The 48348-nt window shown below is 70.4% G+C and carries 43 protein-coding genes and 1 riboswitch (1 of these 44 only partly in view); of the genes, 9 read left to right on the top strand and 34 right to left on the bottom strand.

Features of this window, described 5'->3' with window-relative positions:
* The 3 genes from TSO221_RS00660 to TSO221_RS00650 all read right to left on the bottom strand — a co-directional run.
* Window positions 1–556: pilus assembly protein N-terminal domain-containing protein (locus TSO221_RS00660; protein ID WP_146208660.1), on the bottom strand; the 556-nt coding region annotated here is incomplete at its 3' end.
* A gap of 17 nt (window positions 557–573) precedes the next feature.
* Window positions 574–1521, bottom strand: coding sequence for a Flp pilus assembly protein CpaB (cpaB, locus tag TSO221_RS00655; protein ID WP_109116549.1), 948 nt, complete (start codon window positions 1519–1521; stop codon window positions 574–576).
* Window positions 1522–1709: 188 nt separating this feature from the next.
* Entirely contained in the window at window positions 1710–1886 is a 177-nt protein-coding gene (locus tag TSO221_RS00650; RefSeq protein WP_109116548.1) for a Flp family type IVb pilin, read from the bottom strand.
* Between the two features lie 507 nt (window positions 1887–2393).
* Between TSO221_RS00650 and TSO221_RS00645 the strand changes: the two genes are divergently transcribed.
* Complete coding sequence (locus TSO221_RS00645; protein WP_109116547.1) at window positions 2394–2861, top strand: pilus assembly protein TadG-related protein; 468 nt, start codon at window positions 2394–2396, stop codon at window positions 2859–2861.
* Window positions 2862–3015: 154 nt separating this feature from the next.
* Here the strand turns inward: TSO221_RS00645 and TSO221_RS00640 are convergent, their stop codons facing one another.
* On the bottom strand, window positions 3016–3384 hold the full coding sequence (locus TSO221_RS00640; protein ID WP_199229346.1) for a response regulator: 369 nt from the start codon (window positions 3382–3384) through the stop codon (window positions 3016–3018).
* Between the two features lie 194 nt (window positions 3385–3578).
* Window positions 3579–5252: an EAL domain-containing protein gene (locus TSO221_RS00635; protein ID WP_109116545.1), complete on the bottom strand. Its 1674-nt coding sequence runs from the start codon at window positions 5250–5252 to the stop codon at window positions 3579–3581.
* Window positions 5253–5470: 218 nt separating this feature from the next.
* Here TSO221_RS00635 and TSO221_RS00630 point away from each other — a divergent pair, with 218 nt between their 5' ends.
* The 3 genes from TSO221_RS00630 to TSO221_RS34770 all read left to right on the top strand — a co-directional run bounded on the left by TSO221_RS00630 (window position 5471) and on the right by TSO221_RS34770 (window position 6636).
* Window positions 5471–5956 (top strand): hypothetical protein, encoded by a 486-nt coding sequence (locus tag TSO221_RS00630; RefSeq protein WP_109116544.1) that lies wholly within the window; start codon window positions 5471–5473, stop codon window positions 5954–5956.
* A 61-nt stretch (window positions 5957–6017) separates the two neighbouring features.
* Window positions 6018–6314: a hypothetical protein gene (locus TSO221_RS00625; RefSeq protein WP_109116543.1), complete on the top strand. Its 297-nt coding sequence runs from the start codon at window positions 6018–6020 to the stop codon at window positions 6312–6314.
* Between the two features lie 118 nt (window positions 6315–6432).
* The gene (locus TSO221_RS34770; RefSeq protein WP_146208659.1) at window positions 6433–6636 is read left to right on the top strand and encodes a hypothetical protein; all 204 of its coding nucleotides are present in this window, start codon (window positions 6433–6435) and stop codon (window positions 6634–6636) included.
* Between the two features lie 9 nt (window positions 6637–6645).
* Here the strand turns inward: TSO221_RS34770 and bfr are convergent, their stop codons facing one another.
* The 5 genes from bfr to glgX form a co-directional block, all read right to left on the bottom strand.
* Entirely contained in the window at window positions 6646–7122 is a 477-nt protein-coding gene (gene bfr, locus TSO221_RS00620; RefSeq protein ID WP_109116542.1) for a bacterioferritin, read from the bottom strand.
* Between the two features lie 92 nt (window positions 7123–7214).
* Window positions 7215–10109 carry a malto-oligosyltrehalose synthase gene (gene treY, locus TSO221_RS00615; RefSeq protein WP_109116541.1) on the bottom strand — a complete coding sequence of 965 codons (2895 nt, stop codon included), beginning with the start codon at window positions 10107–10109 and terminating at the stop codon, window positions 7215–7217.
* Window positions 10106–12307, bottom strand: coding sequence for a 4-alpha-glucanotransferase (gene malQ / locus TSO221_RS00610; RefSeq protein WP_109116540.1), 2202 nt, complete (start codon window positions 12305–12307; stop codon window positions 10106–10108). The genes treY and malQ overlap by 4 nt, the downstream gene beginning before the upstream one ends.
* A 158-nt stretch (window positions 12308–12465) precedes the next feature.
* On the bottom strand, window positions 12466–13491 hold the full coding sequence (locus tag TSO221_RS00605) for a response regulator (RefSeq protein WP_109116539.1): 1026 nt from the start codon (window positions 13489–13491) through the stop codon (window positions 12466–12468).
* A 32-nt stretch (window positions 13492–13523) separates the two neighbouring features.
* Window positions 13524–15689 carry a glycogen debranching protein GlgX gene (glgX, locus tag TSO221_RS00600; RefSeq protein ID WP_109116538.1) on the bottom strand — a complete coding sequence of 722 codons (2166 nt, stop codon included), beginning with the start codon at window positions 15687–15689 and terminating at the stop codon, window positions 13524–13526.
* 241 nt (window positions 15690–15930) lie between these two features.
* Between glgX and TSO221_RS00595 the strand changes: the two genes are divergently transcribed.
* Entirely contained in the window at window positions 15931–17310 is a 1380-nt protein-coding gene (locus TSO221_RS00595; RefSeq protein WP_109116537.1) for a pentapeptide repeat-containing protein, read from the top strand.
* Between the two features lie 27 nt (window positions 17311–17337).
* Here TSO221_RS00595 and TSO221_RS00590 read toward each other — a convergent pair whose 3' ends face one another.
* Window positions 17338–18345, bottom strand: coding sequence for a cytochrome-c peroxidase (locus TSO221_RS00590; protein ID WP_199229345.1), 1008 nt, complete (start codon window positions 18343–18345; stop codon window positions 17338–17340).
* Window positions 18346–18586: 241 nt separating this feature from the next.
* Between TSO221_RS00590 and TSO221_RS00585 the strand changes: the two genes are divergently transcribed.
* Window positions 18587–18793: a hypothetical protein gene (locus TSO221_RS00585; RefSeq protein WP_109116535.1), complete on the top strand. Its 207-nt coding sequence runs from the start codon at window positions 18587–18589 to the stop codon at window positions 18791–18793.
* Between the two features lie 34 nt (window positions 18794–18827).
* On the opposite strand, the gene TSO221_RS00580 is transcribed toward TSO221_RS00585, so the two are convergent.
* The 9 genes from TSO221_RS00580 to TSO221_RS00545 form a co-directional block, all read right to left on the bottom strand.
* Window positions 18828–19553, bottom strand: coding sequence for a proteasome-type protease (locus TSO221_RS00580; RefSeq protein WP_109116534.1), 726 nt, complete (start codon window positions 19551–19553; stop codon window positions 18828–18830).
* Window positions 19554–19606: 53 nt separating this feature from the next.
* Entirely contained in the window at window positions 19607–20464 is an 858-nt protein-coding gene (locus TSO221_RS00575; protein ID WP_247877854.1) for an alpha/beta hydrolase, read from the bottom strand.
* Between the two features lie 102 nt (window positions 20465–20566).
* Entirely contained in the window at window positions 20567–21241 is a 675-nt protein-coding gene (locus tag TSO221_RS00570) for a hypothetical protein (protein ID WP_109116532.1), read from the bottom strand.
* Window positions 21242–21384: 143 nt separating this feature from the next.
* Window positions 21385–21702, bottom strand: coding sequence for a transcriptional regulator (locus tag TSO221_RS00565; RefSeq protein ID WP_109116531.1), 318 nt, complete (start codon window positions 21700–21702; stop codon window positions 21385–21387).
* Between the two features lie 2 nt (window positions 21703–21704).
* The gene (locus TSO221_RS00560; RefSeq protein ID WP_109116530.1) at window positions 21705–22100 is read right to left on the bottom strand and encodes a type II toxin-antitoxin system RelE/ParE family toxin; all 396 of its coding nucleotides are present in this window, start codon (window positions 22098–22100) and stop codon (window positions 21705–21707) included.
* A gap of 88 nt (window positions 22101–22188) precedes the next feature.
* Window positions 22189–22857 carry a hypothetical protein gene (locus tag TSO221_RS34765; RefSeq protein ID WP_146208657.1) on the bottom strand — a complete coding sequence of 223 codons (669 nt, stop codon included), beginning with the start codon at window positions 22855–22857 and terminating at the stop codon, window positions 22189–22191.
* A 158-nt stretch (window positions 22858–23015) separates the two neighbouring features.
* On the bottom strand, window positions 23016–25235 hold the full coding sequence (glgB, locus tag TSO221_RS00555) for a 1,4-alpha-glucan branching protein GlgB (RefSeq protein ID WP_247877855.1): 2220 nt from the start codon (window positions 25233–25235) through the stop codon (window positions 23016–23018).
* A 104-nt stretch (window positions 25236–25339) separates the two neighbouring features.
* On the bottom strand, window positions 25340–28675 hold the full coding sequence (treS, locus tag TSO221_RS00550; protein WP_109116528.1) for a maltose alpha-D-glucosyltransferase: 3336 nt from the start codon (window positions 28673–28675) through the stop codon (window positions 25340–25342).
* A gap of 255 nt (window positions 28676–28930) precedes the next feature.
* Window positions 28931–29947, bottom strand: coding sequence for a glycosyltransferase family 9 protein (locus TSO221_RS00545; RefSeq protein ID WP_109116527.1), 1017 nt, complete (start codon window positions 29945–29947; stop codon window positions 28931–28933).
* A gap of 129 nt (window positions 29948–30076) precedes the next feature.
* Between TSO221_RS00545 and TSO221_RS00540 the strand changes: the two genes are divergently transcribed.
* Complete coding sequence (locus tag TSO221_RS00540; RefSeq protein ID WP_109116526.1) at window positions 30077–31195, top strand: CocE/NonD family hydrolase; 1119 nt, start codon at window positions 30077–30079, stop codon at window positions 31193–31195.
* 295 nt (window positions 31196–31490) lie between these two features.
* On the opposite strand, the gene TSO221_RS00535 is transcribed toward TSO221_RS00540, so the two are convergent.
* The 3 genes from TSO221_RS00535 to TSO221_RS00525 form a co-directional block, all read right to left on the bottom strand.
* Entirely contained in the window at window positions 31491–32054 is a 564-nt protein-coding gene (locus TSO221_RS00535) for a YetF domain-containing protein (RefSeq protein ID WP_109116525.1), read from the bottom strand.
* Window positions 32055–32116: 62 nt separating this feature from the next.
* Window positions 32117–32716 (bottom strand): Uma2 family endonuclease, encoded by a 600-nt coding sequence (locus tag TSO221_RS00530; protein WP_158283958.1) that lies wholly within the window; start codon window positions 32714–32716, stop codon window positions 32117–32119.
* A 58-nt stretch (window positions 32717–32774) separates the two neighbouring features.
* Window positions 32775–36095: a maltotransferase domain-containing protein gene (locus TSO221_RS00525; RefSeq protein ID WP_109116523.1), complete on the bottom strand. Its 3321-nt coding sequence runs from the start codon at window positions 36093–36095 to the stop codon at window positions 32775–32777.
* Between the two features lie 79 nt (window positions 36096–36174).
* On the opposite strand from TSO221_RS00525, the gene TSO221_RS00520 reads away from it, so the two are divergent.
* Window positions 36175–37002, top strand: a complete 828-nt coding sequence (locus tag TSO221_RS00520) for a polyphosphate kinase (RefSeq protein ID WP_109116522.1) — start codon at window positions 36175–36177, stop codon at window positions 37000–37002.
* A 26-nt stretch (window positions 37003–37028) separates the two neighbouring features.
* Here TSO221_RS00520 and TSO221_RS00515 read toward each other — a convergent pair whose 3' ends face one another.
* Both TSO221_RS00515 and TSO221_RS00510 read right to left on the bottom strand, forming a co-directional pair.
* On the bottom strand, window positions 37029–37403 hold the full coding sequence (locus tag TSO221_RS00515; protein WP_109116521.1) for a transcriptional regulator: 375 nt from the start codon (window positions 37401–37403) through the stop codon (window positions 37029–37031).
* On the bottom strand, window positions 37403–37639 hold the full coding sequence (locus TSO221_RS00510; RefSeq protein WP_109116520.1) for a type II toxin-antitoxin system HigB family toxin: 237 nt from the start codon (window positions 37637–37639) through the stop codon (window positions 37403–37405). The genes TSO221_RS00515 and TSO221_RS00510 overlap by 1 nt, the downstream gene beginning before the upstream one ends.
* Window positions 37640–37832: 193 nt before the next feature.
* Here TSO221_RS00510 and TSO221_RS00505 point away from each other — a divergent pair, with 193 nt between their 5' ends.
* Window positions 37833–38237, top strand: coding sequence for a four-helix bundle copper-binding protein (locus TSO221_RS00505; protein WP_109116519.1), 405 nt, complete (start codon window positions 37833–37835; stop codon window positions 38235–38237).
* An 18-nt stretch (window positions 38238–38255) separates the two neighbouring features.
* Here TSO221_RS00505 and TSO221_RS00500 read toward each other — a convergent pair whose 3' ends face one another.
* The 9 genes from TSO221_RS00500 to deoA form a co-directional block, all read right to left on the bottom strand.
* Window positions 38256–40082 carry a chloride channel protein gene (locus TSO221_RS00500; protein WP_109116518.1) on the bottom strand — a complete coding sequence of 609 codons (1827 nt, stop codon included), beginning with the start codon at window positions 40080–40082 and terminating at the stop codon, window positions 38256–38258.
* 66 nt (window positions 40083–40148) lie between these two features.
* Window positions 40149–41240, bottom strand: a complete 1092-nt coding sequence (locus TSO221_RS00495) for a hypothetical protein (protein ID WP_109116517.1) — start codon at window positions 41238–41240, stop codon at window positions 40149–40151.
* Window positions 41241–41250: 10 nt separating this feature from the next.
* Window positions 41251–42003, bottom strand: a complete 753-nt coding sequence (locus tag TSO221_RS00490) for an ABC transporter ATP-binding protein (protein ID WP_109116516.1) — start codon at window positions 42001–42003, stop codon at window positions 41251–41253.
* Window positions 42000–43685, bottom strand: a complete 1686-nt coding sequence (locus TSO221_RS00485) for a branched-chain amino acid ABC transporter ATP-binding protein/permease (RefSeq protein WP_109116515.1) — start codon at window positions 43683–43685, stop codon at window positions 42000–42002. Before TSO221_RS00485 ends, TSO221_RS00490 begins: the two co-directional genes overlap by 4 nt.
* Window positions 43678–44562 carry a branched-chain amino acid ABC transporter permease gene (locus TSO221_RS00480; RefSeq protein WP_109116514.1) on the bottom strand — a complete coding sequence of 295 codons (885 nt, stop codon included), beginning with the start codon at window positions 44560–44562 and terminating at the stop codon, window positions 43678–43680. Before TSO221_RS00480 ends, TSO221_RS00485 begins: the two co-directional genes overlap by 8 nt.
* Before the next feature lie 4 nt (window positions 44563–44566).
* Window positions 44567–45685 carry an ABC transporter substrate-binding protein gene (locus tag TSO221_RS00475; protein WP_109116513.1) on the bottom strand — a complete coding sequence of 373 codons (1119 nt, stop codon included), beginning with the start codon at window positions 45683–45685 and terminating at the stop codon, window positions 44567–44569.
* A gap of 55 nt (window positions 45686–45740) precedes the next feature.
* Window positions 45741–45841: riboswitch (TPP riboswitch) on the bottom strand.
* Between the two features lie 28 nt (window positions 45842–45869).
* On the bottom strand, window positions 45870–46445 hold the full coding sequence (locus TSO221_RS00470) for a hypothetical protein (RefSeq protein WP_109116512.1): 576 nt from the start codon (window positions 46443–46445) through the stop codon (window positions 45870–45872).
* 29 nt (window positions 46446–46474) lie between these two features.
* Window positions 46475–47329 carry a DMT family transporter gene (locus TSO221_RS00465; RefSeq protein ID WP_109116511.1) on the bottom strand — a complete coding sequence of 285 codons (855 nt, stop codon included), beginning with the start codon at window positions 47327–47329 and terminating at the stop codon, window positions 46475–46477.
* Between the two features lie 158 nt (window positions 47330–47487).
* On the bottom strand, window positions 47488–48348 hold the 3' portion of the coding sequence (deoA, locus tag TSO221_RS00460) for a thymidine phosphorylase (RefSeq protein ID WP_109116510.1). It continues 453 nt past the right edge of the window; only the last 861 of its 1314 coding nucleotides appear in the window; the start codon falls outside the window, past its right edge; the stop codon is at window positions 47488–47490.

Below are 48348 nucleotides of genomic sequence, written 5' to 3'. Positions count from 1 at the left end.
AGTTGAAGCCGAGGTCCTCGCGGATGGTGCGGGCGACCTCCGACACGCGCACCCGCAGCATCACCTGGGTGCCGCCGGTGACCGTCAGGCGGTTCAGCACCTCGCTGTTCTCGCCGCCGGCGTAGCGCTGGGCGAGGCGTCGGGCGTCCTCCGCCTCGGCCGCGCTGGCGACGCTGCCGGACAGCACCAGAGCCCCTTCCGACGCCGTGACCTTGAGCTGCCGGTTGGGGAAGCGCTCGCGCAGCGCGCGCTCCAGCCCGCTGAGGTTCTGGGTGACGGTGACGCGGCGGTTGAGCAGCACCTGCTCGCCGCTGTTGACGGCGATCAGCGAGGTCTCGCCCGGCTTCTTGCCAAACAGATAGACCATGGTCGGCGACATGACCTGGAGGTCGGCGATGTCCGGGTTGGCGATGAAGACGCTGGACGCCGGCTGCGGCAGCCTCACCATCTGCCCCTTGTCCTGCTCGATACGCAACGGCGCTCCGTCCTGCGCCCGGGCGAACCCGGCCCAGACGAACAGCAGCATCAACACACAGCACAGGACACGACGCGTCATGGGATCGACCACCGGGATCAACGGGAGAAGGTGACTTCCGCGGAAGAGGAACCGCGGATCACCTGAACTTTTACCACTCCGGCGGGGCTTTCGCTCGGCGAACTTTCTGGGACCGACGGCGCGGCGGGAGCGGTGACCGCGCCGGACACCGCGAGGCTGAGGTCGCGGTCCCAGGTGATGGTGTGCGCCGGGCGCATCATCGCGTCCGGGGCGGCGTCGGTGGCGGTGACCGCCAGCCCCTCGGCCGCGGCCATCTGCAGGCGCTCGGCATCGGGCACGCCAAGGCTGCGCAGGGAGAGCGACAGGCGCCCCATCTCGGCCGCCAGCGCCACCGCCTCGGCCTGGCGCGGCGTGACCTCCAGGGTGGCGAGCTGCGCCGGCTTGGCCTCGCCCTTCTGGTCGTTGACGCGTTGGTCGAGCGCCAGCACGCGCACGTCCGCGAGCACCGTCTCGCTCGCGCGGCGCTCGCGCTCCTGCCCCTCCTCCTTGACCGCCTGGGTGAGGATCAGGTCGACACGGTCGCCCGGGAAGATGAAGCCGGCGATGCCGGTGACGCCGTTGATGGCGACGCTGACCGCGCGGTTGCCGGGGCTCAGCACCGCCGCCAGGAAGCCGCGGTCACCCGGCTTCACCAGCCGCCCCTCGACCACCGGCTCGCCGGCGCGCAGGCCGTTGCGCACGACGGCGCCGGTGAACTCCTCGGCGTGACGCTGGCCCTCGACCATGTAGGTGCCGGCCACCCCGTCATCCTCCGGCCACGCCCGCCAGCGCAGCTGCGACGGCTGCACCAGCGTGCCGGCCGGCAGGTCCGACGCCGCCACCAGCACGCGCAACGTCTTCGGGGCCGGCGGCGCCTGCACCGCGGCGACCGGCGCCGGCTGCTGCACCAGCGCGCGGGTCAGCTGCACCGTCACGCCGGCGATGCCGAGGGCGAGCACCAGGAGGATGATCTTGCGGACGGACATGGCACGACCTCTTTACGCGGAAAACGCCGCGGAGCCCGGGGCTCGCGGCGTTGCACACGCTGGAGCGGCGAAAGCCGCGGGATCGCCGGCGGGCAGCGGCGGCGCCCTGCGCCCGCCGCTCCCGTGCGTCGCCCCGGCGGTCAGCCCCTTCAATTCGCCCCTGCGGGGCTACCGGACCGACCGGCTGATCAAGGAGTCTTGGGCTTCAGGCCGGTGTCGACGCTGGTCAGGATGGTGTTGATCTTGTCGCCGATACCGCCGCTGAAGCCGGCGACCACGACGGCGACCATGGCGAGCAGCAGCGCGTATTCGATCGCGGTAGCGCCGGACTCGTCCTTCATCAGCGAACGGATCTGGGAGAGCATGGAAACCTCCATTGGGGCGAATGTTGTTGATTTTGCCGTTGTTCGCGAGTGTTCATAGCGATCGGCCACACCGTGATTAGATAACAAAGTTATTAACGAAAGATTAAGCCGGAGCATTTGCGTTAGAAAATCTGTGGCAATCCAAGTAAAACCATTTCCGCCTTCTTTTTATCTTCTTTTTATCACGGAATGCGGAAAGGATTTTTTCAGGCTTTCACCGCAACATGCCGCCGCTTTAAAGCTGGATCCGCCTGATTTTTCCGCGGAGGTCACCGACAATATAGTTCTAATTTCGAAGCATTTTTGCGGCAATGCAGCGACAAACCGGTCGCAGCTTCCCAGCACTGTGTTAGTAATGAAACGTATGTTATTTGGCTTGAACAGACCTGGAGAATCGCCGTACGGTAATACGCAAGTCGGCCAGGTGAGGTTGACGAGCAATACGGCGCTGAAAGCGATTACCCCGCGACTCGGGGATTGACCGCAACGGTGACTGAGAGTCCAACGATGAGCATGTACTATCCATGCCCGCTAGGGCAGCCGGCCCGCCCCTCGCCGGCCCGCCGCTTGGCGTTCGCGGCCCTGCTGCTGCTGCTGCTTCCGCTGGCCGGGGCCGTCGGCTACGGCGCGGACGCGGTGCGCGGCTACATGGTGCAGGCCCGGCTGACGCGCGCGGTGGACGAGGCGGCGCTGGCCGGCGGCCGCGTGCTGTTCGACAACCAACGCGACGGCCATATCCGCAAGTTCTTCGCCACCGCCTTCCCCACCGGCTTCCTGGGCGCCGAGCCGGCGCCGCTGGCCATCGCCGACAACCCCACGGACGGGACGCTGACGGTGCGCGGCACGGCGGTGGTGCGCTCCGGCCTGCTGCGGCTGCTGGGCTTCCAGGACTTCACGCTGGAGGCGCGCTCGGTGGTGCGCCGCGCCAGCCGCAACGGCGACGTCACAGCGGTGGTCCGCCGCACCGCCATCTGATCCCAGGCACGAGTCGGACAGAAAAACGGCGGTGTCCGTGGGGATGCCGCCTTCTCACTTGCGTCGTGTGCGGTCACACGAACGGCCGTACGGTCGCCCGGGACAACACGCGCGCGTGCCGATTGTTTGCCGTGGGAAGACGAGCGCGGGCAGATCAGGGCGTATCGACGACCGCGGCGATGACTTCGGCCCGCCACGGCTTGGGCACGAAGGGGTAGCCGGCGACCTGCTCCTCCCCGACATAGCCGGAGGTGAGCACCACGCGGATGTCGGGGCGCAGCCTGGCGATCTCCTGCGCCAGCTGGGTGCCGTCCATGCCGGGCATCCGCACGTCGGCCAACACGAGGCGGATCTGCGGCTTCTCCTCGAGCAGGCGCAGGGCGTCGGCACCGTTGTAGGCACCGTAGGTGCGCAGCCCCAGATCCACGAACAGGTCGACCCCGGTGGCGCGCACCAGCGGGTCGTCCTCGACCACCAGCACCGCCCAGTTCCGGCCCCCGCCCGCGTTCATCGACTGACCCATGATATTCGATCCGAAACCAACCTTGGATTGGAAGCACCGTCTCCGGTGCATCACTGGTTGGAAGTATTAGCACAATGGCGTCTGGCGCTCGACATGACATAGGTTAAGGTCGCCGGCTCCCGCCACCCGGCGCGACGCCCTCAAGCCTACGCTTCCGGAGAGGGTATGGGATACCACCTTCGGCCGGGAGGCGGCTAATCGGCGGCCAGCGGCTCGACCGCGCCGAGCCACGGGCGCTCCAGGCTGGGGCGGCCGAAGTGCCAGCCCTGCAGCAGCCGCACCCCCTCGCGCCGCAACGCCGTAGCCTGCGTCTCGTCCTCGACGCACTCGGCCACGGTGGTCAGGCCGAAGCCGCGGGCCAACCCGACCAGAGTGCGTATGAACAGCAGCGCCTCGGCGCTGTCATGCATGTCGCGCACGAAGGCGCCGTCGATCTTGACGATGTCCACCGGCAGAGCGCGCAGGTGCTGGTAGGAGATGTAGCCCGCCCCGAAGTCGTCGAGCGCCACCCGGCAGCCCATCGTGCGCACCGCGGCGACGAAGCGCGCGGCCTCGTCCAGGTCCTCGATCACCGCGGTCTCGGTGATCTCGACGATCAGGCGGCTGGCGATCTCCGGCCGGTCGGCGAGCATGCCCTGCAACGCGGCGAGCCACGTCCGGTCGCCGGTCGTCTCGGCCGAGACGTTGAGCGACAGCTGCACCTCGTCGTGGGCGCGCAGTTCGCGCAGCGCCATGCCCAGCGTGTGGTGATCGACCCGCCGCGCCATCCCCAAGCGCTCGACCGCCGGCACGAACTGCCCGGCCGGCAGCACCGACCCGCCGTCGCCGTCCATGCGCAGCAGGCACTCGAAGAAGTCCACCCCGCCGGACGAATCGACCACGGGCTGGAAGGCGAAGCGCAGGCTATCGCTCATCAGCGCGGCCTTGACCCGCTGGCCGATGGCGAGGCTGGCGCGCAGCGCGCTCTGCTGCAGGCTGGTGGCGTGGTGCGGCCAGAAACAGTCGCGGCCCTGGCGCTTGGCCTCGTGCAGCGCGGTGTCGGCGCGGGTCATCGCCTCCTCGACGCTGCCGGCGTCGCGCCCGGCGACGATGCCGCCGACCGACACCGTGGCGTGGATCGGCCCGGCCGGGGAGGCGATCGGCCCGGCCCGCACCGCCGCCAGCAGCTTCTCGGCGACGGCGGGCATGTGCTCCTCCGGGCAGTGCGGCAGCACCACGCCGAAGATGTCGCCGCCGCCCCGCCCGACGGTGTCGCCCGGTCGCACCACCGCGGCGAGGCGGCGCGCCACCTCCACCACCACCGCGTCGGCGGCGGCGTGGCCCAGCGCCTCGTTGACCAGCCCCAGCTTGTCGATGCCCACCGCCAGATACACGGCCGAGCGCTCGAACCGACCGGCGGCGACCAGCGCCTGGTGCAGCGAATCGCGCAGGCGGTTGAGGTTGACCAGCCCGGTCATCGGGTCGAAGTGCGCCTGCTGCTCCAGTTCGACCTCGTAGGCCTTGCGGCCGTCGATGGTGCGCAGCATGCCGTACAGCCGCACCGGCGTGCCGTCGGCCGCGCGCTCCACCCGCCCGCGGTCGTGCACCCAACGCTGGGCGCCGTCGGCCAGCCGCAGCCGGTAGTCCACGTCGAAGGGCGTGTCATGGTCGATGTGGCGCGACAGCACGCGGCGGCGGCGGGCACGGTCGTCGTCACGGATGCACCGGCGCAGCTCCTCGCCGTTGCCCACCGGATCGCCGCCGAACAGACACCGCGCGTCGCCGGCCCAGGTGATGGTGTCCGCCGCGAAGTCCCAGCAGTAGCCGACGTCGCCGGCCGCGGCGACCGCGGCGGCCATGATCGACTGGTCTTCGGCGTGTCCACTCATGCTCCGGCCCTCGCCGTCCGGGATACCGCCACACGGCCCGCCGGACAGCCTTCTGCTCCTTGGGAAGCTAGCCGCGCTTCCTTTAAACCGGATTAACGTAAAATGCTGCCGAGCGCAGGGTCATGCGGGCACGCCGACGAACCGTTACGCGGAAATTAACGTTTCGGGAACCCTGCGCGCGTAAGCTTCCGGCAGACCAACCTGTGACCTTTTGCCCCGTGACCAGCATCGCCGCCATCCCGCCGCCCTCAGCCTACGTTCGGAGCAGCGCTCCGACCGGGACGCTGAAGCTGCGCCAGATGCTGGAATCCGATGCGATCGCGGTGCGGCCGATCCAGCCGATCCCCGACGAGGACCGGCGCCTGCGCGACCCCAGGGTCGACGAATCGCAGCAGACCTCCGAGGACGCGGTCCGCCGCGGCTCCGGCGCCTCCGGCGATGCGGTGCGCAGCCGCGCGCCCGGCTCCGCCACCGAGGCCGGCCAGCCGCGCGCCGAGAGCGGCGTCCGCGCCGAGGCCGCGCCGCCGCCCCCACCGCAGCAGCAAGCCGCGGCGAGCCCGAGCACCGGGTTCCTCACCCAGAGCATCGCGCAGGAAGCCATCGGCAGCGGCCTGCACATCGAGCCCTGGGCCGCCGCCCTTGGCGCTTACCGCCGCGCCGCTGCCGCGCCGCGCGAGTCGCTGGTCAGCAACGTCTCGGTCTGAACGGAATAGTCCCGCGACCGGCAGCGTTCATCCAGAACAAGCCTCTTTCTGGAGCGCTCCGATGCACACCCGGTTGCTGGCTGCGGCGGCAGCCATCCTGTTCACCGCCATCACCCCCTCGCTGGCCCAGGCGCACGACCACAACGGATGGGGTGGCGGCTGGGGCGGCGGCCGCGGCTATATGCGGGAACTGCGCGAGGCGTGCGACTGGGGCAACCGGCGGGCCTGCGTCCGCCTCGGCCGCGAGATCGAGCAGCGCCGCGAGGCGCGCCGCCAGTGGGCGCCCCCGCCGCCGCCGCCGTGGGCCCGCGATCCGTGGCGTGACCAGCGCTGGGATCCGTACCGTCGGCCATGGTGAGGCCCCGGCACCTGTCCGGGCGGGAGAGGGCTTCCCTCCCTTTGCGCCGTTGCGAGGCCTATGACCGAAGGCTTAAGTGCAGCGTGTCGCCGCTTCTCCGCACAGAGCTTTTTGCGTCATGGCCGAACACGACGTCGTCGCCTCCTCGCCTTCGAGACCGCGCTGCCAACACTGCGGCGACCTGATCCTGCCCGGCCAGGCACGCTGGGCCGGCGATCCGCAGGGGCATGCCTGGCACTACGCCTGCGCCGAGAAGGCGAACAAGACGACGCGCCAGCCGCCATTGTCGCAGGGACGGCCGAGCGCGTGGTGGCAGCGGTAGGAAAACGGACTAATCGTCCCCGTACAGTTGCTCCTGCTGGTAGGCCTGCAGCCCGATCCGCTGGATGAGGTCGAGTTGGGTTTCCAGCCAGTCGATGTGCTCCTCGGTGTCGTCGAGGATGCTCACCAGGATCTCGCGGCTCTGGTAGTCCTTGATGGCCTCGCAGTCGGCGATGGCCGTCTGGAGGTTACCGCGGTTGCCGGACTCGATGCCGAGGTCGGCGGTCAGCATCTCCACCAGATCCTCGCCGATCTTCAACTTGTGCAGGTCCTGGAGGTTGGGCAGGCCTTCAAGGAACAGGATACGCTCGATCAGCTTGTCGGCGTGCTTCATCTCGCCGATGGATTCCTCGTAGACCTTGTGGGCGATGCGCTTGAGCCCCCAGTTCTTCAGCATGCGCGCATGCAAGTAATACTGGTTGATGGCGGTCAACTCATTCGTGAGTATGGTGTTGAGGTGCCGGATGACTGTCGGATCGCCCTTCATCGATGCCTCCCGTCTGAGCCCTGCGAGTCCAATCTAGGTCGCCGCGGCGCCGGTCAAGCCGCGCCACGCAAAAAGCCGCACCTCTTGCATGGTCACCCCGTGGGAACGTGCAGCAGCGCCAGCGGGAAGCGGTCCAGCAGCGCGGTCAGCGGCAGCCGGCCGTCAGGCGGCAGGCCGACGGTGCGGCCGGTGAAGACATCCACCGGCGCCGCTGTCTCCAGCAGTTCGGGCAGCATCAACGCGGTGTCGCCCCAGACCTCGGCCGGCGGCAGCGGCACCGCCACGCCCTGCATCAGCGGCAGCGTCAGGCGCGGCGCCACGGCCAGCGCGAAGCCGTCGCCGGCCCGGCGCAGGAAGGCGACCACCCGCTCGGCGTGGTCGCCCACCGCCTCCACCGGGCGGTAGTCGCCGGCGGCGAACAGCGCCGCCTCGCGCTTGCGCAGGTCCAGGGTGCGGGCGACGACGAACTGCTTGATGCGGCCATCGCGCCAGCCGTCGATCAGGCGCGCGACCTCCGGTGCGTCGGTCAGCGCCGTGTGGCGGGCGGCGTAGTCCACCGGACGGCGGTTGTCGGGATCGACGAGGCTGAGATCCCAGAAGTCGGTCCCCTGGTAGATGTCCGGCACGCCCGGCGCGGTCAGCTTCAACAGCGCCTGCGACAGGCCGTTGAGCGCGCCGACCGGCGCCACCGTCTCCAGCAGGTCCATCAGCTCGGCCAGGAAGGTGGCGCTGCGCTCGGGATCGAGCACGCCCTGGACGAAGCGCGTCAGCGCCTCCTCGTAGTCGGCGTTGGGCGCGGTCCAGGAGGAGCGCACCTTGGCCTCGCGCACCGCCTTGGTCATATAGGCGCGGATGCGCTCGCAGAAATCCTTCAGACCCTCGCCCGTCGGCCAGCCGAGGTCGAGCGGCCACGCGCCGACCAGGGTCTGGTACAGCATGTACTCGTCGTTGCGGCCGGGCGCGGCGAGGCCGTCGATCTCCCGCTTCTTGAAGCGATTCATGCGCTGCCAGCGGCGCACCCGCTGTTCCCACAGCTCCGGCATCTCGGACAGCACGCAGATGCGGGCGCGGGTGTCCTCGCCGCGCTTGTGGTCGTGGGTGGCGGTGGCCAGCAGGTTGAAGGGGAAGCGCTTGAGGCGCTCCTGGTTCACATGGTGGAAGGCCGACGGGCTGGTGCCCCACCGGCTCGGCTCGCCGCCCACCTCGTTCAGCGCGACGAGGCGGAAGTAGCGGTAGAACACCGTGTCCTCCAGCGACTTCGCCATCACCGGGCCGGTGAACTGCTGGAACTTCATGGCGATGGCGACGACGTCCGCCGGCCTGTAGCCGTGCCGGCCGCGGCCCGTCCCCTCCTGCTCGCGCGCGAGGTCGGTGGTCAGCACGCCATGCAGGAAGTCGTACACCGAGGCGTCGGCGGCGCCGGCCAGCTTGCGGGCGCGGGCGACCGCCCAGTCCAGGTACTTGCGGTCCCCCTCGTCCACCCGGTCGGCCGTCACGTAGGTGCGGTAGACCGGCAGGCAGGCGGCGACGTCCACCAGGGCGCGGCGGATGCCGGTGAAGGTGAAGTCGCGGGTGTTCCAGCTCTCCTGCGCCAGCCGGTGGATCTGCGAGGCGAGCACGTGCAGCTCGCTCGCCAGGCTGGACAGCATCACCTTGCGCTTGGTCTCGACGACCATCTTCCCGAAATCGACCTCGCGGCGGATGAAGCCGTGGTAGGTCCGGGTCATCGCCTCTTCGGCGGCCGGATCGACGAACAGGCCGCCAACGAGGTTCATGAACTCGTAGCCGGTGGTGCCGGCGACCGGCCAGTCCGCGCGCAGGGTCTCGTGGTGCGCCAGGATCTTCTCCACCACCACGTAGAACGGCTGCTTGAGCCGCACGCCGGGCGGGTCGAGCGCCGAGGCGCCGACGTTCAGCGTCAGGTACGCCGCGCGGTCCTGCAACCGCTCGCAATACTCGACCGGGTCGTACAGGCCGTCGATGTGGTCGAGGCGGATGCCCTGCAGCTTGCCCTCGCCGATCAGGCGGAAGACGAGGCGGTGCGCCAGCTCGAACAGCTCCGGCCGTTCGATGCGCAGGCCGGCGAGGTCGTTGATGTCGAAGAAGCGGCGGTAGTTGATCTCGTCCGCCGCGACGCGCCAGAAAGCGACGCGGTAGTGCTGCTCCTCCAGCAGGCGGTGCAGCTCATGGAAGCTGTCCGGCTGGCCGGGGGTGCCGTTGATGTGGGCGACCGCCTGCCCGATGGCGGAAGCGATGCCGGGGTGGGCGGCAACGGTGGCGGCGAGCTGGGCGCGCAGTTCCTCCGCCTCGCGGTGCACGGTCGCCTGGCGCTGCACCGACCGGGGCGTGCTGCCCAAACCGGCGAAGGCGGCGACCAGCGCATCGAGCGCGACGCCCTCGGCCATCAACAGGTCGCGCGCCGCCTTCAGCAGGCGCGGGTAGTTGCGCACGGCTACGGGCAAGCGGTGCGACCAGTACCAGACGCTGAAGGCGCCGCGCTCCGCGTCGAACTTCAATTGCAGCTCGCCGCGTTCCAGCACCGCGCCGTAACGGTCGCCGAGGAAGGGCAGCAGCACCTTGCCGTGCATGCGGGTTTCCGCCGGCTCCCAGTCGATGTCGAAGAACTGCGCGAAGGGCGAGGCCGGCCCCCACTCCAGCACGTCGAGCCACCAGGGGTTGTCGCTGGCGCCGACGCCCATGTGGTTGGGCACGAAGTCGAGGATCAGGCCGATGCCGTGCTCGTGCAGCGCCGCGACGAAGCGGTCGAAGGCGGCTTCGTCGCCGATCTCCGGGTTGACGCGGGTGTGGTCGGTGATGTCGTAGCCGTGCGTCGAGCCCGACCGCGCCATCAGGAACGGCGAGGCGTAGACGTGGCTCACCCCCAGCGCCGCGAAGTACGGCGCCAGCCCGGTCGCTTGACCGAAGGTGAACTCCTTGCTGAACTGCAGGCGGATGGTCGCGCGGGGGACAGCGGGTGCTCCGGTCATGTCACACCGCGCGCGGCCGTGACCGCGGCGGCGAGCGAACGGACACCGCTGTCGGCGGCAATCTCCTCCACCGTCCTGCCCAGACGGCGGCGCCAGTTGGGATGCTGGTTGATGGTGCCCGGCAGGTTGGGCTGCTCGATCTCCCCGAGCGCGTCTTCGATCTGGACCATGACGATTCGCCCCGCTGTGGTGGCGAGATAACGGTGCGCCGCCTCCACCAGTTCCCGGCTGTAGGGCTGCCCGCCATCGTCGGTGGGATAGGAGGCCGGCTTCACCCCCTCGCGCGCGAGCGCCTGCAGCAGCCGCCAGCGGTCGACGCCGCGGTCCCAGGCATCCTTGTCCTGCGCCTCCTTGCCCGGATAGAGGTCGAGGCGCGTGCGCCACTCCAGGTCGTGGCCGGTCCAGAAGCCCTTGAAGGTGGCGAGGTCGTGCGTGGTGATGGTCACCATGGCGTCCGCCGGATAGGCGCCAGGCGGCAGGAAGCCACCGTCCGAGGCGCGCTCGAAGTACAGCACGCGGTAGCTGAGGATCCCCGCCGCCTGCATGGCCGGGCGGAAGCCCTCGGGCACCGTTCCCAAGTCCTCGCCGATGACGATGCAATTCTGCCGGCGCGATTCCAGCGCGATGATCCGCCGCAGGTCCTCGAACGGGTACTCGACGTAGGCGCCGTCGCCGCCGTCGGAGGGGATCCAGAACAGGTGCTTCAGCGCCATGACGTGGTCGATGCGCAACGCACCGGCGTGGCGCATGTTGGCGCGCACCATGCGGATGAACGGTTCGTACGCCGCCTCGCGCAGCGCCACCGGTGAGAACGGGGCGAGGCCCCAGTTCTGCCCCTTCATGTTGAACTGGTCCGGGGGTGCCCCGACGTTGGCGCCCTGCACCAGCACCTGGGGATCGGCCCAGGAGGCCGCCCCGCCAGGGTGCCCGGCAACCGCGAGGTCGCGGTAGAAGCCGAGGGCGAGGCCGGCCTTTCTGCCGCGGATCGCCGCCTGCTCCAGCTGGCGGTCGGCCTCCCACTGCAGGTATTCGAAGAACTCGACGCGCTCGGCGTGGTCGCGCGCGAAGTCGGCGACGGCGCCGCTGTCGGGAGAGCGGTACTCCTCCGGCCAGGTCTGCCATTGCCAGCGGTTCGGGTCGGCAGAGTAGAAGTGCTCGTGCAGCGCGTCGAACAGGGCGTGGCGGCGCAGATCCCCGCTCATCTCCCGCTGGAAGGCGCGGAATGCCTGTCCGCGCGGGCTGACATCGCCCTCCTTCAGGTGGTTGGCGTGGAAATAGGCGTGCAGCGTCCGCAGGACCGGCAGCTTGAGCCGCGCCACCGCCGGGTAGTCCACCAGCTCCGCCGCCCGCGCCGCCGCGAGGTCGCGCTGGAAGGCCTCCTGCGCGATGGCCTCCTGCGCGGCCGGCGCGTCGGCGAGGTCGGGCACCGCCTCCACGTCGATGTAGAGGACGTTGAGGAAGGTGCGGCTCGACGGCGAATAGGGGCCGAAATGGTGCGGGTCGGCCGGGAACAGCGCGTGCAGCGGGTTGAGCCCGACCAGCCCGGCGCCGAGCCCGCCCGCCGCCTCGGCGAAGCGCGCAAGGTCGTCGAAGTCGCCCATGCCCCAGTCGTCGGCGCTCTTGAGCGAATAGACCTGCACGCCAATGCCCCAGGTGCGCCCATCGGGCACCACGTCCTGCGGCATCACGCAGCGCTCCGGCGCCACGATCAGCCGGACCGCGCCCGACAGCGCGCCGCCCAGCCCGCGCGGGCGCACCTCGACGGTCAGCGTGTGGTAGCCGAGCGGCAGCCGGCGCGGCAGCGCCAGAGTGCGCCGCTCGAACCTCAGCCCGTCCAGCGCAACATTCGCCGCGACCGGCAGGCTGCCGAAGCCGGCCTCCCCACGCTGCTCCGCGCCGCCCTCCTCGGCGAGCGTCCAGATCAGCGTGGCGTCCTCCAGCCCGGCGGGGGCGCTGACGGGCACCGACAGCTCCGCGCCCTCGTCCAGCACCAGGACCGGCGGCAGCATGGTGCGCCAGGGGCGTTCCTCGACCGTGCGGAGGCTTTGGGCGATGGCCTCGTCGGAGCCGACGTCCAGCCCCATGGCCGAGATCAGCGCCACCTGCGTCTCGCGGGAGGTCTCGCGCCGGTTGCCCCAGATGTCGTGGTAGAAGGGCTCGATACCGACACGCTCGGCCAGCCGGTCCAGGTCGCTCATTCGCTCGTGTCTCCCCCGAAGCGCGTCTTGTTGGCGAGAGGATCGCGCGTCCACGCCGTTCCGTCCAGCGCCGCGCCGCCGCGCATGACAACAGGGGACATGCCGTCGGGATCCGGCGGCGCAGCCGCCTCGGAAGACGTACGACCGGAGACGGGCAGCTACGACGCCTTCGCCTCTTCGCCGCCCTCCGCCGCAGCCTTGGCGGCTTCGGCGGCCTTGGCCTGGGCGAGCTGTTCCAGCCGGCTGCGGTAGCCGGCCACCGCCGCCTCGACCTCGCGCACCATGGCGTCGAGCGGGCGGTCGGGGTCGGAGGCCTGCAGCAACTCATGCGACAGGATGACGGTGCGCTCCACCCCGCCGCCGTCGACAGTGCCGGCCTCGGCCTTGGCGCGGATCAGCTCGGCCAGTTGGCGGAGCGCGCGGGCCGCGGCCTTGGCCGCGGTGGTGTCGCGGTCGTCGGGCAGGCGGCGCACCAGTTCGTCCACCACCGCGGGGACGCGGGCGAGATGATCCAACGCCATGCGGTCGGGCGGCGCGGCGAGCAGACCGGTGCGGGCGAACTCCACCAGAAAGGCGGCCTGCACGGCAGAGCGCAGCACCTTCTGCTCGCTGACCTGCCGCACCGCGGTGGCCATCAACTGGCGGACGTGGCCGGTGTCCCAGCGGCCCATGGCCTTCAGCTTCAGCGTGTTGGGCACGTCGAGCAGCGGGATCTGCGCGCCCTCACGCGGCGACTTGCGGCGGTCCGGGCCGGTGTAGTCGGCGGTGACGACGAAGCCCTTGCGCTCACGGATCAGCGTGCCGATGCGGTCCAACACCTGCTTGGGCGAGACCGGCTTGACCAGCAGATCGTCGGCGCCCGAGTTGGTCACCCGCATCAGCAGCACCGGCGTCGGCTGCCACGTGGTGACGATCAGCCCGGCGAAGGGGTTGGGCGTGTTGGCGTCGTTGCGGACGGTGCGGACCAGCTTGAACGCCTCCGCCTCGGCCTCCTCGCCGTCGGCGTCGATCAGCACGAGGTCGGGCGTGCCGCCGGTCAGGCGCACCGCCGCTTCCTTGAAGCTGGAGAGCGTCTCGATCTTCTTGATGCCCAGGCGGCCGAGCACGTCGCGCATCAGCCGCAGGCTGTTGGGCTGGGTATCGACGATCGCCGCGTCGACCTGGGAGAAATCATAGTCGGGCATGACCCCGACCTTAGCACAATCGGGCGTGGCGGCTACCGGGCAACGTCGCCGCGGTCGGGAGATTCCACCAGCACGAAGACCAGCGCCGTGCGGCCGTCCACCGGGAGCGGCTTGCCGGACAGCACCATGCGCCCGTCGCCCGCCCCGTCCGCCACCCGGGTGTCGAGCACGCAGCGCCAACCGCGCCCGCCCGGCACGTCGGGCAAGGTGAACAGCACCGCGTCCACATGGGCGTTCAGCACGATCAGCAGCACCCCGTCGTCGGCATTCGTGCCGTCCCCGCGCAGGTACTGCCCGGCGTGGCCGTTGAGCAGCAGGCCGATGCAGCGGGCGTGCGTGTTGCGCCACTGCTCGGCGGTCTTCTCGGTGCCCGAGGGGGCGTACCAGGCGATGTCCTTGAGGCCGTCCTCCGACGCCACCCGGCCGTGCAGGAAGACCGGGCGGCGCAGCACCGGGTGCGCCTTGCGCAGCGCGATCAGCCGGCGGACGAAGGCCAGCATGCCGGCCCCCTCCCCGCCCACCCGCGCCCAGTCGAGCCACGTCAGCTCGTTGTCCTGGCAATAGGCGTTGTTGTTGCCGAGCTGGCTGTGCCCGACCTCGTCGCCGGCCAGCATCATCGGCGTGCCCTGCGACAGGAACAGCGTGGCCAGCAGGTTGCGCTTCTGCCGGTCGCGGATGGCGCGGATCTTCGGGTCGTCGGCCGGCCCCTCGACGCCGTAGTTGGACGAGTAGTTGGCGGAGTGGCCGTCGCGGTTGTTCTCGCCGTTGGCCCAGTTGTGCTTCTCGGTGTAGGAGACGAGGTCGTCCAGCGTGAAGCCGTCGTGCGCGGTGACGAAGTTCACCGACGACCACGCCTTGCGCCCGCGCTTCTCGAACAGGTCCGACGAGCCGGCGATGCGCCCCGCCACCTCCGGCAGCATGCCCTCATCGCCGCGCCAGTAGCGGCGCACGCTGTCGCGGTAGCGGTCGTTCCACTCGGCCCAGCCCGGCGGGAAGTTGCCGACCTGATAGCCGCCGGGACCGACGTCCCAAGGCTCGGCGATCAGCTTGACGCCGGCCAGCACCGGATCCTGCCGCACCGCATCGAGGAAGCCGCCGGCCGGATCGAAGCCGTAGCTCTCGCGCCCCAGCACCGTGGCGAGGTCGAAGCGGAAGCCGTCCACCCGCATGTCGGTGACCCAGTAGCGCAGGCTGTCCATCACCATCTGCAGCACGCGCGGATGCGTCAGGTTCAACGTGTTGCCGGTGCCGGTGTCGTCGATGTAGTAGCGCCTGTCGCCCGGCATCAACCGGTAGTAGCTGGCGTTGTCGATGCCGCGGAAGCTGAGCGTGGGGCCGAGGTGGTTGCCCTCGCCCGTGTGGTTGTAGACGACGTCGAGGATGACCTCGATCCCCGCCTCGTGCAGGCGCGAGACCATGGTCTTGAACTCCGACAGGACGCCGGTGGTCATGTAGCGCGGCTCGGGCGCGAAGAAGCCGATGGAGTTGTAGCCCCAGTAATTGTGCAGCCCCTGGATGGTCAGGTGGCGGTCGTCGGTGAAGGCGTGCACCGGCAGCAGCTCGACCGCCGTGATGCCCAGCCCCTTCAGATAGTCGAGCACCGCCGGCGTCGACAGCCCGGCGAAGGTGCCGCGCAGCGGCTTCGGCACGTCGGGGTGGCGCATGGTGAAGCCGCGGGCGTGCGCCTCGTAGATCACCGTGTCGGACCACGGCACCTCCGGCCTGCGGTCGTTGCCCCAGGTGAAGGCGGGGTCGACCACCCGGCACTTGGCCATGATGCGGGCGTTGTCGCGCCGGTCGAAGGACAGGTCCTCGCGCGTCGAGCCCAGGCGGTAGCCGTAATGCGCGTCCGACCAGCGGATGCCGCCGAACAGCGCCTTGGCGTAGGGGTCGAGCAGCAGTTTGTTCGGGTTGAAGCGGTGTCCGTTCGCCGGATCGTACGGCCCGTGCACCCGGTAGCCGTAGAGCTGCCCCGGCCGCGCCTCCGGCAGGTAGCCGTGCCAGACCTCGTCGGTGTGCTCGGGCAGCGCGATGCGTTCCACCTCGCGCTGGCCGGAGGGGTCGAACAGGCACAGCTCCACCTTCTCGGCGTTGGCGGAGAACAGCGCGAAGTTGACGCCGAACCCATCCCAGGTGGCGCCGAGCGGATAGGGCTTGCCGGGCCAGACGGTGGTGCGCTCGGACCCGTTCAAGGGCATCGGGGGTGGCTCCGGGTAGCGGACGGTGAAGCGGCGGAGCCGGCACCATCGGGCGTGTCACACCCCCGCAATAAACGAGAGCACACCTGGGGCGTCAAGGATCCCAGACCCGACCTCCGACCAAAATCATATGACAAAAAGATGATGTACGCCCGATTGATAGGAGGCTATGCCAAACTACTATTCATAAATTGCGGCGAATTCGCCCCGAATGCGTCATCCCTACAGGAGGGTCACCGGCATGGAGCAGAAGGCCTCCGCCGACTCCGCAGCCACCACGCCGACGGTCGCCGCCGAAGCAAAGGCGAAGCCGACCACCGCCACGCGCGTGCGCCTGACGCAGGAGCAGCTGAACGCCGTGGTCGCCCGTCACGAGGCCTTCGCGCGCTCGCGGCCGGGCGGAGCGCGGGCGATCCTCAAACTGTACGACCTGTCGGGGCTGGACCTCTCGGGGCGGGTGCTGGCCGGCGCCGATCTCACCGGCACGCGGCTGGTGGGGACGCGGCTGAACGGGACGGACCTGCAGGGGGCCTCGCTGTTCGGCAGCGACCTGCGCCGGGCGCAGATGGTGCGCGCCAACTTCGGCCGCGCCGACATGCGCGGCGTGCTGCTGCGCGGCGCCATGATGGCGGGATGCAACCTGATGCAGGCCGACCTGCGCAACGGCATGCTGATGAACGCGGCGGGCGGCGACCTGCGGCCGATGGTGCAGATGTCGGCGCAGGCCGACCTGTCGGATGCGGTGCTGGCGCGTTCCAACCTCAGCCAGGCGAAGATCTCCGACAGCTTCGTGCTGCAGACCGACCTGCGCGACACCTGCCTGCGCGGCAGCAAGCTGATGCGCGCCGACCTGCGCAACGCCGACCTCACCGGCTGCGACATGGAGGGCGCCGACCTGTCCGAGGCCAACCTGAGCGGCGCCAAGCTGGAGGGCGCCAACCTCAGCCGCACGGTGATGCGCCACACCAAGCTGGAGGGCGCCAACATGCTCGGCGCCCTGACCGACGGCGTCGACCTGACCACCGCCCGCCTGACCGGCGCCCGCCTGGCCGAGGCCCGCGCGCTGTACGGCGAGGAACTGGCCGAGATCCTGGAACAGCACGACGCCTGGGTCGTCAGCAACGGCAAGAACGGCAAGCGCGCCGACCTGTCGGGCCGCGACCTGTCGGGGCTGGACCTGTCGGGGGTGAACCTGTCGGCGGCGGTGCTGCGCACGGCGAAGATCCGCGCCGCCAACCTGTCCGGCGCCTCGCTGGTGACCGCCGACATGTCGCTGGCCGACCTGCGCGGCGCCACGCTGTTCGAGGCCGACCTGCGCGGCGTCAACCTGCACCGCGCCTCGATGGACGAGGCCGATCTGTCGAGCGCCCGCCTCGGCCCGCTGGTCATCACCGGCGGCCACCAGTGGCCGGCCGACCTGTCGCGCGCCCGCATGCGCAAGACCATCCTGGTCACCGCCGACCTCAGCAAGGCCAAGCTGGCCGGCGCCGACCTGGAGGGCGCCGACCTCAGCGGCGCCCGCCTGAGCGGTGCCAACCTGATGAACGCCATGCTGGCCGACGCCGAACTGGCCGGCGCCCGGATGGACGGCACCGACCTGCGCGGCGCGCAGGGGCTGTAACACACAGCCCCTGCGCGGGGCGAAGCGTCAGCTGCCGAACGGCGCCGGGCGCGGGGTGGCGTCGGCGGAGGGCGGCAGGATCGGCATCATGAAGCGCGGTTGATCGCCGGTCAGCGTCTTCAGAAAGGCGACGATCTTGGCGTTCTCGGTCGCGGTGAACGTCTTGCCGAGCTGGATGCGGCCCATGGTGTCCACGGCCTGGGTCAGCGTCACCGCCTCGCCGTCGTGGAAGTAGGGGTAGGTCAGCTCGACGTTGCGCAGGGTCGGGACCTTGAAGTTGAAGCGGTCGGCCTCGTCCTTGGTGACGGCGACGCGGCCTTCGGCCGGGCTGGTCGCCTTGTAGGCCTCGACCACGCCCATCTTCTGGAACGAGGCGCCGCCGACCGCCGGGCCGTTGTGACAGGCGACGCAGCCGCTGTCCTTGAACAGCTGGTAGCCCTCGACCTCGGCGGGAGCCAGCGCGGTCTTCTCGCCGTTCAGCCAGCGGTCGAAGCGCGAGTTCGGCGTGACCAGCGTCTCCTCGAAGGCGGCGATGGCCTTGGTGACCTTCTCGATATCGACCTTCGGGCTGCCGAACACCGCGTTGAACTCGGAGACGTAGCCGGGGATGGAGGCGAGCACCTCGACCGCCAGCGCGTGGGTGGAGGCCATCTCGCCCGGGTTGGCGATCGGGCCGCCGGCCTGCGCCTTCAGGTCCGCGGCGCGGCCGTCCCAGAACTGCGCGACGTTCATGCTGGAGTTCAGCACGGTGGGCGCGTTGATCGGACCCTTCTGCCAGTTGTGGCCGATCGAGGTCTTCAGGTTGTCGGTGCCGCCCATCGACAGGTTGTGGCACGAGTTGCACGAGATGAACCCGGACTTCGACAGCCGGGTGTCGAAATAGAGCTTCTTGCCGAGTTCGACCAGCGCCGGATCCTGCGGGGCGGCGGCCTTGATCGGCTGGATCGGCTCGTCGCTGGCGGCCTGGGCGGCGGAGACCACGCCGAAGGTGCCGGCGAGCAGCGCGACGACGGATACCACTACGCGCATCGACATCAGGACTCTCCCTTTTCTAGTTCTAAGGTACAGCGTAAATCGCTGGTACCGAACGGGAGCGTCCGCCTGACGCATTGGTAAGACCAGGGTACGTCGTGCCGCGCGACAACTTGCCCCAGGACAAGTGGGCGGTGCCGGATGGGGCGGAGTGTGGGCGGGCTCACAGCCGCGGAGGGGCCCGCGGCTCCAGGCTGCGCGGGTCGGCATCCGCCGGCTCGATCGCACTGGAGGGTACCAGCCCATGATGAGGAAAAGCCAAATCGCCCTGAGCACCGTCGCGTTGGCGGCGGTGCTCGTCGCCGGGCTCGGCATGGTCGGCGGCGCCACGCCGCCGCCCGCGCAGGCCACGGTCGCGGAACGGCCGGCGCCGGTCCTCGCGCCGGCTCCGCCGGCCGACGACGGCAGGCTGAGCGCCACGGGGATGGAGCACGTCCCGGTGTTCAAGTGACCGGAGGGAGGAGCGCCGCGGCCGGGCGCGGCGCTCACTCCATGTCGGGGAGCGCGCGGTAGGCGTCGCGCAGCGCGGCGGACCAGCGCTCGGCGATGCTGCGGAAATACGGGTCGTCCTCGGTGATGCGGCGGCGCAGGTCGATGCGCAGCGAATCGCGGCGGTAGACCAGCAGGTCGATGGGCAGCCCGACCGTCAGGTTGGAGCGCAGGGTCGAGTCCATGGACACCAGCACCAGCTTGACACCGGCCTTCAGGTCGGTGTCGTGGCGGACGACGCGGTCGAGGATCGGCTTGCCGTACTTGTGCTCGCCGATCTGGAAGAAGGGGGTGTCGGCCGTCGCCTCGATGAAGTTGCCGGCCGCGTAGATCTGGAAGAGGCGCGTGCCGTCCCCCTTGATCTGCCCGCCGAGCAGCAGCGACACGTCGAAGGACACGTTGTGCTCGCCCAGCGCCTTGCCGTCCAGCCCGTGCACCTTGCGCACGGCGGCGCCGAGGAGCTGCGCGGCGGCGAACATGTCGGGCACCGAGCCCAGGCTTTGCACCGAGCCGTCCACCTCGACCCCGGAGCGGGCGAAGGCGATCACCGCCTGGCTGATCGCCAGGTTGCCGGCCGACAGGATGACCAGCACCCGGTCGTCGTGCACCTCGGTCACGCACATCTTGGAGAAGGTCGAGATGTGGTCGACGCCGGCGTTGGTCCGGGTGTCGGACAGCAGCACCAGCCCCTCATCCAGGCACAGCCCAACGCAGTACGTCATCGCCCTACCCCCGTTCCGGCGTTATTGAAGATGGGATCACGCCGCGCGGCGGTCTACCGGAGCGCGGCGACGAACCCGGACACCAGATCGAGGATGAGCTCCGGCCGTTCGCGGTGCGGCACGTGGTAGGTGTCCGGGATGATCTCGACCCGCGCCGGGCCGCCGCTGAGCTGCCCGATCAGCTCCGGATGGCGCGTCGTGCCGTACTCGTCGTGGATACCGTGGATGGCCAGCACCGGGCAGGTCACGCGCGGCAGGACGGGTGCCAGGGACCAGTCCGCGAACTCCGGATGGAGCCACGAGTCGGTCCAGGCATCGAGAACCCACCGCGCCTTGTCGCCGTGGTATTTCCGCAGGCGGCCGACCTGGGAATCGTCCTTGAACTGCTCCTTCGCCACCCGGATGGCGTCGAGCGTCCGATCCTCCGGAAAGACCTGAGCGGATTCGGTGATCAGGGCCTCGCAGTCGGCGGGGAACTCCGCCGCGCAATGGACGGCCATGCCGCCGCCGACGCTGTGGCCGAAGGCGATGAAGCGCCGGACGCCGAGCTGCTCACGCAGGGCCGGGAAGAAGGACGGCGCCTCGTCGGCGATGAAGGTCGCGGGATCCAGCGAGTCGGCGCGCGGATCGGAGCGCCCGAACCCGAGCCGGTCGTAGGCGATGACCCGGCGCCCGGTGGCGGCGCTGAGGCCGGCGGGGAAGTCGCGCCACAGCTCGACCGAGCCGAGGGAATCGTGGAAGAGCACGATGGGCCGGTCCGGCGCGACCGCGCGCGCGCCGCCCTCGGGAGTCCAGACCCGGGCGAAGATCCGCCCGCGCGGATGCTCCACCCAAACGTCGTTCGCCATGATGCTGGAGGAGGTGGTGTCGGGCATCCGGTCGCTCTTCGGCAGGGGGACGGCAGTGTCCATGGACGGCGAGGCCGGCGCAAGCCCGGAGGAATGGAACGCTGTGGAACACCGTGGAACAGTGTGCGGGGGCTGTTCAGTTCACGCCCCCCGGCGGGTGCTAAGTCAGCGGGTGCGGCGGGTGTCGACGGTGAGGAAGTCGGGCTGGTCCTCGATGCCGGTCGCGGTCCAGGGGAACTGGCCCTTGGGGCCCTCGGACTCCGGCAGATGGGCGATGAGGGCGACCGGCGGATCGTGCTCGGCGGGCGCCGGCAGCGCGCCGGAGACCGGCTCGACGGGCGTCTCGCGGTCCTGCTCCGGGGTGTCGGGCAGCGGGCGGGAGCGGCCGAGCTGGTTGAAGAAGTCCATCCGGTCGGCCAGCCAGCGCACGGTGGCCATGTCGCCGCTGGAGACGGCGTGGCGGATCTGCTGCGACACCATGTCGGTCAGCGAGCCGAGCTGCGCCCGCGCCTCGCGCTCCAGGATCTTGCGCTCCCACCAGATGCGGGTGCGGAAGTCGATGGAGCCGTAGTACGCCCGCCACAGCGTGGTGCGGCTGCACCCCATGGAGCGCGCCACCTGGAGGAACGAGCTGCCGCGCGCCAGCATGAACGCGGCGTGCACCCACGCCTCCTCGGGAAACCGCGAGCCCGGCACCAGCGAGCCGGACGTCGGCGTCGGCGGCTCCTTCAGCCACGCCGGCAGCAGCTCGTCCGTCGGCGTCAGCACGCCGAGGCGGAGCGCTTCGGTGTCGGTGCGCTCGTTGAACTCCACCTTCTTCGGGCCGGTCGTCGGGGGCATATCTGGGCTCTTTGTCACATATTCGGATTTTTATCCTATGATGGGGACGGGTGAGTTGTCAAGCCGCTTGCCCTCTCCCGCCTGAGGCGGGAGAGGGAGGGGACCCAGGCGCAGCCTGGGGAGAGCGAGGGCGAAAGGGGAAGTCAGGCGGCCGAAGCCATATGCAGCCGAACGTTTTCCCGCCGCTGCAAGTGGGCGAGCACCGAGAACAGCGTCTTCGCCTGCGGATTTCCTTTTGGGCCGAGCATGCGGTGCAGGCTCTTGGCGTTGATGTTCACCTCGGCGGCCAAAGTTTCAAAGCCGATGGTGGCGTTGATGTAATCGCGCAGCATGGCCTGCCCGACCTCAACCTCCCCACCCAGCAGGCTGTCCACAGCCTCGCGAAGTAGCGCCTGACGGAAATCCGGGTCCTGGTCGGCGCGGGCTTTGACCGTCTCCCGAAAGTCGCGCGTGAGAGCCATGGCTACTTTCTCCTCTTGGAGCTTGTACCGGCGGGCTTGGGCTTCGGCCCCTGCTCGCTTTTCGCACCTTTCAGGGCTTCCGCTTTACGGCGCTTGTATTCCGCCCACAAACGCTTCGCCTCCGCGATATCCTTGCTCTGGCTGCTCTTGTCGCCGCCGCCAAATAGGACAATGAGTTGATCACCATCCCACGCCAGATAGATCCGATACCCAGGCCCGTGATCGATCCGATATTCGTGAACGCCTTCGTCCAGAGGCTTGATGTTCCCGTACTGACCAAGCGCCATCTTGGTCTTTGCTTTTGATACCAACGACGCCGCCTGGGCGGTCAATCCGTCGAACCAGATCTGGTAAGGGCTGCAACCATCCTCGTACAGGTACTCCCGGACTTCCGTCATGGTAACCTATGCGTTACTATATTTATAGACACGATCCATTGATGTCAAGGCCCTGTCATCCAATTCCTAAATCAGGCCTTAAAACAAGCTATTCACGCCATAGCTCATTCAGTGGCAGCATATCTTCGCCACGATCAAGGGCCTCCCGCACTCCATTCATCCGCTCATCAATTCTGCTCAGCAGAGAAGAAAAATGAACGTGATACATACATATTGATTCAATCAGTTGCCGCCCTGGCTCTTTCTTTTCCCTGATACACTCAGAGATTGCCTCAACGTCCGCCTCCATTTCCTCCATCAACAATATCGCATTACCAGCTTCCTGGACAATGGCGGGATGAATATGATCAGACCGAGTGGCAAAATTATTAAGCAGGTAACGGGCATTCGTACAGCGTTGGCGCCAATACCTTATACTATCAATTGATATGGAGAATTTCCCGTCAATGATTTCGTTTGCTATTTCGCCCGCCTCGTTACGCGCAAGCACAATCGCAAAACGCACCCCCCAGGCAACCTCTTCTCGTTCGCGGCGTCTATAGCGGCGTTGACGAAAGCTCTCAACACTGGACAGCCAAACCGCTCCGGCTATTGCTGCAATCGAGCCTGTCGCCTGCACCCAAGCAGCTGAATCGGCTCCCAGCCCATTTCTTAATATGCTGATTCCCGTGGCGGCTGCGCAGGCTACAATTATGCCCAGCATGAAAATGGCAAAGATTGCCGATGCAAACTTAGCCAAACGCTCTTTCAATAACATACGCCTCTCCCCGCAGCACAACCCCATTATGTCTCCTGAAAGGCATAAGACACAAGATGGTTGCCGTGCTTAGGAAGAATGCCAAGACGACGCAGGCATAAATCTAGGAAAGAAGGCTGATTTACCACCTCCTCTTCCTGTTGGAGAGCATAGGCGCCCTAACCCTTCCGCTCCAACACCACCGTCCCCAGCGGCGGCAGCGTCAGGTTCAGCGAGTACGGGCGGCCGTGCCACGACACCTCCTCGGTGTCCACGGCCTCTCCCGGCCCCACCCCGCTCCCCCCGAACCGCGCGTCATCCGTGTTCAGCCGCGTGACGTAGCGCCCGGCGTACGGCACCCCCACGCGGTAGCCCTCGCGCGGCACCGGCGTGAAGCTGCACACCACGATGAACACGCGCTCGGGATCGCGCCCCCGGCGCAGGAAGGCCAGCACGCTGTTGTCCGAGTCGTTCGCCTCGATCCACTCGAAGCCGGCCGGGTCGGTGTCGAGCTGGTGCAGCGCCGGCTCGTCGCGGTACAGGCCGTTCAGCTCGCGGATCAGGTCGCGCATGCCGCGGTGCAGCGGCTCGTCCAGCAGGTGCCAGTCCAGGCTGGCGGCGTCGTTCCACTCGCGCCACTGCGCGAACTCGCCGCCCATGAACAGCAGCTTCTTGCCCGGGTGCGCCCACATGAAGCCGTAGTAGGCGCGCAGGTTGGCGAACTTCTGCCACGCGTCGCCCGGCATCTTGTTGATCAGCGAGCCCTTGCCGTGCACCACCTCGTCGTGGCTCAGCGGCAGCACGAAGTTCTCGGAGAAGGCGTAGAGCAGGCCGAAGGTCAGGTGGTGGTGGTGGTAGCGGCGGTGGATCGGGTCCTTCGACATGTAGGTCAGCGTGTCGTGCATCCACCCCATGTTCCACTTGTACCCAAAGCCCAGGCCGCCCAGGTAGGTCGGCCGCGACACGCCGGGCCAGGCGGTGGACTCCTCGGCGATCGTCGTGGCGCCGTCGTGGCGGCCGAAGGCCAGCTCGTTCACGCGCTTGAGGAAGGCGATCGATTCCAGGTTCTCGCGGCCGCCGAACTGGTTGGGGATCCACTCCCCCTCCTTGCGGCTGTAGTCGAGGTAGAGCATGGAGGCCACCGCGTCCACGCGCAGGCCATCCAGGTGGTACTGCTCCAGCCAGAACAGCGCGTTGCCCAGGAGGAAGTTCGACACCTCGCGCCGGCCGAAATTGTAGATCAGGGTGTTCCAGTCCATGTGGAAGCCCTGGCGCGGGTCGGAGTGCTCGTACAGGTGCGTGCCGTCGAACAGGCCCAGGCCGTGCTGGTCGGTCGGGAAATGGCCGGGCACCCAGTCGAGGATGACGCCCAATCCCTCGCGGTGGCAGGCGTCGACGAAGCGCTTGAAGTCCTCCGGGCCGCCGTGCCGGCGCGTCGGCGCGTACAGGCCGATGGGCTGGTAGCCCCAGGAGCCGTCGAACGGGTGCTCGGTGATCGGCAGCAGCTCGATGTGCGTGAAGCCGAGGTCGCGGACGTAGGGGACCAGACGCTCGGCCAGCTCGTCGTAGGTGAGGAAGCGGTCGCCCTCCTCCGGCACCCGCGCCCAGGAGCCGAGGTGCACCTCGTAGATGCTCACGGCCGCCTCGCGGTCCTGCGCGCGGGCGCGGTCGTGCATCCAGCTGTGGTCCTGCCAGCCGAAGGACGGCAGGCCGTGCACCACCGAGGCGGTGGCCGGGCGCATCTCCGCCTCGAAGGCGTAGGGGTCGGCCTTGAGGGGCAGCAGGGCGCCGTCGGCGCCCTTGATCTCGAACTTGTAGCGGTCGCCGGCCTGGGCGTGCGGGACGAAGACCTCCCAGACGCCGGCCTCGACGCGCTTGCGCATCGGCAGGCGGCGGCCGTCCCACTCGCAGAAGTCGCCGATCACGCTGACGCGGCGGGCGTTGGGCGCCCACACGGCGAAGGCGACGCCGGCCACGCCGTCGATCTCGCGCGGGTGGGCGCCCAGGCGCTCGTAGGCGCGCAGGTGGTTGCCCTCGGCGATCAGGTGCAGGTCCAGCTCGCCCAGGATCTGGCCGAAGCGGTAGGCGTCCTCGAACTCCAGGGTGGCCAGCGGGAACGCGACGCGCAGGCGGTAGCGGAAACGCTGGCGGCGGTCGGGCATCACGGCGGCGAGGAAGCCGTCGTCGTGCAGGCGGTGCATCTCCGCCGCCGGTTCGCCGGTCGCGCTGTCGATCACCCAGGCGCGCAGCGCGCCGGGGAAGAAGGCGCGCACCTCGACCGGCGCGTCGGCGCCGTCCTGGTGCATGCCGAGGATGGCGAACGGGTCGCCGTGGTCGGCGCGCACGATCGCCTCGATGCCGCCGCGGAACAGGGCCGCCTTCTTCGGGTCGGCCTTCATCCGGGTGCTGGTCTCGTTCGGCATCGCTCGTCCCTTCCCTCTCGGTAATGACTTCGTGGCTCAACAAGGGCTTGCGGTCAATGTGACTTTCGGAGCTTCGAACCCTACTCCCACGCCGGCAGCGCGTCGCCGTCCAGCAGGCCGAGCACGCCCTTCACCGGGATGCACAGCCAGTTCGGGCGGTTGGCCGCCTCGTAGGCGATCTCGTAGAGCGCCTTTTCCAGCAGGAACAGCGTGAGCAGGCGGCGCGCCGCGCCCTCGTCGGCCGGCCAGACGCCGCCGGTCTGCGCGGTCTCGCGGTAGGAGGCGAGGAACGTCGCCACCGTGCGCGCCTGCCAGTCGCGCACCGCCGCGGCGAGCCGGGCCGAGGCGCCCTGGTCGGGCAGGCGCGACTCCAGGCGGAAGATCGCCGCCCACGCCGCGTAGTCGAACGAGCGCAGCATCCCCGCCACGTCGATCAGCGGCGCGCGCTTGGAGCGGCGCTCGGCGAGCGGGCGCGCCGGCTCGCCCTCGAAGTCGATGACGTAGAAGTCGTTCTGCGCCTGGAGGACCTGGCCCAGGTGGTAGTCGCCGTGCACGCGGGTCTTCACGACTTGCGCGGGGCGGGAGACGGCCTCGTCCAGGCGGTCGAAGACCTCGCGCTTGCGCGCCAGCAGAGACTCGACCTCGGCGCGGGTGGTGCCGGACAGGCGGTCGAGCGCCGCCGACAGGCAGGCGAAGGCGCTGTCGGCCTGCCGGCGGGCGCGGCCGGCCCAGTCCTCCAGGTCGCCGGGGGTGACCGGCTCGGGGTCGAAGTCGGGGCCGCCGCCGGGGGTGGCGAAGGCGCGGTGCAGCTCGGCGGTGCGCTGGCCGAGCGTCGCCGCCCACTGGCGGTAGACGGCGAAGGGCTCGCCCTCCGGGGCCTCGTCGGGGGCCTGCGGGGCGTTGACGGACAGCTCGTCCAGCTCGCGCTCCAGGTAGGCGATGGTGGTGGTCCAGCCGTCGCCCTGGTTGCGCAGGAAGCCCTGCACCACCGCCAGCGTCGTCGGCGTGCCGTCCTCCGCCACGTGCTCCAGCGCACCCAGGAGCGGCGGCGTGTTGGCGAAGCCCGCCACCTCGGTGAGGAAGCGGCCGACCTCCAGCTCCGGATGGACGCCGGGGGAGAGGCGGCGCAGCAGCTTCACCATCGCCTGGTCGCCGATCAGGACCGAGGTGTTGGACTGCTCGACGCCGACGCGGCGGATCTCGGCGTCCTCGCGGAAGTCGACGGCGGAGAGGCGCGAGGTCGGCCGGAAGCGCAGCACGCCGTCGTTCGCCTTCACCTCGCGGCCGTCGCGCAGCGCCCTGACGAGCGCGCGGATGAAGCCCTCCTCGGCCGCCGCGTCGAACAGCGCGCCGGGGTGCGGGCCGCGGCGGACCTTGGCCAGCGTGAAGGGCAGCAAGTACCAGCCCACCGTGCCGGCGTCGTGCGCCCAGCTCATGCCGAGCGGCAGGAAGTACTGCTGCGGGCCGCCGTTTCCGGACACGGTGACCTCGACGCGCAGCAGCAGGTAGCCGTCGTCGCCCTCGGGGCCGGCACCGGGCAGTTGGCCCCAGCCGACGACGCGGGCGCCGGCGATGTCCTGGTCCTTGGCGGCAAACCAGCGCTGGGCGGGCAGGAAGGCGGGCAGGACCGAGCCCTCGAACTCCTGCACGCTGCGGCTGTTGGCCGGGATCGACCAGCCCTCGCGCACCACCAGGGTGACGAGGTCGGGGTTGGGCTCGGGCAGCGTCTCGTGCCACGAGGGAAGCTCGGCCTCGGCGGCCAGCGCGAACCAGTAGAAGCCGTAGGCCGGCAGCGTCAGCAGGTAGGTCAGGTCGCCGATCGGCGGGAACACCGTGCGGCCCAGCATCTCCACCGGGACGCGGCCCTTGAACGGCTTGAGGTCGAGCTCCACCGCCTGGGCCGAGCGCGACAGGTTGGCGACGCACAGGATGGTCTCCTCATGCTCGCCGTCCTGGAAGACGCGCAGGTAGGCGAGGATCTTGCGGTTGCCGGGGTAGAGCAGCCGAAACGCGCCGCGGCCGAAGGCCTGGTGCTGCTGGCGCACGGCGATCAGGCGCTTGGTCCAGTTCAGCAGCGAGGACGGGTTGCGCTGCTGCGCCTCGACGTTGACCGCCTGGAAGCCGTAGATCGGGTCCTGGATGGCCGGCAGGAAGAGGCGCGCCGGGTCGGTGCGCGAGAAGCCGCCGTTGCGGTCGGGCGACCACTGCATGGGTGTGCGCACGCCGTCGCGGTCGCCCAGGTAGATGTTGTCGCCCATGCCGATCTCGTCGCCGTAGTAGACCACCGGCGTGCCGGGCATCGACATCAAGAGGCTGTTCAGCAGCTCGATCTTGCGGCGGTCGTTCTCCAGCAGGGGCGCCAGACGGCGCCGGATGCCCAGGTTGATCCGCATGCGCCGGTCGGTGGCGTAGAAGTTCCAGAGGTAGTCGCGCTCGTCGTTGGTGACCATCTCCAGCGTCAGCTCGTCGTGGTTGCGCAGGAAGATGGCCCACTGGCTGGCTTCCGGGATCTCCGGCGTCTGGCGCATGATGTCGGCGATCGGGTGCCGGTCCTCCATGGCCAGCGCCATGTACATGCGCGGCATCACCGGGAAGTGGAAGGCCATGTGGCACTCGTCGCCGCCCTTCGCCAAGTCGCCGAAATAGGGCAGCACGTCCTCCGGCCACTGGTTGGCCTCGGCCAGCAGCATGCGGTCGACGTAGTGCTTGTCGACCTCGGCGCGGATGATCTTCAGCACCTCGTGCGTCTCGGGCAGGTTCTCGTTGTTGGTGCCCTCGCGCTCGCGCAGGTAGGGGATGGCGTCGAGGCGCAGCCCGTCCACGCCTAAGTCCAGCCAGTAGCGCATGGTGTTCAGCACCTCGCGGATCACCCGCGGGTTCTCGAAGTTCAGGTCCGGCTGGTGCGAATAGAAGCGGTGCCAGTAATAGGCTTGCGCCACCGGATCCCAGGTCCAGTTGGACTTCTCGGTGTCGCAGAAGATGATGCGGGTGCCTTGGTATTTCTGGTCGGTGTCGGACCAGACGTAGTAATTGCGGTGCGCCGAACCGGGCTTGGCCTGCCGGGCGCGCTGGAACCACGGGTGCTGGTCGGAGGTGTGGTTGATCACCAGTTCGGTGATGACGCGCAGGCCGCGGTCGTGGCATTCCCGGAGGAAGCGGCGGAAGTCCTGCATGTTGCCGTAGGACGGGTTGACCTCGCGGTAGTCGGCGATGTCGTAGCCGTCGTCGCGCAGCGGCGAGGGATAGAAGGGCAGGATCCACAGCGCGGTGACGCCCAGGTCCTGGATGTAGTCCAGCTTCTGCCGCAGGCCGTCGAAATCGCCGATCCCGTCGTTGTCGGAATCGAAGAAGGCCTTGATGTGCAGCTGGTAGATGACCGCGTCCTTGTACCAGAGAGGGTCCTGCCGATCGATCATGGAGAGTCGCCGCGGTTCCGGTTGAGGGAAGTCCACGGGGAAACAGGACGATGCCGCGAAGGTTGCAGCGGTACGCCAATACCGGCGTGTACGGTGGGGGTAACGCGGGCGGCGATGCGCCGCCCCGCGGTCCACGCGGTGGACGGCGACAAACACAGAGACACAGAGGCACAGAGGAACACGGAGAAAAATAATCTCTGTGCCTCTGTGTCTCTGTGGTTCACCCCGCCATGACGGGGAGCATGTGGAAGGTCGTTAGGCCGGCACCACCGCCGGCTCCACCAGCGCGTCCAACTGCGCCACCACGGCATCCACCGGGATGCGCTCCATCTCCGGGCCGCCGAAGGTGGTGGCGGTGAGGAAGCCGCCGCGCTTCACCTTGGGCATCAGCTTCAGGGCGTCGGTCGGGCCGTAGAGCACCAGCAGCGGCACGTCGGCGGTGCCGAACAGGTGGCTGGTGCCGCTGTCGTTGGCCAGCGCCGCCGAACAGCGCCGGCTCAGCGCGATGGTGCGCAGCGGCGTGTAGCGCGGCTCGGACAGCGCCGCGTCCTGCAGGGGAAACAGCGCCTGCGGCACGGCGGCGCGCAGCTCCGGCACCCATTCCGTCTCGGCCGGGCCGAGGACGAACACCGGCACCCGGCCGCGCGCGGCCTGCGCCTTCGCCACCTCGACGAAGCCGGACAGCGGCCAGCACTTGTGGCGCTTGCCGGCCCCCGGCGCGATGGCGACGTAGGTCCGGCCGTCCGGCAGCATGGCGCGCGCCTCGGCCTCCGCCTCGGCCGGGACGGCGACCGCCTTGTCGAGCACCGGACGCTGGCCGGTCGCCACCTCCAGCAGGTCGAACAGGCGGTCCATCACGTGGCGCGGCTTGACGTAGCCCACGGGGGGCTTGCGGTCGGAGAAGCGGTAGGCGGCGCAGGGCGAGACGAACAGCTCGTGCTTCAGCCGGCGTGCCAGGAAGGTGCGCCACACCACCACCTGGGTGTCGATCACCACCGAGAAGCGCTCGCGGATCGGGAAGGGCTTGACCAGCTCCAGCGGGCTGCGGCCGATGCCGGTGCTCTCGCGCACCTCGTCGATCAGCCCGTCCATCAGCGGCCACAGGGTGGTGGCGAGCTGCGTCTCCTCGGTGCAGATCCAGACGATGCGGCGGTCGGGGAACACCCCGCGCAGCGCCCGCACGAAGGGGATCTTGGTCAGCGCGTCGCCGATCAGCTCGCCGTGCGTGAACACGGCCACCGGGGCCGGAGCCGTGCGGTCGGAAACGGGCATGGGACGTCCTTCGAGTCGGGTGCGGGCGGCGGACTATACCGTCGCCGGCGCGGGCGGGGAACCCTCGTGAGCTGCGCACGGGCGCGCGGCCTGCTACGATCACGCTTCCGCCCCCGCCACGGTGACGCCATGCCGCCACGCCCGCTGCTCGCCCTGCTGCTGATCGCCGGCCTGTTGACCGTTTCCGGGCCTGCCGCGGCGGCGGGACTGGTGCAGGAGCCGATGCGGCTCGCCGTCACCGTGCCCGGCAAGGCCGGCGACGAGCCCGTGTCGCTGGAGGCGCTGATGGTGCGCCCGGACGGGCCGGGGCCGTTCCCGCTGGCGGTGCTCAACCACGGCGCCCCGCGCAAGGCGGAGGAGCGGCGCGAGCGCACGCCCAACCGCGCGCTGCCGCAGGCGCAGGAGTTCGCCCGGCGCGGCTGGGCGGCGCTGATCGTGATGCGGCGCGGCTACGGCGAGTCGAGCGGCCCCTACGCGGAGAGCAGCGGGCCGTGCAAGACGCCGGACTACGTCACCTCCGGCCGGCGCAGCGCCGACGACGTCCGCGCGGCGATCCGCGCCGCGGCGCGCCTGCCCTACGTGGACGCGCGCAAGGTGATCAGCGTCGGCGTCTCGGCCGGCGGCTTCGCCACGGTGGCGCTGAGCGCCGACCCGCCGCCGGGGCTGGTCGCCGCGATCAGCTTCGCCGGCGGGCGCGGCTCGCCGCGCGACGGCGAGGTGTGCACCGAGGAGCGGCTGGTCGACGCCTTCGCCGCGTTCGGCCGGCGCTCGCAGGTGCCGATGCTGTGGGTGTACGCCGAGAACGACCACTACTTCGCGCCGGAGCTGGCGCGCCGCTTCGCCGCTGCGTTCAATGGCGCCGGCGGGCGCGCCAGTCTGGTGATGGTGCCGCCCTTCGGCGAGGATGGGCACTCGCTGTTCTCCCGCGAGGGCATCCCGCTGTGGACGCCGCTGGTCGACCGCTTCCTGGCGGCGCAGGGGCTGACGCTGCGCGCGGCGCCGCTGGAGGTGGCGCGGGTGGCGGCACGGCCGCCGCCGTCGCTGAACGAGAAGGGCCGCGAGGCGTTCGCCAGGTTCCTGGCGGGGCCGGACCACAAGGCCTTCGCGGTGTCGCCGGGCGGCGGCTTCGGCTGGCGCACCGGCCGCCGCAGCGAGGCCGAGGCCGAGGCCGAGGCGCTGGCCTACTGCGAGCAGGCGACCGGCAAGCGCTGCCGGGTCCACATGCTGGACGACCGGGTGATGGAATAGGCGGGCAAACGTGCCGGCACCCGTTCAGCCACTCTTTTTGTCGTCGTCCCCGCGAAGGCGCTATGGCATGCACACATGCTGCGATGCAGCAAGCTTATGGAATGAAAAGGATTCCCCCGTCATCCCCGCGAAGGCGGGGATCCAGTGCTCGCGTCGGCGAGCCGCATGACTCATGTCACCGCTGTCGCGGCTCATCCTGGATCCCCGCCTTCGCGGGGATGACGGCCAAAAGGCGGCTTGATGCGGCGACCTTGGAGCACGGTCCTGGGTGCGCGGTCTGGCGCCCATCCCTCCCCTACCCCAGTTCCACCCGCACCGTCTGCACGCCGTCGGCGACGCGGATCTCGATCACCCTGGGTTCGGGCTGCGCGCGGATGACGCTGATGTCGCCGTTGCGCTCCAGGCGCGCCTCGGCGACCTGGGCGGGGTCGGTCAGGCCCTTCCGGCGCAGATCCTCCTCCAGGTCGCGGCCGCTCAGGTGGGCGGCGCGCACCTGTGCCGCGTCCACCACGCCGTCGCGCACCAGGACCCGCGTGCCGCCCTTGACCAGCTGGCCGAAGCCGTGCCAGCGGTAGGCCGCCGCCGACACCACCCAGTGCAGCGCCACCAGCGTCGCCGACGCGGCCAGCGCCGGCAGCATCGGCGCGTTGCCGGTGACGGCGCGGCTGACGATCGACCCCAGCAGGATGCCGAGGATCACGTCGAACGCCGAAGTCCTGCCCATGGACCGCTTCTTGCCCATGCGGACCATGAACACGGTCGCCAGATAGACGATGGCCGCGCGCAGCATCATCTGCGCGGCGCCGATGTCCTTGCTCTCCAGTCCGCTGCCGATCAGCAGGCGCAGCGCGTCGTCCATGTGTCCCTCCCGAGCGTTGGCTGTGCAACGTGGAGGGACGGCGGAAGTTGCGCGGGGCGGGATCAGTCGAAGGCGGCGCCGCGGTAGATTTCCGACAGCGGCAGCTCGACGTCGAGGAAGGGCAGACGCGCCGCGGCGTCGGGACCGCGCAGGAACTCGATCTCCCAGTGGTCGGCCACGCGTCGGATCAACCGCGCCTCCGGCCGGTCGATCGCGACGAGCAGGACGGCCTGCACGCTGGGAATAGCGCAATAGTCCGTCAGCTTCGGCCCTTCGTCCTTCCCGGCCGTGCCGGGGGACGAGACCTCGACCACCAGCACCGGGTTGGGCAGCATCGCCCCGGCGATGCGCCCCTCCGTGCAGGAAACGGCGATGTCCGCCTGATACCAGGTGTCGTCGCGATCGGAAACCGCGATGCCGACTTCGGAGAAGGCACGGCACGGCGGGCGCAGGCGGTTCCACAGCGCGCCGCCGAGGTTGGCGACGATGGCCGCGTGTTCGGCCGCCGGCGCCGCCTGGGCGACCGGGCGGCCGTTGACGAACTCCACATGACGCGGGATCGGGCGGCCCTCGAACAGCTCGTAGCTGATGCCGCTGCCGTCGTCCCAGACGAGGAACTCCTCGATGGTCATGCGGGGCTGGGTGCGTTGCGGATCGCTCATCGCTGGCTCCGGGACGGTGCGCGGGAAATGTACCATGGAATGGTACGATCCGGCAGGGCTACGCCCCCGGCGGCCGGATGCGCCAGATCGCCGCCGGGTTCTGGTGCGGGTCGAGCCAGACGTGCTGGAACTTGCCGATCCAGCGGAAGCGCTGGCCGGTGAACAGGTCCTCGACCTCGACGTGCGCGCCGTCGGGCAGGCCGAGCTCCCACAGCGGCACCTCGATGGTACCGCCGTGCCCGTTGTGCGGATCGACGTTCACCGCGACCAGGATCACGTTGTCCTTCGCCCGCGTCATCTTGCTGTAGAGCAGGACGTTGTCGTCGTAGGCGTTGTGGAACATCAGGTTGGTGAACTCGTGCAGCGCCGGGTTCTCGCGGCGGATCCGGTTGATGCTCGTCACGTAGTCCCTGATGTTGCCGGGCGCGTCGTAGTTCCAATGGCGGATCTCGTACTTTTCCGAGTGGTTGTACTCCTCCTTGCCAGGATACGGGTCGGCCTCGCAGACGATGTAGGGGCCGTAGAGGCCGTAGCTGGGCGACAGGGTCGCCGCCAGCACCGCGCGCATCATGTGCGCCGGCCGGCCGCCGTGCGTCAGGATGGGGGGGAGGATGTCCGGCGTGTTGGCGAAGAAGTTGGGCAGCATGTATTCCTTGGACTCGCCCCGGGTCAGCTCGCTCAGGTACTCGGTCAGCTCGTGCTTGCTGTTGCGCCAGGTGAAGTAGCTGTAGGACTGCTGGAAGCCGATCTTGGCCAGCCGCTTCATCAGCTTCGGCCGGGTGAACGCCTCGGCCAGGAAGATGGCGCCGGGGTGGCGGTCGCGCACCTCGGCGATCATCCACTCCCAGAACGGGAAGGGCTTGGTGTGCGGGTTGTCGACGCGGAAGATGCGCACACCCTGGTCGCACCAGAACAGCACCACGTCGCGCAGCGCGTACCACAGGTCGGGGTAGGCGCTGCGGTAGAAGCTGACGTTGACGATGTCCTGGTACTTCTTCGGCGGGTTCTCGGCGTAGCGGATGGTGCCGTCCGGGCGCCAGAAGAACCACTCGGGATGCTGCCTGACCCAGGGATGGTCGGGGGAGCATTGCACGGCGAAGTCCAGCGCGATCTCCAGGCCGTGGTGGTGCGCCTCCTCGACGAGGCGGCGGAAGCCCTCGACGTCGCCGATCATCGGGTCGATGGCGTCGTGCCCACCCTCCTCGGCGCCGATGGCGTAGGGCACGCCGGGGTCGTCCGGGCCGGGGTCCAGGGTGTTGTTCCGGCCCTTGCGGAAGCTGCGGCCGATCGGATGGACCGGCGGGAAGTACAGCACGTCGAAGCCCATGTCGCGCACCATGGGCAGCAGGCCGATCACGTCGTCGAAGGTGCCCGGCCGGCTCGGGTCCGGCGAGGCGGAGCGCGGGAAGATCTCGAACCAGGAGGAATAGCGGGCGCGCGTGCGGTCCACCCACACCTCCAGCTCGCAGCCGTAGCGCGAGAGGTACTGCCGCTCGCCGAAGTGACGCATGGTGTGGCGCGGGCCGTCGGACAGGGCGTAGTGGATCAGCTCGTCGCCCTGCAGCGCGGTCATGCGGTCGATGACCTGCCGCAGCATGGCGCGGCCCTCGTCGTGCGCCAGGGCGGCCGACTGCTCGACGAAGCGGCGGCCCTCGACCAGTTCCAGCGAGACGTCCAGGCCGGCGTCGTGCTTCTTCTTGAAGTCGGCGCGCCAGCTCTCCCACACGTCGCGCCACGCCTGGATGGTGTAGAGGTAGCGCGTGTTGCGGACCAGCGGCACGCGGCCGACCCAGCGGTCGTTCTCGTGGAAGGCCATCGGGGCGGCGCACCAGTCCGGCTCGTCCACCGCCTTGTAGAGCACCTCCGCGCCCAGCACGAAGGTGCCGTCGGTGAAGATGTCCGCCCACACCTCCATCACGTCGCCGGCGACGCGGCGCACCGGGAAGCGGCCGCTGTCGATCTCCGGGTAGACGGCCTCGATGGTGACGCGGCGGGCGGCCAGCTCGTCCATACGCGCTTGAGCGATGGCCTCGGGGTCGTGGCCGCGCACGACGATGGGCTTGGTCTGCTCCGGCCGGCCGCGGAAGACGCGCAGCTCCAGCGGGTTGAGGACGAGGTCCGTGCCGGGCTCGAAGGGCTTGCCCTGCGCCTCCGGCGTCACGTCGTCGAAGCCGGCGAAGTCGCCGCCGGTGGAGGCCAGCACCGGGCCGGGGTCGATGCGGTGGGCGGCGTTCTCGTCGGGGTTCAGCAGCACGACCGAGCAACCCTCGGCCGCCCCATTCACCGTGCGCACCAAGCCGACCACCGGGCTGTGCGGCGCGGTCGCGCGCCACTGCGGCCCCTCGACGTTGAGGGACGGCGTGTCGCGCTTCATGGCGTTGACTGCGCCGATGAAGTGGGTGAGGTCGAGCTTCGGGTCCTCCCAGTCCTCGGGGCGGGTCTTGACCACGTCGAGCTTGCGGGTGAAGCCGTACTCAAAGCCGATCGGGATCATCACGCCGGTCGAGAAGCACGCCGCGAACAGGTAGTGCATCTTGAGCTGGGCGGCGAGGCGCGTGGTGTCCTGGCTGCCGACCTCGGACGCCAGGCGGTCGGTGTCGTGGCTCTCCGGAAAGGCGATGGTGGGGGCGATGCGGCGGTAGATCTCGTACTGCTCCAGCAGCCAGTCGGCCTTGAAGTCCCACCACTTGGCCGAGTTGGAGAGGAAGTCGAAGCCGGCGCCGCACAGGTCCCTCACCTGCTCCACCGTGCAGCCCAGCGTCTCGGCGAAGAAGGTGACCTCGGGGTCGACCTCGCGGGCGGCGGCGATCAGCAACCGCCAGACCTCGGCCGGGACCTGGTAGGCGGCATCGCAGCGGAACCCCTTGATGCCCAGCGCCGTATAATGGCGCAGGTAGCGGCTCCAGTGCTCGATCAGGCCGGCGCGGGCTTGCGCGTTGCCGTAGTCCAGCTCGGCGAGGTCGCCCCACACGGTGACCAGCTGCGGGTTCACCGGATCGACGGCGCGCGGGCTGTAGACCTCGCCGTTCGCCTCGCGGCGGTACCAGTCCGGGTGCTCGCCGGCGAGCAGCGCGTCCTTGGAGGTGTGGTTGACCACCAAGTCGAGCATCACCGACAGGCCGTGCCCGCGCGCCCGCTGGACGAAGCCGCGCACGAGGTCGTCGGGGGATTCGGACGAGCCGCCCTGGATCGCGTCGTGCAGCCGGTACGGGTCCTTCACCGCGTACAGCGAGCCGGAGAAGCCCGGGTAATGGATCGGGTTCAGGTAGACCCAGTCGAACCCCATGCCCTGGATGCGCGGCAGGTGGCCGGCCCAGTCCCGCATGGGACCGGCCAGGGTCGGAAACAGGTTGTAGATGCGCGGCCCGGCGGCGACCATGTTACCCCTCGCTCCTGTGTCGTCGCGCTCAACCCCGGCGTCACGGAGAAGTTCCCGGTTGCACAAGGGAGTGGCACGCATGCCCAAGGGCGAGAACGGCCTGACCAAGAACGGCAAGATCCGCCTGTCGAAGCTCGACATGGACGCGGCGCGGCTGGCCGACAAGGAGGCCTACGAGAAGCGGCTGAAGACGCTGCAGACCGAGCTGCTGCACGTCCAGCAGACCTACTGGCACGAGAAGCGCCGCGCGGTCATCGTGTTCGAGGGCTGGGACGCCGGCGGCAAGGGCGGCGCCATCCGCCGCCTGACCGAGCCGCTCGACCCCCGCGGCTTCCACGTCTGGCCGATCTCGGCGCCGCGCCCGGACGAGCAGGGCCGGCACTACCTCTACCGCTTCTGGAAGCGCCTGCCGACGCCGGGCGGCATCGCCATCTTCGACCGCTCCTGGTACGGCCGCGTGCTGGTCGAGCGGGTGGAGGGCTTCGCCGACAAGGAGCAGTGGAAGCGCGCCTACGGCGAGATCCGCGACTTCGAAAAGATGCTGACCGACGACGGCGCGCGCATCATCAAGCTGTTCCTGCACATCACGCCCGACGAACAGCTGAAGCGCTTCCAGGAGCGCCTGACCAACCCCTACAAGCGCTGGAAGCTGACCGCCGAGGACCTGCGCAACCGCGAGAAATGGGACGACTACGAGGAAGCCGTCGAGGACATGTTCGACGAGACCTCACGGGAGAACGCGCCGTGGCACGCGGTGGCGGGCAACGCCAAGTGGTACGCGCGGACACGCGTGCTGGAGATCGTGACCGAGGCGCTGAAGAAGGGCGTGAACGTGGCGCCGCCGCCGGTGGACAAGGACATGGTCAAGGCGGCGGCAGAGGTGCTGGGGGTGACGGTGGAGGTGTGAGGGATGGCTGCGGCCGCCCCACCGCCTCACGCCGCCCGGTTCAGTTCGTAATCCCGTACCAGGATCTCCGCCGGAATGTGCAATTCCTTGGACAGCCGGCGGATCATATCGAGAGTCAACGGGCGCTTGCGGTTCAGCACCTCGGCAACGCGGCCGCGATGCCCGATCAGCGGCTCCAGGTCGCGCCGCGTCAGCCCGCGCTGTTCCATCATGAACTCGATGGCGTCGATGGGGTCGGACGGCGGGATCGGATGGGCCTTGGCCTCGTAGAGTTCGACCAGCGCCAGCAACACCTCCAGCCGGTCGCCGTCCGGGGTGCCCGGCTCCGCCTTCCACAGCGTTTCGATCTCGGCCATGGCGGCGCGGAAGTCGGCGTCGGTCTTGATCGGCTTCACGTCCATCAGATGCTCTCCAGCTTCCCACTCCGGTTCAAGGCGTCGGACTCGGCGTGCGTGCCGACGAAGCGGATGTAGACAGTCCGCCACTGGTAGCTCACGTAGGCGACCAGCCGGTACTTGTTCCCGGCGATGTTGAACACCACGCACTCGCCGACGAAGGACACCGAACGGAACTGGGCCTTGACCGCGGCGGTGCCCGCCCAATCCGACGCCTTGACAATGTTGAACCAGTCGCGCAAGGGCTTCTCGCTGTCATCGCGTCCAGGCTGTTGCCAATGCTCCCGGAGCGTGTTGCAGGCGATGATCCGCATGGGGATAGCTTACCTCGGTCCCAAAATGGGATCAACAAGCGCCCCGAACCATCCCCTGCCCCCGCTGTTGGGTCCCTCAGGGTACCCCACGCCCTCCCCCACCCATCACCGGAGGCCCGCCATGCACGCCCGCGAGATGATCAGCACGCACCCGCACGCCCGCGGCCAGACCGACGACGCGCTGATCCGCTGCATCGAGGACTGCTACGACTGCGCCCAGACCTGCACCACCTGCGCCGACGCCTGCCTGGGCGAGGACATGGTGGCGGAGCTGGTGCAGTGCATCCGCCTGAACCTGGACTGCGCCGACGTCTGCACCGCCACCGGCGCCGTCGCCACCCGGCGCAGCGGCTCGAACGAAGCCGTCATCCGCGCCATGCTGGCGGCCTGCGCCTCGGCCTGCCGGCTGTGCGCCGAGGAGTGCGCGAAGCACGCCGGCATGCACGAGCACTGCCGCATCTGCGCCGAGGAATGCCGCAGCTGCGAGGACTCCTGCCGCAAGGCGATGCAGGGCCTGCACCACTGAGCGCCGCGGGCGGGACGGTCAGTCCCGCCCGTACAGCCCCTGCTGGCCCGTCTCCTCGCCGCGCAGCCGTTCCAGCTCCTGGCTGTAGCGGCGCAGCGCGAAGGCCTCGGTCAGGTAGCCAAGGACGCGGCGGTCGGTCGTCGTGGCGACCACCGGCAGCGCCTCGGCCTCGGCCTCGCAGAAGCGCGCCAGCGTGGCGCGGATGTCGTCGCCGAGCAGCAGGATCGCCTCGCGGTGGCCGGCCATGTCGGCGGCGGTGCGGCCCTCCAGCGCGGTGTCGCGCGACGGGTCGTGCACCGCCGTCATGTCCACCACGCCGCAATAGCGCCCGTCCTCGTCCACCACGAACACCGTCTTGGCGCTGCCCAGCGGGTAGAGCGTGCGCAGGTCGGACAGCGGCAGGCCGGCGTGCACCGTCTTGGCGTCGCGGCGCATCAGGCGGCCGGCGCGCAGATCACCCATCCAGCCGACGTCCTGCGCGCCGCGGATCGGCACGCCGCGCAGGTGGAAGCGCCATGTGGTGAAGCTGTAGCCGAAAGCCTGCCGCACCACCGTGGTCGACACCACCACGCCGGTCAGCACGCCGGCCGCCGCCCACAGGTCGCTGGTCGCCTCCAGCACCAGCAGCACCATGGTCACCGGGCCGCCGACGATCCCCGCGGCGACCGAGCCCATGGCGACCAGCACCAGCGCCTTGGCGTCCAGACCGAAGCCGGGGGCAAACTGCGCCGCCAGCAGCGCCAGCAGCCCGCCGAACAGCCCGCCGAGGAACAGCGAGGCGCTGAACAGCCCGCCGCGGAACCCGGCCCCCAACGACAGCGCCGAGGCCAGCACCTTGGCGCCGATCAGCAGCGCCAGCCCGGCCACGCCGACGGAGAGGTCCGGCGGCTCGGCCCCCCGCCCCGCCCCCATCACCTCGGGCACCCACAGCGCCAGCGCGCCGACCGCCGCGCCGCCCAACGCCGGGCGCAGCCACGCGGGGACCGGCAGCGCGCGGAACGCCCGCTCCGACACCGTGACCAGCTGCATGGTGGCGATGCTGAGCCAGCCGGCAAGGAAGCCGACGATGCCGAACGCCGCGTAGTCCCAGCCGTCGATGCTGACGCCCGGGCCGCCGATGACCGCCGGAGCCGGGCCGGCGACCCAGGTGGTGACGGCCACCGCGACGCCGGCCGCCGCGCCGACGGGCGCCAGCGTCGCCAGCGTGTAGCCGCCCAGCACCAGCTCGAACGCGTAGAACGCCCCGGCCAGCGGCGCGCCGTAGGCCGAGGCGATGGCCGCCGCCGCCCCGCAGCCGACCAGCGTGCGCAGGTCGCCGCGCCGCAGCCGCAGCCGCTGCCCGACGAAGGAGACGAAGCCGGCCCCCGCCTGGGTGTACGCCGCCTCCATCCCCACCGAGGCGCCGGCACCGTTCGACAGGATGGTCGCGAGCGTCAGGCGCAGGCTGTCGCGCAGCGACATCTTGCCGCCGAACAGCGCGTTGGCCTCGACCGGGTCGACAATGTCCTTGGGGCGGAAGCGGCGCACCACCGCCACCAGCACGCCGAGCAGCAGGCCGCCCAGCGCCGGCACCGCCACCACCCGCCACGCCGGCAGGTCCAGCGGCTCGCCGAGGCGCGCGCCGGGCGGCAGGTCGAACGCCCGTTCCTGGATCACCGTCACCGCGTGGTGCAGCAGCCCGACGCCGAACCCCACCACGCCGCCGAGCAGCGCCGCCAGCACCACCAGCGCCAGGGCGCTGTCGCGCAGCGCGCGGCGCGCCTGCGCCGTCGTGGCGGGGGCGGTGTCCCGGCAAACGGCCTGCGCCGCGCGGGAATTGTCGAGGGGAGTGGCGGTGTCCGGCATGCCGGGAATCTGGAGTCCCGCGGCCGCCGGTCAATTCGCCCGGATGGAGCGCCCCTATGGGCCCCTTTATGGACGGGGCTGCGGCGGCGCGCCGGCAAGGCGGCGGATCACCGTGGTGATGTTGTCGCGCGCCTTGTCGGAGGTGGCGGCGTCGGCCGCCGGCCCCTCGTGGAAGAAGGTGGTGAACAGCCGGGACCCGGTCAGGTAGAAGGTCAGCGCCACGTGCACCGACTCGTCCTTCGCCCCGCAATCGACGCTGCCGGTGCGGATCTCCACGCCCTGCAGGGATTCGGCGGCGGACAGGGTGGCGCTGGCCTTGCCAGGGCACTTGGCCTTCAGGGTGTCCACGTAGTCGTTGGTCAGCGCCGCCAGGGTGGCGGCATCGTCCACGGTGCGCTCGCGCACGCCGCCGAACACACGGCCGACGCGCCACGCGTAGTCGGCCGGGCGCTTCTCCTCCGGCACGTCGGTGAAGCTGACCGGTTCCACCTCGCGCAGGCCGGCCTGGGCGAGGATCTCGCCGAGCGCGTCGGGGAACGGCGTCTTGCCCGGGCTCTGGGGCTTCTCTTTGGCCGTCTTCCTGGTGGGCGCGGGCTCCGCCTTCTCGGCGCAGGTCTTCAGGTCGGCCAGCGCCTTGCCGGTGCCCTTCAGCTGGAAGGCGACGCGGTCGGTGGCCGACAGCACCGCCATCTGCCTGCCGCGCTGGAGCAGGCCGAACAGCTCCTCGTCCTTGCCCTGGGGGACCACCAGCAGGTCGGGCTGCATGGCCACCGCGACCTTCTCGCGCACCGTCTCGTCCACCTGCACCTTGACGTCCCAGCGCTGGTCCACCGGCAGCTGGGCGCCAGGGATGGCGACGGCGATGTTCAGCTCGCCCGGCGTGGTGCGCGCGATGATCAGGCCGTGGCCGCTGGTGAAGCGGTTCTCCGCCACGCAGTAGGCGAACTTGCCGTCCAGCGCGTTGACCGGGCCGACACGCCAGTCGCCCTGCGGCGCCAGGGCGGTGGGCGACTGCTGGGCGGCCTTGGGTTGTTCAGCCGGGGGCGCCTCGGTGCCGGGCTTGCGCTGCGGCAGCGGCACGCGCGGCGGGTCCTTTGCAAGCGCGGGGACCGCCAGCAGGGCGGCGAGGACGGCGAGGAGCGGGGCTTTGGCGGTCATGACGGCGACCCTAGCCACCCGGCCGGGCGTCGGCAAGGGGATCGCCCCCGGGAACGCCCCCGGGAACGCCAAGGAAGGCGGCGCGCAGCGCATCGGGCGGCAGCGCCTCGGCCGGGCCGTCGTGCAGGAGGGTGCCGAGGCGCAGCAGCGCGACCCGGTGGGCGACGGCCAGGGCGCGGGCGGTGCTCTGCTCGGCGACCAGGACGGCGGTGCCGGAGTCGGCGATGGCGCGGACGGCGGCGAACACCTCCGCCGCCAGCTTCGGCGACAGGCCGAGCGACGGCTCGTCGAGCAGCAGCAGGCGCGGTTCCCCCATCAGCGCCCGGCCGATGGCGAGCATCTGCTGCTGCCCGCCGGACAGGCGCCACGCGGTGTCAGCGGCCTTGACGCGCAGCTGCGGGAACAGGGCGAAGACGCGCTCCATCCGATCGCGGCGGCGGGCGGCGGCGGCGAAACTGGCGACCTCCAGGTTGTCGCGCACGCTCATGCCGGGGAAGACCCGCCGCCCCTCCGGCACGTAGCCGAGGCCGAGGCGAACGCGGCGCTCGGTGGGCACCCCGGCGAGGTCGGTGCCGTCGAACGCGACGCGGCCGGCGGCGGGCACGAGGCCGAGGATCGCCTTCATCAAGGTCGTCTTGCCTGCCCCGTTGGCGCCGAGCAAGGCCACCGCCTCGCCCGGGACGAGGGTCAGCGACACGCCGTCCAGCGCGGTGGCGCCGCCGTAGCCGGCGGTGAGACCATCGAGGCGCAGCAGGCCGCTCATGCCGGCGCTCCCAGATAGGCCTCGACCACCGCGGGGTCGTGCGGCACGCCGGCGGGGGCGCCGTCGTACAGCACCCGGCCCTGGTCGAGCGCCAGCACGCGGTCGGCGAGCGGCAGCAGGAAGCCCATGTCGTGCTCGACCACCAGCACGGCGACGCCGTCGGCCGCTATGGCGCGCAGGTGGCCGGACAGCTCCGCCTTCTCGGCGTCGGTGAGGCCGGCGGCGGGCTCGTCGAGCAGCAGGACGCGCGGCTGGCGGGCCAGCGCGCGGGCCAGCTCGACGCGGCGGCGCAGGCCGGCCGGCAGGGTGCCGCAGCGCTCGCGGGCGCGGTCGGCGACACCGAGGCGGGCCAGCACCGACAGCGCGTGCGCCTCGGCCGTGGCGATGGAAGCGTCGCGCTCCAGGCGGGCGGCGGCGACCGCTTCGAGGACGGTGGAGTCCTCCGGCAGGCCGGCGGACTGGAAGGTGCGGGCGATGCCGGCGCGGGCGATGCGGTCGGCGCGCGCGCCGGACAGGTCGCGGCCGAGCAGATCGACCCGGCCGGCGTCGGGGCGCTCCAGGCCGCTCAGCAGGTTGATGACCGTCGTCTTGCCGGAGCCGTTGGGGCCGATCAGGCCGGTGATGCGGGAGGATTGCAGCGTGAAGGACACGCCGTCCACCGCCCGCACGCCGCCGAACGCCTTGGCGAGTCCCTCGACGCGCAGCACCGGGCCGTCGGCGACGGCGGGCGCCGGCAGCGGCAGGGGCGCGGGCGGCGGGCGGGGCTTCGGCGGCAGCAGGCGCTCCAGCAGGCCGGTCAGGCCGTGCGGCGCCAGCACGATGGCGGCCAGCAGCGCCCCGCCGTAGAGGATCAGGTAGCTGCGCTCCAGGAAGCGGAACCACTCCGGCAGGTGGATCAGCAGCAGCGCGCCCAGCACCGCGCCGGCCACCCTGCCGCGGCCGCCGACCACGGCGATCGTGAGGATCGACACCATCACCGGGAACTCCAGCACCTCCGGCGAGACGACGCGCTGGGTGTGCACCGCCAGCGCCCCCGCCGCTCCAGCGTAGAGCGCGCTCAGCGCGAAGGCCTGCAGCCGCAGCCGGCCGACGTCGAGGCCGAGGGCCGCCGCCGCCAGCGGGTCGTCGCGCAGCAGCGTCAGCGCCCTGCCCCACCGCCCGCGCGCGAGGCGCCACGCCAGCAGGCCGCCGAGTGCGACGATGGCCCATACCGCGGCGGCCAGCGGCAGGCCGCGCGGCAGCGTGGCGCCGAAGGCGGCGATGCCCGGCACGCCGGCCAGGCCGTTGGCGCCGCCGGTGAGGTCCGGCGTGTTGACCGCCAGCAGCAGCACCACCTGGGCGATGCCCAGCGTCGCCAGCGCGAAGTAATGCGATTCCAGCCGCAGCACCGGCAGCCCGACCAGCAGCGCCAGCAGCACCGGCAGGGCCAGGGACACCGGGAAGGTGGCGGGGAAGCTCCAGCCCAGCTGGCTGCCGAGGATGCCGGTGGCGTACGCCCCCACGCCGAAGAACGCGCCATGCGCCAGCGACAGCGCGCCGGCCAGCCCGAACACCAGCTGGAAGCCGGTCGCCGCCAGCGCGTACACCCCCGCCACGGTCAGCACGCGCAGCCCGTACGGGGAGGCGTACAGGAGCGCGTACGCGATCAGAGCGACGGCGCCGGAAGCGAGGACGCTACGCACGGCGGCGCGCCGCCTCGCCGAACAGGCCCTGCGGGCGGGCGACCAGGATGACCAGCAGCGTGGCGTACAGGGCGCCCAGCGCCACCGGGTAGGACAGCACCGCCGAGACGCCGACCTCGAACAGCGCGATCAGCAGCGCCCCGACCACCGCGCCGGGCACCGAGCCCCAGCCGCCGATGGTCACCGCGATGTAGGCCTTGAGGATCAGGTCGCCGCCGGCCGTCGGCGTCACGAAGAACTGGTTGGCGAGCAGCAGCCCCGCCGCCCCGGCGTACGCCGTGCCCAGCGCGAAGGTGGCGAGGATCATCGCCGTGACCGGGATGCCGCAGGCGCGCGCCATCTCCGGGTCCTGGGCGGTGGCGCGCAGGCGGCGGCCGATCTGGGTGCGGGCGAACACCCATTGCTGCGCGCCGATCAGCAGCGCCGCGACGGCGAGGATGGCCAGCGACTGCACCGACACCACCAGCGGGCCGAGCGCCACCGTGCCGCCCCACAGCAGCGGCGGTGCGGCGCGCGGCTCGCCGCCGAACAGGGCGTTGGCGCCGTTCTGCAGGATGATGCCGACGGCGATGGTGCTGATGAACACCGACACGTGCGGCCGCCCGCGCAGCGGCAGGTAGGCGAGCCACGAGACGGCCAGACCGAGGGCGGCCATCAGGACCAGCACCAGCGGCAGCAGGGCGAGGCCCGGGGCGGGCCAGAAGGAGGTGATATGGGGGGCGAGCGCCACGGCCAGCATGCCGCCGGCCATGACGAGGTCGCCGTGCGCGAAGTTCACCGCCCCCGCGGCGTTCAGCACCAGCACGAAGCCCAGCGCCACCAGCGCGTAGGCGGCGCCGAGCGCGAGGCCGTTGAGGGTGAGCTGGAGAATGGTCACGACCTCACTTCACCGCGCCCGTCAGGCTGTCGTAGCGCTTGACCAGCGCCGGCACCCGCGTCTTGCCGTCGTAGCAGACGATCACCGCGGAGTGCGCCATGTTGCCCTTGCCGTCCGAGGCGTAGGTCATGGCGAGGCCCTTGTGCGTGCCCTTGGCCAGCGCATCGCGCACCTGCTCGGCCGTCCGCGCCCCCTTGGCCGCGGCGTCCAGCACCATGCGCACCCCGTCGTACTGGGCGAGCGCGAAGGCGTCGGGCTCGGCGTTGAAGGCGCCGCGGTAGGCGGCGGTGAACGCCTCGACCTCCGGCGAGCCGCCGGACACCGGCGAGGCCGCCGTCTCGGCGCACACGCCCTTCAGCTCGGCGGGTTCGAGGAGCGCGGCGGTGCTCGGCTGGTGCATGGCGGAGCCGGCGACGATGGGCACGCCCACCCCGTGCGCCGCCGCCTGGCGGATGAACAGCGCGGTGGGGGCGGAGTGCAAGTGCAGCACCAGCACGTCGGGATTCGCCGCCAGCGCCTTGGTGATCACCGGCAGCAGGTCCTTGGCCGAGGTGTCCACCCCCTCCTCGAACACCGGCGTGGCGCCGAGCTTCTGGAACTGCTCCATCAGCTGCGCCTTGCCGCCCTGGCCGTAGGCGGTGGTCTGGTAGATCACGGCGGGACGCTTCCGGCCCAGGTCCTCCACCACGTAGCGGGCGTGCGCCGCCTTGGTCACCGCGTCGCCGGGGAAGAAGCGGAAGACCCAGGGGTTGCCCTGCTCGGTGATCGACGCGGTGCCGGAGACGGTGACCAGCGGCAGCCCGTAGTCCTTCGCCAGCGGCAGCATCGCCAGCATCTGCGTGCCGAGCATGGAGGCGACCACCGCGGTCACCGGCTTGCCGGCGGCGCGCTCCAGCGCGGTCACCGCGGCCTCGGGCGAGGTGCCGGTGTCCACCACGTCGGCGGCGACGGTCAGACCGGCGGGCGCCTGCTTGAGCGCCAGCAGCGCGCCGTTGCGCTGGCTGGTGCCCTCCAGCGACAGGAAGCCGGTCAGCGGCACCAGGACGGGAACGTTGACCGGCTGCGCGTGCGCGGCGCCGGCCGCAAGCAGGCTCAACAGGATGGGAAACGCAAATCGACGCATGGCCTCTCCTCCGTGCCGGAGGGGAACGCCGCTCGAAGGGCGGCGCCCGGGCCGCGGTCCTCGACGGTCGGCTCCCTTCGCTGGCATGACCCAGATCAGGTTCGATGGGTAGTGTCTCAGCCCGCCCCGCGGGGACGGGCACCCCAGCCGTTCGCGGGGGAGAGTAAGGCGCCCGACGGCCTTGTCAAGGCAAGTCCTTGAGCGCTTCCAGTTCCAGCGCGATCTCGTCTATGACGTTGTTGCAGCTCTCCGCCGCTTCGGCCAGGTCGTCGTGGGTGATCTGGCCGGACGCCAGTTTCTGCTGCCAGCGCGGCGTCAGCTTGTAGGTCACCGACACCGTGCGGAAATCGACGCCCAGGTACATGGCCAGGCGCGTGTTCGGCCAGCGGCGCGCCATGAACAGCCGGTTGGCCTCCAGCGAGAACAGCGACAGCACGTCCGGCGTGATGGGGCGCACGTGCGTCGGGTCGCCCAGAAAGCCGTCGCTGCGCGGGTGCGGCACGCGGATGTGGATGCGGGCACCATGGCGGCAGACGCGGTGCATCTCCGTCATGATGCCGAGGAAGGTCCCCGTGGACTGGCCCAGGTGCTCCAGCACGTGGATCAGCTGGATCTCCTCCACGCTGCCGTCGGGCCAGGGCCAGGGCACGGCCTCCAGGTCGGCGACCACGTCGGGGGCGAAGGTGTCGTACTTGTCGACGTTGACGTAGCCGGCAAGCCGGGTGTCGCCGCAACCGAGGTTGAGTCTGAGGCCGGTCATGGGCTGCTCCGCAGGAACGGCCGATTGTATCACAGGGCCCACGCCTCGCGCCGCAGCACGTACAGGCCGCTGGCGATGACGATGCCGGCGCCCAGCGCCAGCGATGGGTCGGGCACGTCGCCGAAGACCAGCGCGCCGTACAGCACGCCCCAGAGCATCTGCGTGTACTGGAACGGCGCCACCACCGGCCCCGGCGCCATGCGGAAGGCGGCGATCAGGCAGAGCAGCGCCGTGCCGGCGACCAGCCCCACCGACAGCAGCAGCGGCAGGTCGGGCAAAGCCGGCGCCACCCAGACGAAGGGCTGCACCGGCAACAGCAGCGCGCCGGCCAGCAGGTTGCCGTAGAACGGCCAGGACGGCGCCGTCTCGCTGGTGCCGTAGCGGCGGACGATCACCGCCGACAGCGCGAAGCACACCGCGCTGAGCAGCGCGCCGAGCGCGCCGACGCCGGCCACCGCCTCGTCCGGCCGCAGCATGAACAGCACGCCGGCGAACCCCGCCAGCACCGCCGCCCAGCGCCGGGCGCCGACACGCTCCCCCAGCAGCGGACGGGCGAGCGCGGTGATGACCAGGGGTGCGGCGAACAGGATGGCGTAGACGTCGGCCATCGGCATGCGCTGGAAGGCGAAGAACGCCCCGGCCCCGGCGGTGGCGCCGACGGCGCCGCGCAGCAACTGGATGCCCGGACGCTGCGTCGCCAGCATGCGCGGGCCGCCGCGGAGCAGCGCGTAGCCGGCGATCGGGATCAGCGAGACGCAGGCGTTGAAGAACAGCGCCTGCGGCAGCGGGTAGGTGGCCGTGAGATGCTTCATCAGCACATCGACCAGCGAGAACAGCGCGAAGGCGACGACGATGAGCGCGATGCCGCGGAGGTTGACGCTCATGCGGATCCCTCTCCCGTCCCGGGAGAGGGAGGGGCCCACGCGGAGCGTGGGAGGGTGAGGGCAAGTCCAAGGATCCTTGATTGCACCCTCACCCGGCCGCTGCGCGGCCACCCTCTCCCGGGACGGGAGAGGGGAAGAATGACACCCTCCCCCACCGCTCAGATCCTCATGGCCACCAGCGGGCCGCGCGCCGGGGCGGTGTCGGCGACGGTGAAGGCGGCCTGCACCGCGGTGGCGGCGCGGTCGGCGTCGGAGCCGGTGCGGGCGTGCACGACGGCGAGGGGACGCTCGCCGTCCACCGCCTCGCCGAGGCCGGCGATCGAGTCCAGGCCGACCGCCGGGTCCACCGGGTCGGCCACCCGGGTGCGGCCGCCGCCCAGCGCGATGACCGCGACGCCCAGCGCGCGGGTGTCGATGGCGGCCACCACGCCGCGGCGCGGCGGCGGCACGGCGCGCCGGACGGGAGCGGCGGCGAGGTGACGGTCGGGCGCCTCCAGCAGATCGGTGGGGCCGCCGAGCGCGACGACCATGCGGGCGAAGCGCTCGGCGGCGGCGCCGCTGCGGATGGCGTGGTCGAAGCGGCGGCGGCCCTCGGCCACGTCGGGCACGAGGTCGCCCACCTTCAGCAACTCGGCAGTCAGTTCGGCGGTGACCTCGTAGAGGCGCGGGTCCACTGGCTCGCCGCGCAGGAAAGCCAGCGCCTCGCGCACCTCCAGCGCGTTGCCGGCGCTGATGCCCAGCACCTCGTTCATGTCGGTCAGCAGCGCGCGCGCCACCAGCTCGGCGCCGGTCGCCACGGTGACGATGCTCTCGGCCAGGGCCTCGGCGTCGTCCAGCGTCGTCATGAAAGCACCGGAGCCCCACTTCACGTCCATCACCAGGCCGTCCAGCCCGGCCGCCAGCTTCTTCGACAGGATCGAGGCGGTGATGAGGTCGAGCGACTCGACGGTCGCCGTCACGTCGCGCACCGCGTAGAGCCGGCGGTCGGCGGGCGCCACGTCGTCGGTGGCGCCGACCAC

The sequence above is a fragment of the Azospirillum sp. TSO22-1 genome (genome assembly GCF_003116015.1).
In the GTDB taxonomy this organism is placed as follows: Bacteria; Pseudomonadota; Alphaproteobacteria; order Azospirillales; family Azospirillaceae; genus Azospirillum.
The sequence above is the reverse complement of the archived record's forward strand: the minus strand, read 5'-3'. Positions and strand labels throughout refer to the sequence as shown.

What these genes read in the sequence shown, in the direction of transcription:
- treY (WP_109116541.1), bottom strand. Translation starts at nt 10,109, where the DNA reads ATGACCGGAGCACCCGCTGTCCCCCGCGCGACCATCCGCCTGCAGTTC.
- TSO221_RS00580 (WP_109116534.1), bottom strand. Translation starts at nt 19,553, where the DNA reads ATGACGTACTGCGTTGGGCTGTGCCTGGATGAGGGGCTGGTGCTGCTG.
- TSO221_RS00465 (WP_109116511.1), bottom strand. Translation starts at nt 47,329, where the DNA reads ATGAGCGTCAACCTCCGCGGCATCGCGCTCATCGTCGTCGCCTTCGCG.
- treS (WP_109116528.1), bottom strand. Translation starts at nt 28,675, where the DNA reads ATGATCGATCGGCAGGACCCTCTCTGGTACAAGGACGCGGTCATCTAC.
- TSO221_RS00530 (WP_158283958.1), bottom strand. Translation starts at nt 32,716, where the DNA reads ATGAGCGATCCGCAACGCACCCAGCCCCGCATGACCATCGAGGAGTTC.
- TSO221_RS00515 (WP_109116521.1), bottom strand. Translation starts at nt 37,403, where the DNA reads ATGGACGTGAAGCCGATCAAGACCGACGCCGACTTCCGCGCCGCCATG.
- TSO221_RS34770 (WP_146208659.1), top strand. Translation starts at nt 6,433, where the DNA reads ATGGCCGAACACGACGTCGTCGCCTCCTCGCCTTCGAGACCGCGCTGC.
- bfr (WP_109116542.1), bottom strand. Translation starts at nt 7,122, where the DNA reads ATGAAGGGCGATCCGACAGTCATCCGGCACCTCAACACCATACTCACG.
- cpaB (WP_109116549.1), bottom strand. Translation starts at nt 1,521, where the DNA reads ATGTCCGTCCGCAAGATCATCCTCCTGGTGCTCGCCCTCGGCATCGCC.
- TSO221_RS00595 (WP_109116537.1), top strand. Translation starts at nt 15,931, where the DNA reads ATGGAGCAGAAGGCCTCCGCCGACTCCGCAGCCACCACGCCGACGGTC.
- TSO221_RS00640 (WP_199229346.1), bottom strand. Translation starts at nt 3,384, where the DNA reads ATGGGTCAGTCGATGAACGCGGGCGGGGGCCGGAACTGGGCGGTGCTG.
- TSO221_RS00625 (WP_109116543.1), top strand. Translation starts at nt 6,018, where the DNA reads ATGCACACCCGGTTGCTGGCTGCGGCGGCAGCCATCCTGTTCACCGCC.
- glgX (WP_109116538.1), bottom strand. Translation starts at nt 15,689, where the DNA reads ATGCCCTTGAACGGGTCCGAGCGCACCACCGTCTGGCCCGGCAAGCCC.
- TSO221_RS00585 (WP_109116535.1), top strand. Translation starts at nt 18,587, where the DNA reads ATGATGAGGAAAAGCCAAATCGCCCTGAGCACCGTCGCGTTGGCGGCG.
- TSO221_RS00535 (WP_109116525.1), bottom strand. Translation starts at nt 32,054, where the DNA reads ATGGACGACGCGCTGCGCCTGCTGATCGGCAGCGGACTGGAGAGCAAG.
- TSO221_RS00575 (WP_247877854.1), bottom strand. Translation starts at nt 20,464, where the DNA reads ATGGACACTGCCGTCCCCCTGCCGAAGAGCGACCGGATGCCCGACACC.
- TSO221_RS00520 (WP_109116522.1), top strand. Translation starts at nt 36,175, where the DNA reads ATGCCCAAGGGCGAGAACGGCCTGACCAAGAACGGCAAGATCCGCCTG.
- TSO221_RS00540 (WP_109116526.1), top strand. Translation starts at nt 30,077, where the DNA reads ATGCCGCCACGCCCGCTGCTCGCCCTGCTGCTGATCGCCGGCCTGTTG.
- TSO221_RS00525 (WP_109116523.1), bottom strand. Translation starts at nt 36,095, where the DNA reads ATGGTCGCCGCCGGGCCGCGCATCTACAACCTGTTTCCGACCCTGGCC.
- TSO221_RS00635 (WP_109116545.1), bottom strand. Translation starts at nt 5,252, where the DNA reads ATGAGTGGACACGCCGAAGACCAGTCGATCATGGCCGCCGCGGTCGCC.
- TSO221_RS00500 (WP_109116518.1), bottom strand. Translation starts at nt 40,082, where the DNA reads ATGCCGGACACCGCCACTCCCCTCGACAATTCCCGCGCGGCGCAGGCC.
- TSO221_RS00470 (WP_109116512.1), bottom strand. Translation starts at nt 46,445, where the DNA reads ATGACCGGCCTCAGACTCAACCTCGGTTGCGGCGACACCCGGCTTGCC.
- TSO221_RS00605 (WP_109116539.1), bottom strand. Translation starts at nt 13,491, where the DNA reads ATGCCCGACTATGATTTCTCCCAGGTCGACGCGGCGATCGTCGATACC.
- TSO221_RS00505 (WP_109116519.1), top strand. Translation starts at nt 37,833, where the DNA reads ATGCACGCCCGCGAGATGATCAGCACGCACCCGCACGCCCGCGGCCAG.
- TSO221_RS00590 (WP_199229345.1), bottom strand. Translation starts at nt 18,345, where the DNA reads ATGTCGATGCGCGTAGTGGTATCCGTCGTCGCGCTGCTCGCCGGCACC.
- TSO221_RS00650 (WP_109116548.1), bottom strand. Translation starts at nt 1,886, where the DNA reads ATGCTCTCCCAGATCCGTTCGCTGATGAAGGACGAGTCCGGCGCTACC.
- TSO221_RS00645 (WP_109116547.1), top strand. Translation starts at nt 2,394, where the DNA reads ATGAGCATGTACTATCCATGCCCGCTAGGGCAGCCGGCCCGCCCCTCG.
- TSO221_RS00495 (WP_109116517.1), bottom strand. Translation starts at nt 41,240, where the DNA reads ATGACCGCCAAAGCCCCGCTCCTCGCCGTCCTCGCCGCCCTGCTGGCG.
- malQ (WP_109116540.1), bottom strand. Translation starts at nt 12,307, where the DNA reads ATGAGCGACCTGGACCGGCTGGCCGAGCGTGTCGGTATCGAGCCCTTC.
- TSO221_RS00560 (WP_109116530.1), bottom strand. Translation starts at nt 22,100, where the DNA reads ATGACGGAAGTCCGGGAGTACCTGTACGAGGATGGTTGCAGCCCTTAC.
- TSO221_RS34765 (WP_146208657.1), bottom strand. Translation starts at nt 22,857, where the DNA reads ATGTTATTGAAAGAGCGTTTGGCTAAGTTTGCATCGGCAATCTTTGCC.
- TSO221_RS00490 (WP_109116516.1), bottom strand. Translation starts at nt 42,003, where the DNA reads ATGAGCGGCCTGCTGCGCCTCGATGGTCTCACCGCCGGCTACGGCGGC.
- TSO221_RS00565 (WP_109116531.1), bottom strand. Translation starts at nt 21,702, where the DNA reads ATGGCTCTCACGCGCGACTTTCGGGAGACGGTCAAAGCCCGCGCCGAC.
- TSO221_RS00570 (WP_109116532.1), bottom strand. Translation starts at nt 21,241, where the DNA reads ATGCCCCCGACGACCGGCCCGAAGAAGGTGGAGTTCAACGAGCGCACC.
- TSO221_RS00475 (WP_109116513.1), bottom strand. Translation starts at nt 45,685, where the DNA reads ATGCGTCGATTTGCGTTTCCCATCCTGTTGAGCCTGCTTGCGGCCGGC.
- TSO221_RS00545 (WP_109116527.1), bottom strand. Translation starts at nt 29,947, where the DNA reads ATGCCCGTTTCCGACCGCACGGCTCCGGCCCCGGTGGCCGTGTTCACG.
- glgB (WP_247877855.1), bottom strand. Translation starts at nt 25,235, where the DNA reads ATGAAGGCCGACCCGAAGAAGGCGGCCCTGTTCCGCGGCGGCATCGAG.